The organism is Bradyrhizobium sp. MI1.10, assembly GCF_055811035.1.
In genome coordinates, this window is the sequence record NZ_JBVVPN010000013.1 from 112,900 (window position 1) to 166,143 (window position 53,244).

General features: G+C 63.5%; 62 protein-coding genes and 1 pseudogene (2 of these 63 cut by a window edge). 26 read left to right on the top strand and 37 right to left on the bottom strand.

Annotated elements, in window-relative coordinates; genetic code table 11:
• On the top strand, window positions 1-147 hold the 3' portion of the coding sequence (locus AC0L3K_RS15785; protein ID WP_007594737.1) for a hypothetical protein. It extends 81 nt beyond the left edge of the window; only the last 147 of its 228 coding nucleotides appear in the window; the start codon falls outside the window, past its left edge; its stop codon occupies window positions 145-147.
• A 169-nt stretch (window positions 148-316) separates the two neighbouring features.
• Here the strand turns inward: AC0L3K_RS15785 and AC0L3K_RS15790 are convergent, their stop codons facing one another.
• The 8 genes from AC0L3K_RS15790 to AC0L3K_RS15825 form a co-directional block, all read right to left on the bottom strand.
• Window positions 317-1,135 carry an aldo/keto reductase gene (locus tag AC0L3K_RS15790; RefSeq protein WP_473366316.1) on the bottom strand — a complete coding sequence of 273 codons (819 nt, stop codon included), beginning with the start codon at window positions 1,133-1,135 and terminating at the stop codon, window positions 317-319.
• Between the two features lie 146 nt (window positions 1,136-1,281).
• Window positions 1,282-2,847: an alkaline phosphatase D family protein gene (locus AC0L3K_RS15795; protein ID WP_473366317.1), complete on the bottom strand. Its 1,566-nt coding sequence runs from the start codon at window positions 2,845-2,847 to the stop codon at window positions 1,282-1,284.
• Between the two features lie 117 nt (window positions 2,848-2,964).
• Entirely contained in the window at window positions 2,965-3,378 is a 414-nt protein-coding gene (locus tag AC0L3K_RS15800; RefSeq protein ID WP_473366318.1) for a hypothetical protein, read from the bottom strand.
• Between the two features lie 113 nt (window positions 3,379-3,491).
• Window positions 3,492-4,493 (bottom strand): NAD(P)H-dependent flavin oxidoreductase, encoded by a 1,002-nt coding sequence (locus AC0L3K_RS15805; RefSeq protein ID WP_027568692.1) that lies wholly within the window; start codon window positions 4,491-4,493, stop codon window positions 3,492-3,494.
• 105 nt (window positions 4,494-4,598) lie between these two features.
• Window positions 4,599-6,218, bottom strand: coding sequence for a DHA2 family efflux MFS transporter permease subunit (locus tag AC0L3K_RS15810; RefSeq protein WP_473366319.1), 1,620 nt, complete (start codon window positions 6,216-6,218; stop codon window positions 4,599-4,601).
• Window positions 6,215-7,369, bottom strand: coding sequence for an HlyD family secretion protein (locus AC0L3K_RS15815; protein ID WP_219678615.1), 1,155 nt, complete (start codon window positions 7,367-7,369; stop codon window positions 6,215-6,217). The genes AC0L3K_RS15810 and AC0L3K_RS15815 overlap by 4 nt, the downstream gene beginning before the upstream one ends.
• A gap of 198 nt (window positions 7,370-7,567) precedes the next feature.
• Window positions 7,568-7,726 carry a hypothetical protein gene (locus AC0L3K_RS15820; RefSeq protein WP_007594751.1) on the bottom strand — a complete coding sequence of 53 codons (159 nt, stop codon included), beginning with the start codon at window positions 7,724-7,726 and terminating at the stop codon, window positions 7,568-7,570.
• Between the two features lie 23 nt (window positions 7,727-7,749).
• Complete coding sequence (locus tag AC0L3K_RS15825; RefSeq protein WP_007594753.1) at window positions 7,750-8,124, bottom strand: PRC-barrel domain-containing protein; 375 nt, start codon at window positions 8,122-8,124, stop codon at window positions 7,750-7,752.
• A gap of 155 nt (window positions 8,125-8,279) precedes the next feature.
• On the opposite strand from AC0L3K_RS15825, the gene AC0L3K_RS15830 reads away from it, so the two are divergent.
• The 7 genes from AC0L3K_RS15830 to AC0L3K_RS15860 all read left to right on the top strand — a co-directional run bounded on the left by AC0L3K_RS15830 (window position 8,280) and on the right by AC0L3K_RS15860 (window position 13,582).
• Entirely contained in the window at window positions 8,280-10,067 is a 1,788-nt protein-coding gene (locus tag AC0L3K_RS15830; RefSeq protein WP_473254337.1) for a thiamine pyrophosphate-requiring protein, read from the top strand.
• A gap of 8 nt (window positions 10,068-10,075) precedes the next feature.
• Window positions 10,076-10,303, top strand: a complete 228-nt coding sequence (locus AC0L3K_RS15835) for a hypothetical protein (protein WP_007594757.1) — start codon at window positions 10,076-10,078, stop codon at window positions 10,301-10,303.
• A gap of 87 nt (window positions 10,304-10,390) precedes the next feature.
• Window positions 10,391-10,942 carry a DUF4142 domain-containing protein gene (locus AC0L3K_RS15840; RefSeq protein ID WP_007594761.1) on the top strand — a complete coding sequence of 184 codons (552 nt, stop codon included), beginning with the start codon at window positions 10,391-10,393 and terminating at the stop codon, window positions 10,940-10,942.
• A 223-nt stretch (window positions 10,943-11,165) separates the two neighbouring features.
• Window positions 11,166-12,056: an SDR family oxidoreductase gene (locus AC0L3K_RS15845; RefSeq protein WP_473254364.1), complete on the top strand. Its 891-nt coding sequence runs from the start codon at window positions 11,166-11,168 to the stop codon at window positions 12,054-12,056.
• Window positions 12,057-12,165: 109 nt separating this feature from the next.
• A complete protein-coding gene (locus AC0L3K_RS15850; protein ID WP_007594765.1) occupies window positions 12,166-12,750 on the top strand; it encodes a phosphatase PAP2 family protein in 585 nt (194 codons plus the stop codon).
• Window positions 12,747-13,094 (top strand): DUF3147 family protein, encoded by a 348-nt coding sequence (locus AC0L3K_RS15855; protein ID WP_354127334.1) that lies wholly within the window; start codon window positions 12,747-12,749, stop codon window positions 13,092-13,094. Before AC0L3K_RS15850 ends, AC0L3K_RS15855 begins: the two co-directional genes overlap by 4 nt.
• Complete coding sequence (locus AC0L3K_RS15860; RefSeq protein WP_473254338.1) at window positions 13,094-13,582, top strand: DUF3147 family protein; 489 nt, start codon at window positions 13,094-13,096, stop codon at window positions 13,580-13,582. The genes AC0L3K_RS15855 and AC0L3K_RS15860 overlap by 1 nt, the downstream gene beginning before the upstream one ends.
• Here the strand turns inward: AC0L3K_RS15860 and AC0L3K_RS15865 are convergent.
• Entirely contained in the window at window positions 13,579-13,746 is a 168-nt protein-coding gene (locus tag AC0L3K_RS15865) for a hypothetical protein (RefSeq protein ID WP_007594771.1), read from the bottom strand. The genes AC0L3K_RS15860 and AC0L3K_RS15865 overlap by 4 nt on opposite strands.
• A 175-nt stretch (window positions 13,747-13,921) precedes the next feature.
• Here AC0L3K_RS15865 and AC0L3K_RS15870 point away from each other — a divergent pair, with 175 nt between their 5' ends.
• Window positions 13,922-14,170 carry a hypothetical protein gene (locus tag AC0L3K_RS15870; protein ID WP_007594773.1) on the top strand — a complete coding sequence of 83 codons (249 nt, stop codon included), beginning with the start codon at window positions 13,922-13,924 and terminating at the stop codon, window positions 14,168-14,170.
• 136 nt (window positions 14,171-14,306) lie between these two features.
• On the opposite strand, the gene AC0L3K_RS15875 is transcribed toward AC0L3K_RS15870, so the two are convergent.
• Window positions 14,307-14,513 carry a hypothetical protein gene (locus AC0L3K_RS15875; RefSeq protein ID WP_007594775.1) on the bottom strand — a complete coding sequence of 69 codons (207 nt, stop codon included), beginning with the start codon at window positions 14,511-14,513 and terminating at the stop codon, window positions 14,307-14,309.
• 315 nt (window positions 14,514-14,828) lie between these two features.
• Window positions 14,829-15,023 (bottom strand): hypothetical protein, encoded by a 195-nt coding sequence (locus tag AC0L3K_RS15880; protein ID WP_007594779.1) that lies wholly within the window; start codon window positions 15,021-15,023, stop codon window positions 14,829-14,831.
• A 96-nt stretch (window positions 15,024-15,119) separates the two neighbouring features.
• Between AC0L3K_RS15880 and AC0L3K_RS15885 the strand changes: the two genes are divergently transcribed.
• Window positions 15,120-15,632, top strand: coding sequence for a DUF4142 domain-containing protein (locus AC0L3K_RS15885; protein WP_473366320.1), 513 nt, complete (start codon window positions 15,120-15,122; stop codon window positions 15,630-15,632).
• Window positions 15,633-15,637: 5 nt separating this feature from the next.
• On the opposite strand, the gene AC0L3K_RS15890 is transcribed toward AC0L3K_RS15885, so the two are convergent.
• Window positions 15,638-15,934, bottom strand: coding sequence for a hypothetical protein (locus AC0L3K_RS15890; protein ID WP_354161967.1), 297 nt, complete (start codon window positions 15,932-15,934; stop codon window positions 15,638-15,640).
• A 275-nt stretch (window positions 15,935-16,209) separates the two neighbouring features.
• Between AC0L3K_RS15890 and AC0L3K_RS15895 the strand changes: the two genes are divergently transcribed.
• Window positions 16,210-22,497, top strand: coding sequence for a HAMP domain-containing protein (locus AC0L3K_RS15895; protein ID WP_473254341.1), 6,288 nt, complete (start codon window positions 16,210-16,212; stop codon window positions 22,495-22,497).
• Window positions 22,498-22,510: 13 nt separating this feature from the next.
• Window positions 22,511-24,001: an HWE histidine kinase domain-containing protein gene (locus AC0L3K_RS15900; protein ID WP_219678622.1), complete on the top strand. Its 1,491-nt coding sequence runs from the start codon at window positions 22,511-22,513 to the stop codon at window positions 23,999-24,001.
• Here AC0L3K_RS15900 and AC0L3K_RS15905 read toward each other — a convergent pair.
• Window positions 23,998-24,219, bottom strand: a complete 222-nt coding sequence (locus AC0L3K_RS15905) for a hypothetical protein (RefSeq protein ID WP_007594788.1) — start codon at window positions 24,217-24,219, stop codon at window positions 23,998-24,000. The two genes, AC0L3K_RS15900 and AC0L3K_RS15905, sit on opposite strands and share 4 nt — an antisense overlap.
• 138 nt (window positions 24,220-24,357) lie before the next feature.
• Between AC0L3K_RS15905 and AC0L3K_RS15910 the strand changes: the two genes are divergently transcribed.
• Together AC0L3K_RS15910 and AC0L3K_RS15915 are read left to right on the top strand one after the other, a co-directional pair.
• Window positions 24,358-24,615 (top strand): hypothetical protein, encoded by a 258-nt coding sequence (locus tag AC0L3K_RS15910; RefSeq protein WP_007594789.1) that lies wholly within the window; start codon window positions 24,358-24,360, stop codon window positions 24,613-24,615.
• 95 nt (window positions 24,616-24,710) lie between these two features.
• On the top strand, window positions 24,711-24,959 hold the full coding sequence (locus tag AC0L3K_RS15915) for a hypothetical protein (RefSeq protein ID WP_007594791.1): 249 nt from the start codon (window positions 24,711-24,713) through the stop codon (window positions 24,957-24,959).
• Between the two features lie 130 nt (window positions 24,960-25,089).
• Here AC0L3K_RS15915 and AC0L3K_RS15920 read toward each other — a convergent pair whose 3' ends face one another.
• Both AC0L3K_RS15920 and AC0L3K_RS15925 read right to left on the bottom strand, forming a co-directional pair.
• Complete coding sequence (locus AC0L3K_RS15920) at window positions 25,090-25,299, bottom strand: hypothetical protein (protein ID WP_473254344.1); 210 nt, start codon at window positions 25,297-25,299, stop codon at window positions 25,090-25,092.
• Window positions 25,300-25,317: 18 nt separating this feature from the next.
• Window positions 25,318-25,539: a hypothetical protein gene (locus tag AC0L3K_RS15925; RefSeq protein WP_007594795.1), complete on the bottom strand. Its 222-nt coding sequence runs from the start codon at window positions 25,537-25,539 to the stop codon at window positions 25,318-25,320.
• A gap of 113 nt (window positions 25,540-25,652) precedes the next feature.
• Between AC0L3K_RS15925 and AC0L3K_RS15930 the strand changes: the two genes are divergently transcribed.
• Together AC0L3K_RS15930 and AC0L3K_RS15935 are read left to right on the top strand one after the other, a co-directional pair.
• The gene (locus AC0L3K_RS15930; RefSeq protein ID WP_007594797.1) at window positions 25,653-25,847 is read left to right on the top strand and encodes a DUF3072 domain-containing protein; all 195 of its coding nucleotides are present in this window, start codon (window positions 25,653-25,655) and stop codon (window positions 25,845-25,847) included.
• A gap of 86 nt (window positions 25,848-25,933) precedes the next feature.
• Entirely contained in the window at window positions 25,934-26,239 is a 306-nt protein-coding gene (locus AC0L3K_RS15935) for a DUF6496 domain-containing protein (protein ID WP_354127338.1), read from the top strand.
• A 6-nt stretch (window positions 26,240-26,245) separates the two neighbouring features.
• On the opposite strand, the gene AC0L3K_RS15940 is transcribed toward AC0L3K_RS15935, so the two are convergent.
• Both AC0L3K_RS15940 and AC0L3K_RS15945 read right to left on the bottom strand, forming a co-directional pair.
• Window positions 26,246-26,608 (bottom strand): hypothetical protein, encoded by a 363-nt coding sequence (locus tag AC0L3K_RS15940; RefSeq protein WP_007594801.1) that lies wholly within the window; start codon window positions 26,606-26,608, stop codon window positions 26,246-26,248.
• 266 nt (window positions 26,609-26,874) lie between these two features.
• Complete coding sequence (locus AC0L3K_RS15945; RefSeq protein ID WP_354127339.1) at window positions 26,875-28,413, bottom strand: Do family serine endopeptidase; 1,539 nt, start codon at window positions 28,411-28,413, stop codon at window positions 26,875-26,877.
• 209 nt (window positions 28,414-28,622) lie between these two features.
• On the opposite strand from AC0L3K_RS15945, the gene AC0L3K_RS15950 reads away from it, so the two are divergent.
• The gene (locus AC0L3K_RS15950) at window positions 28,623-29,459 is read left to right on the top strand and encodes a universal stress protein (RefSeq protein WP_007594814.1); all 837 of its coding nucleotides are present in this window, start codon (window positions 28,623-28,625) and stop codon (window positions 29,457-29,459) included.
• 114 nt (window positions 29,460-29,573) lie between these two features.
• Here AC0L3K_RS15950 and AC0L3K_RS15955 read toward each other — a convergent pair whose 3' ends face one another.
• The 9 genes from AC0L3K_RS15955 to AC0L3K_RS15995 all read right to left on the bottom strand — a co-directional run bounded on the left by AC0L3K_RS15955 (window position 29,574) and on the right by AC0L3K_RS15995 (window position 38,758).
• Entirely contained in the window at window positions 29,574-29,786 is a 213-nt protein-coding gene (locus tag AC0L3K_RS15955) for a hypothetical protein (protein ID WP_354127340.1), read from the bottom strand.
• A 229-nt stretch (window positions 29,787-30,015) separates the two neighbouring features.
• Window positions 30,016-30,753 (bottom strand): ribulose-phosphate 3-epimerase, encoded by a 738-nt coding sequence (gene rpe / locus AC0L3K_RS15960; RefSeq protein WP_473254348.1) that lies wholly within the window; start codon window positions 30,751-30,753, stop codon window positions 30,016-30,018.
• Window positions 30,750-31,685 (bottom strand): CbbX protein, encoded by a 936-nt coding sequence (cbbX, locus tag AC0L3K_RS15965; protein ID WP_473366321.1) that lies wholly within the window; start codon window positions 31,683-31,685, stop codon window positions 30,750-30,752. Before cbbX ends, rpe begins: the two co-directional genes overlap by 4 nt.
• Before the next feature lie 98 nt (window positions 31,686-31,783).
• Window positions 31,784-32,191, bottom strand: coding sequence for a ribulose bisphosphate carboxylase small subunit (locus AC0L3K_RS15970; RefSeq protein ID WP_354127342.1), 408 nt, complete (start codon window positions 32,189-32,191; stop codon window positions 31,784-31,786).
• Window positions 32,192-32,202: 11 nt separating this feature from the next.
• Window positions 32,203-33,663 (bottom strand): form I ribulose bisphosphate carboxylase large subunit, encoded by a 1,461-nt coding sequence (locus AC0L3K_RS15975; protein ID WP_007594836.1) that lies wholly within the window; start codon window positions 33,661-33,663, stop codon window positions 32,203-32,205.
• Window positions 33,664-33,694: 31 nt separating this feature from the next.
• A complete protein-coding gene (gene fba, locus AC0L3K_RS15980) occupies window positions 33,695-34,780 on the bottom strand; it encodes a class II fructose-bisphosphate aldolase (RefSeq protein ID WP_473366322.1) in 1,086 nt (361 codons plus the stop codon).
• Window positions 34,781-34,794: 14 nt separating this feature from the next.
• Window positions 34,795-36,816 (bottom strand): transketolase, encoded by a 2,022-nt coding sequence (tkt, locus tag AC0L3K_RS15985; RefSeq protein WP_473366323.1) that lies wholly within the window; start codon window positions 36,814-36,816, stop codon window positions 34,795-34,797.
• A gap of 16 nt (window positions 36,817-36,832) precedes the next feature.
• Entirely contained in the window at window positions 36,833-37,708 is an 876-nt protein-coding gene (locus AC0L3K_RS15990; protein ID WP_354127344.1) for a phosphoribulokinase, read from the bottom strand.
• A 12-nt stretch (window positions 37,709-37,720) separates the two neighbouring features.
• A complete protein-coding gene (locus AC0L3K_RS15995) occupies window positions 37,721-38,758 on the bottom strand; it encodes a class 1 fructose-bisphosphatase (RefSeq protein WP_007594848.1) in 1,038 nt (345 codons plus the stop codon).
• A gap of 121 nt (window positions 38,759-38,879) precedes the next feature.
• On the opposite strand from AC0L3K_RS15995, the gene AC0L3K_RS16000 reads away from it, so the two are divergent.
• Window positions 38,880-39,845 (top strand): LysR family transcriptional regulator, encoded by a 966-nt coding sequence (locus AC0L3K_RS16000; RefSeq protein WP_219678637.1) that lies wholly within the window; start codon window positions 38,880-38,882, stop codon window positions 39,843-39,845.
• Window positions 39,846-40,102: 257 nt separating this feature from the next.
• Here AC0L3K_RS16000 and AC0L3K_RS16005 read toward each other — a convergent pair whose 3' ends face one another.
• From AC0L3K_RS16005 to AC0L3K_RS16030, 6 genes are all read right to left on the bottom strand, one after another.
• Window positions 40,103-40,312 (bottom strand): hypothetical protein, encoded by a 210-nt coding sequence (locus tag AC0L3K_RS16005; RefSeq protein WP_007594851.1) that lies wholly within the window; start codon window positions 40,310-40,312, stop codon window positions 40,103-40,105.
• A gap of 138 nt (window positions 40,313-40,450) precedes the next feature.
• Complete coding sequence (locus AC0L3K_RS16010; protein ID WP_007594853.1) at window positions 40,451-40,870, bottom strand: hypothetical protein; 420 nt, start codon at window positions 40,868-40,870, stop codon at window positions 40,451-40,453.
• A gap of 139 nt (window positions 40,871-41,009) precedes the next feature.
• A complete protein-coding gene (locus AC0L3K_RS16015) occupies window positions 41,010-42,203 on the bottom strand; it encodes an MFS transporter (protein WP_473254351.1) in 1,194 nt (397 codons plus the stop codon).
• Window positions 42,204-42,256: 53 nt separating this feature from the next.
• On the bottom strand, window positions 42,257-42,877 hold the full coding sequence (locus tag AC0L3K_RS16020) for a TetR/AcrR family transcriptional regulator (RefSeq protein ID WP_035993264.1): 621 nt from the start codon (window positions 42,875-42,877) through the stop codon (window positions 42,257-42,259).
• Window positions 42,878-43,288: 411 nt separating this feature from the next.
• The gene (locus AC0L3K_RS16025) at window positions 43,289-44,248 is read right to left on the bottom strand and encodes an N-carbamoyl-D-amino-acid hydrolase (RefSeq protein WP_473254352.1); all 960 of its coding nucleotides are present in this window, start codon (window positions 44,246-44,248) and stop codon (window positions 43,289-43,291) included.
• Between the two features lie 154 nt (window positions 44,249-44,402).
• Entirely contained in the window at window positions 44,403-44,816 is a 414-nt protein-coding gene (locus AC0L3K_RS16030) for a hypothetical protein (RefSeq protein ID WP_473254353.1), read from the bottom strand.
• Window positions 44,817-45,074: 258 nt separating this feature from the next.
• Between AC0L3K_RS16030 and AC0L3K_RS16035 the strand changes: the two genes are divergently transcribed.
• The 3 genes from AC0L3K_RS16035 to AC0L3K_RS16045 all read left to right on the top strand — a co-directional run bounded on the left by AC0L3K_RS16035 (window position 45,075) and on the right by AC0L3K_RS16045 (window position 46,183).
• On the top strand, window positions 45,075-45,254 hold the full coding sequence (locus AC0L3K_RS16035) for a hypothetical protein (protein WP_371261319.1): 180 nt from the start codon (window positions 45,075-45,077) through the stop codon (window positions 45,252-45,254).
• 156 nt (window positions 45,255-45,410) lie between these two features.
• Entirely contained in the window at window positions 45,411-45,635 is a 225-nt protein-coding gene (locus AC0L3K_RS16040) for a hypothetical protein (protein ID WP_007594875.1), read from the top strand.
• Between the two features lie 221 nt (window positions 45,636-45,856).
• Complete coding sequence (locus tag AC0L3K_RS16045; protein WP_219678648.1) at window positions 45,857-46,183, top strand: hypothetical protein; 327 nt, start codon at window positions 45,857-45,859, stop codon at window positions 46,181-46,183.
• Between the two features lie 254 nt (window positions 46,184-46,437).
• Here the strand turns inward: AC0L3K_RS16045 and AC0L3K_RS16050 are convergent, their stop codons facing one another.
• The 5 genes from AC0L3K_RS16050 to AC0L3K_RS16070 all read right to left on the bottom strand — a co-directional run bounded on the left by AC0L3K_RS16050 (window position 46,438) and on the right by AC0L3K_RS16070 (window position 49,257).
• A complete protein-coding gene (locus AC0L3K_RS16050) occupies window positions 46,438-47,685 on the bottom strand; it encodes a tyrosine-type recombinase/integrase (RefSeq protein ID WP_473366324.1) in 1,248 nt (415 codons plus the stop codon).
• Window positions 47,686-47,872: 187 nt separating this feature from the next.
• Complete coding sequence (locus AC0L3K_RS16055; RefSeq protein WP_473366325.1) at window positions 47,873-48,070, bottom strand: hypothetical protein; 198 nt, start codon at window positions 48,068-48,070, stop codon at window positions 47,873-47,875.
• Window positions 48,070-48,222 carry a hypothetical protein gene (locus AC0L3K_RS16060; protein WP_473366326.1) on the bottom strand — a complete coding sequence of 51 codons (153 nt, stop codon included), beginning with the start codon at window positions 48,220-48,222 and terminating at the stop codon, window positions 48,070-48,072. Before AC0L3K_RS16060 ends, AC0L3K_RS16055 begins: the two co-directional genes overlap by 1 nt.
• A gap of 220 nt (window positions 48,223-48,442) precedes the next feature.
• Complete coding sequence (locus AC0L3K_RS16065; RefSeq protein ID WP_473366327.1) at window positions 48,443-48,703, bottom strand: hypothetical protein; 261 nt, start codon at window positions 48,701-48,703, stop codon at window positions 48,443-48,445.
• Complete coding sequence (locus AC0L3K_RS16070) at window positions 48,700-49,257, bottom strand: hypothetical protein (RefSeq protein WP_473366328.1); 558 nt, start codon at window positions 49,255-49,257, stop codon at window positions 48,700-48,702. Before AC0L3K_RS16070 ends, AC0L3K_RS16065 begins: the two co-directional genes overlap by 4 nt.
• Window positions 49,258-49,720: 463 nt before the next feature.
• Here AC0L3K_RS16070 and AC0L3K_RS16075 point away from each other — a divergent pair, with 463 nt between their 5' ends.
• The 5 genes and pseudogenes from AC0L3K_RS16075 to AC0L3K_RS16095 all read left to right on the top strand — a co-directional run.
• Entirely contained in the window at window positions 49,721-50,014 is a 294-nt protein-coding gene (locus AC0L3K_RS16075; protein ID WP_473366329.1) for a hypothetical protein, read from the top strand.
• A complete protein-coding gene (locus AC0L3K_RS16080) occupies window positions 50,007-50,321 on the top strand; it encodes a hypothetical protein (RefSeq protein WP_473366330.1) in 315 nt (104 codons plus the stop codon). Before AC0L3K_RS16075 ends, AC0L3K_RS16080 begins: the two co-directional genes overlap by 8 nt.
• A gap of 607 nt (window positions 50,322-50,928) precedes the next feature.
• Window positions 50,929-51,702: a YkgJ family cysteine cluster protein gene (locus AC0L3K_RS16085; RefSeq protein ID WP_473366331.1), complete on the top strand. Its 774-nt coding sequence runs from the start codon at window positions 50,929-50,931 to the stop codon at window positions 51,700-51,702.
• A 3-nt stretch (window positions 51,703-51,705) separates the two neighbouring features.
• Window positions 51,706-51,771 (top strand): annotated as a pseudogene (locus AC0L3K_RS16090) (SEC-C metal-binding domain-containing protein); the annotation flags it as partial.
• A 51-nt stretch (window positions 51,772-51,822) separates the two neighbouring features.
• On the top strand, window positions 51,823-53,244 hold the 5' portion of the coding sequence (locus AC0L3K_RS16095; protein WP_473366353.1) for a hypothetical protein. The gene runs 42 nt beyond the window's last position; 1,422 of the gene's 1,464 nt are visible here — the first part of the coding sequence; it begins with the start codon at window positions 51,823-51,825; the stop codon falls past the right edge of the window.

The window sequence follows — 53,244 nt, forward strand, 5'->3', positions numbered from 1 at the left end:
GTGATCAAGCGCGGAGGTCATCATCACGGCATGTATGGCGCCCGCGCCGAATACGGCATGCATCGCGATCACGGTTGGCATCGCGGCTGGCACAATCGCGACCGCGTCGTCGTGATCAAGCGTGGCCACCGTCACCATTGGGACTAATGCGCAACGCAATATGGAAATGGCCCCTCACGGGGCCATTTCTTCGTTCTTTCTTCCTTCTCCCCTTGTGGGAGAAGGTGGCGCGAAGCGCCGGATGAGGGGTATTCCTCGGCGAATTCAAACTGACAAATGTGCACGCGGAGAGAGACGGTGCGCTCAGCGACGACTCTCAGTCCCACGCCGGTGCGAAACCGGGATTGACGCAGCGTCTGTCCTTCGGCAGCGCGGCGATCTTGTTGCGGTCGGCATCGTCGAGCGTGATCTTCAGCGCGTCCAGATTGGCCTGCTGGCTCTCTCGCCGCGACGCCTTCGGTATCGCGGCGATACCGTCCTGGTCGAGCAGCCATTTCAGCGCGACCTGCGCAGCGGTTGCATTGTGCTTGGCTCCGATCTCGGCCAGCACCTCATCTGACGCGACGCGTCCCTGCGCCAGCGGGCAATAGGCGACCAGCGGGATCGACTTGGTGTTGAGATAGGCCAGCACCTTCGATTGATCGAGCATGGCGTGGTATTCGATCTGATTGCACGCGATCGGCGCCTTGATGTCCTCGACCGCGATCTTGAGCAGCGCCGTGGTGAAATTGGCGACGCCGATCGCCCGCGTGCGCCCCTCCTGCTTCAGCGTCATCAAGGTCTCGAACACCGCGCCCCAGTCCGCCGCCTTGGACGGCCAGTGCACGAGGTAGAGGTCGACGTGGTCGAGCCTGAGCTTTTTCAGACTGGCGTCGAAGGCGCGGCGGATCGCGTCCGGCGCCAAATTCTCGTGCCAGACTTTCGTCGTGACGTGCAGTTCGCTGCGCGGCACGCTAGCTGCGGCAAGCGCCTCACCGATGGCTTCCTCGTTGGCGTACATTTCGGCGGTATCGATATGGCGATAGCCGATCGACAGCGCGCTCTCGACCGCCGCGCGGCAGGCATCGCCCTGCATGCGGAAGGTCCCGAGGCCGAGCTTGGGCATGCTGATGCCCTGTGTCTTGAGATTGTCCATGAAAAAGGCTCCTGACATCGTTCAGCCCGCCGGAGGCCAGCAGCGATGCTGCGTGAGCAGACTCTTCGGGGATGGAAAAGAGGTGGCGGGAATGGACAGCATAGCGCCGCAGGCGCACGGCGGCCAATCAAGATCGGGTTAGCGACTTACGAATGCTGCGCCACCACGGCTGGACGCGCCTGCGGCTGCGGCACGATATCGACCGACCAGAGGTCGCGGTTGTCGACGTCCTTCAGCGTTACGGTCATGACACCGGTCCGGCCATCGATGTCGACCTTGCCGAAGAACTGCAGTCCGAAACAGGGCGCGAGGTTTTCGCCCTGCGCCTCGCTGCACCCGTTCTGATACATCGCGGCCGGACCAAAGGTATCGTCGAGCTCGCCCGGGCTCCAGGTGCCGGCATGCAAGGGTCCCGAGACGAACTCCCAGAACGGTTCGAACTCCTGGAATTGCGCCCTGTTCGGATCGTAGTAATGCGCGGCGGTGTAATGCATGTCGGCGGTGAGCCAGACGATGTTGCGAATTCCGGCGCGCTTGATGGACGCGAGAAGATCGGCGATCTCGTGCTCACGCCGGTCGGGCGGTCCATTCCCCAGTGCAACCGCATCGAGACTGACCAGGCCGATCGGCAGATCGGCCGCGATCACCTTCCAGGTCGCGCGCGAGGCCGCGAGCTCACGCTTCAGCCAGGCAAGCTGTTCGGCGCCCAGGATCCAGCCGCGGTGATCATCACCCTTGTTCCAGCTCTCGTCGCGATAGCTGCGCATGTCGATCATGAAGACGTCGAGCAGCGGACCATAGGCGATCTTGCGATAGACCCGCCCCTTTCGCGCGCCGATGTCGCGGATCGGCATGAAGTCGAAGAAGGCGCGGCGGGCGCGCGCGACCAGGCGCGGGGTGCCGTCATCCTCATGGCCGGCGGCGTCATAGCTACCGGTCGGCGACCAATCGTTGGTGACCTCGTGGTCATCCCATTGTGCAAACATCGGCACTTCGGCATGGAAGGCGCGGAAGTGCTCGTCGAGATGGTTGTATTTGTAATTGCCGCGGAACTGCGCCAGCGTGTGCGCGACCTCGGATTTCTCCTCGGTCACGACGTTGCGCCATATCTCGCCGTTCGGCAGCTTCTGCTCGGAGGGGATCGTGCAGTCGGCGTAAATGTGATCGCCGGAGTGGATGAAGAAGTCCGGGCGATTGTCGAGCATGGTGCGATAGCTGCGATAGCCGCCGCGCGATGTGTCGATGCCCCAGCCCTGCCCCGCGGTGTCGCCGGACCACAGGAACGAGATCGACCGGCCGGCAGCCGGCGCAGTGCGGAAGTGGCCGACGCGGCTTTCGCCGGCGATGCCGGTCGCGATGTCGTCGAAGCGCACACGATAGAAGATGTCCTGCCCGGGCGGCAGATCGTTCAGCAGCACTTTCGAGGTAAAGTCGGCATCGGGCGACGCATCGCGCGAAGCCGACGCAATGATCGTCTTGAAGCTCTCCACGGTCGAATAGTCCACCCGCATCCGCGCCGGCCGGTCGGCGCGCGCCCAGATCACCGCGGAGCCATCCGAGACGTCGCCGGACTGGATGCCGCCTGCGAGCTGCGGACGATCAGCGGCGCGGCTGAGATGTGGCGTTGCGAGCGCGGCAACGGTGAGGCTCGAGGTGGAACGGACCAGGAATTGCCGCCGGGTCCAGGCGCGCGAGGCGCGGAGCGCTACCATTCAGGAAACCTTCGTCGACTAGCGACGGAAGGTGCCTGCGTCGTTTGACCCCCGGCTTACGGTTTCTTGACTGCGGGCCTACGGTTTTACGACGTGCGGATGACGCTCGGAACTGACCTAATGCTTCCAGTTGCAGATGCCGCCGCTGCGGCACGGCCAGGTCTGGATGCGGGTGTCCATCGCCTGCGCGTCGAGCGGATTGCCGTGACGATGCGCGAGCTTGGTGCGCGCCGCGCCGCGCGGGTGCGCGGGCTTGGCGTGCGCAACCTTCGGCTCCGACACGCGCACGCGTTCGGCGGCGACCCTCTTCGGCACGTCGACCGGCTCGGCGCGCGCCTGCGCCTCGTTGCCGCCGCGCGCCTCCAGCGCGACCGGCGCGAACTGGGTTTCGGGCCCCAGCCGCTTCGGCGACAACACCGCCTTCGAAAGATCGAGGCCGAGATATTCGTCGGGCTTGTAGTCGTCAGCGCGCGCGACGCCGGCCCATGCGAGCACGAGGACAACGGCCATTGCAAAAGGAGCGCTCTTCATAATCACGGACGCCTCCTGAAATCGATTGTTAAGAGGTAATTTACCTCTATTTAGGAGGCGTCGCGCGCAATTCCAGCGGTCAACTGCCGCCGTGGTTAAGAAGTTTGGCGGTGTCAGGCGACCTTTCGCGGTGCACCCGTCTCTTCAAGAAACCCCATTAGACGGGTACGGATGATGGTTTCCGCCTCAGCCATGATCCTGTCGACGAGTTCCTTGCAAGTGGGGATGTCGTGGATGAGGCCTGCGACCATGCCGCAGCTCCACGCGCCCGCGTCCATCTGCCCGTCCAACATGATCCTGGGATAAACGCCCGCGACCTGGTCGTGGATGTCGTCGATCTTCAGCTTGTCGCCCTTCTCGCGTTCGATCTCGAGCAGGCGGTCGACATTGGCGTTCTTCAGCACGCGCTCGGTGTTGCGCAGGCTCCGCATGATCAGGCGGGTGTCGAGTTCGGTCGCGGCGACCAGCGCGTTCTTGACGTTCTGATGCACCGGCGCTTCCTTGGTGGCGATGAAGCGCGTGCCCATGTTCATGCCGGCCGCCCCCAGCGACAGCGCCGCGACGAGGCTGCGGCCGTCGGCCATGCCGCCGGACGCGACGAACGGAATCTTCAATTCCTCCGCCGCGCGCGGCAACAGGATCATGTTGGGAATGTCGTCCTCGCCGGGATGGCCGCCGCACTCAAAGCCGTCGACGCTGACGGCGTCGCATCCGATGCGCTCGGCCTTCAGCGAGTGGCGCACCGACGTGCATTTGTGGATGACCTTGATCCCGGCGGCCTTCAGCGCGGGCATGTAGGCTTCCGGGCTGCGGCCGGCGGTCTCCACGGACTTGATGCCGCCTTCGACGATGGCCGCGATGTATTCCGGATAAGGCGGCGCGGCGAAGGTCGGCAGGAAAGTGAGGTTCACGCCGAACGGCTTGTCGGTCATGTCGCGGCAACGCGCGATCTCTTTTGCCAGCAGCTCCGGCGTCTTCTGCGTGAGACCGGTGATGATGCCGAGCCCGCCGGCATTGGAGACGGCAGCCGCCAGCTCGGCAAAGCCGACGAAATGCATGCCGCCCTGGATGATGGGGTGCTCGATGCCGAACAGTTCGGTGATCGCGGTCTTCACTTAAATTACCTCCCGGGCATTTGCTTGACGTTCGGACCAGTCTAGCCGGACATTTGCGCCGCGGTCACCCTTTCTCTCTCCATTTCGAGCCGAGCGGCTGTTGCCTCAATGCCCCCGCGCGGGGGCGCCCAGGTTGATCGGGCGCAGCACCGCGGCGGTCGGGATCATCAGCACCGCGATGACCGCGAGCGTCCAGAACACGTCGATATAAGCGAGCAAATCGACCTGCTGCTGCAAGGTGCGGCCGACCCAGGCGACCGCCTGCGCAGCCGCATCGCTCGCATTCGAGCCCTGAGCCTGGAAGAAGCGGGTCATCGTCTCGATAGCTTGCTGGTAGCCGAGGTCCGACGGCGCGGCGTGCTCGATCAGACGGCTCTGATGGAATTGCTGGCGCTGCGCCAGGATTGTCTGCGCCAGCGCAACGCCCATGGAGCCGCCGATATTGCGGGCGACGTTGATCAGCGCCGAGGCCTGGTTGGTCTTGTCCGGCGGCACGCCGTCATAGGACGCGGTCGTGACCGGCAGGAACAGGAAAGGCAGACCGAGCGCCAGGAAGATGCGCGACATCGCGGCGTAGCCGTAGGTGATGTCGCCGGTGAGGCCCGTGAGATGCCACATCGAGAACGCGACGATGGTGGCGCCGAGCATGATGAGGTATTTCGGCTGCACGCTGCTGACGAGACGGCCCACCACCGGCATCAGCACCAGGGTCGCGATTCCGCCCGGTGACAACGCAAGACCCGCCAGCATGGCGGTGTAGTTCAAATCGCTCTGGAGCAGTTGCGGCAAAAGCTGCGTCGTCGAGATCAGCACCGCGCCGGTCGCAAGCATGACCAGGAAGCAGGCGGCGAACTGGCGGCGGCCGAGCAGGCGGAGATCGACGATGGGATCCTCGCGCGTCAGCTCCCACGGGATCAGCGCAAGCAGTGACACGGCCGAAAGCACCGCGAAGAACACGATCATGTTCGAGCCGAACCAGTCGTTGCGCTGGCCTTCGTCGAGCACGTATTCGAGCGAGCCGAGCCCGATCGCGACTAGCAGGAAGCCGACATAGTCGACGCGCAGGCCCTTGCTCAGCAGCTTCTCCCTCTCCTCCTCCGCCCCCGAGGGCTCCTTGACCAGCGTGCCGACCAGGAACAGCGACAGCAATCCCATGGGGACGTTGATCAGGAACACCCAGTGCCAGGTGTAGGTGTCGGTGATCCAGCCGCCGAGCGTCGGACCGACCACGGGCGCGACCACGACGGCGACGCCATAGATTGCGAAAGCCTGGCCGCGCTTGTGCGGCGGGAAGGAGTCGGCGAGGATCGCCTGCTCGCTGGTCGCCATGCCGCCGCCGCCAAGGCCCTGAAGGATTCGAAACAGCACCAGCGCCTGCAAATTCCAGGCAAAGCCGCACAAGAGCGAGGAGATTGTGAAAACCGCAACGCAGATCATGTAGAAGCGCTTGCGGCCGATCACGGTCGACAGCCAGCCCGAGATCGACAGCACGATGGCGTTGGCGACGAGATAGCTGGTGATGACGTAGGTGCTCTCGTCGATGCCGACGGCAAGCCCACCGGCGATGTGGCGCAAGGCGACATTGGCAATGGTGGTGTCGAGCACCTCCATGAAGGTCGCGATCGAGACGACGAACGCAATGAGATAAGGATTATGACCGCCGGCCGCCGAGCGCTCCGGCGACCAGCCGCCCGCGGACGCGCCGCCTTGCGCCGTGTCGGTCATCGCACCCTGGTCCAGGGCACGACCGACATGCCGGGACCGACGGGCAAATCGGCCGGCCAGCTGTCGACCACGATCTTCACAGGCACGCGCTGCACCACCTTGACGTAATTTCCGGTGGCGTTCTCCGCGGGCAACAGGCTGAACGCAGTGCCGGAGCCCGGCTGCACCGACTCGACATGGCCGGTCAGCTTGCGCCCGGGATAGGCGTCGATGCGGATCTCGACCGGCTGGCCCGGCCGCATGTCGTTGAGCTGCGTCTCCTTGTAGTTGGCGACGATCCAGACCTCGTCAGGCACGAACATCATCAGGCTCTGTCCCGCTGTGACGAAAGTGCCCTTGGCGCCGCTGAGCTTGACGACGCGGCCGGACTGCGCCGCAACGACGCTGGTATATTGCAGGTTCAGCTTGGCCTGATCGACCTGCGCCTGCGACTGCTCGAGCTGCGCCCGGGCGCCCTCAAGCTGCGCTTGCAGCGTCTTGATGCCGACTTGCGCGGCCGTCACCGCGGTCTTCGCGCGCTCGGTGTTGGCCTGCTGCGCCTGAAGATCGGAGCGGGTCTGCTGCTGGCGCTGCACGGTGCCGGCGCCCTTCTCGACCAGATCCTGGGCGCGCGCGAATTCTTCCTGCGAGAACTGAAGCTGGGCCTGGGCCTGTTCGAGCTGCGCCTCCGCCTGCTTGATCTGCTCCTGCTGCGAAACGATCTGCGCCTGGACATTGGCGATGTTCGCCTTGGCGACCGCGACTTGCGCATTGGCCTGATCGATGGCGATCCGATAGTCGCGCTCGTCGATCTTGGCGAGAAGGTCCCCGGCGTTGACATGCTGGTTGTCCGTCACCGGGATGTCGGTCACGTAGCCGCCGACCTTGGAGGCCACGGAAAAGCTGCGCGCGGCGACGAAGGCATCGTCGGTGGATTCATAGTGGCGTATCTGGAGCCAATAGAGCAATCCGCCGATCAGAGCTGCGAGCAAGACGATGGCGCCAACGCTTGCCACCAGCCAATGCTCGCGAAGCCGATCTTGCAGCGACGGCGCCTTCGCCGGCTTCGAATCCTTGGCGTCGTGGGCCTGATCAGGAGATGTCTTCGGAGCTTCCTTCGCCCTCTGCGGCTGCTCCGCGGACGGTCCACGCTCCCGTGTCTGAGCATCCACGGTAAACACCTTTCTCGGGATTAAACTGGCGGCAGAGCCGCCAAAGCCGGCTCACGCGACGCGAGCCCAACTGCAACTCCTGATCATGGTTCCCCTTGTTGCGAGCACCATCGCGTTCGTGAACGCCCTGCCCAAAAGCGAGCGCGGCACACTGGATGCCGCGCTCGCCTCGATGACTCATGGGAACGGCACCTTGTCTCAGTGTGTCTTCGTCGCGTGCCATTTCTCGAGATCGGGCTTCACCTCGTCCGATCCCTGCTCTTTTTCCGGAGTGCCTTTCCAGGGCTTGTCCGTCTGCTTGTGCGAACCCCAGTCGCTCTGCTGCCGGGGATCGTCGTTAGGCCGTTCCTTGCTCATCGAGCTTCCTTTCGGTGGAAACCTTACGCGAAGGGGACGCCATAATAGGAGTTGATGCCGCGAACCGCGGCGTCATCCCCCCAGTTCCAATCACTCCGCTCGCCATATTTCGGCGCGCCTTCCAGTTCCTTGGTGGTGATGCCCGTGACGTAACCGCCGAGCTCCGTGTCGTATTTCAGCGACTGCCAGGGCAGCGGATAATGGTCGTTGCCGAGGCCCAGAAATCCGCCGAAGCCGAGCACGGCGTAGGACACCTTGCCGCTGATCTTGTCGATCATCACGCGTTCGATCGAGCCGATTTTGTTGCGATCGGCGCCGTAGACCGATGTTCCCTCGACCTTGTCGCTGCCGATCAACCGACCCATCTCGTTTTGGTCCAGTTCACCCTGATTCAACATCTCAATTCTCCACTCAGCCAGTCTGGAGACAACCCAAAGAGGTGCGCGATCGTTCCGGCATGTTCCGTCAGACTTGAGGAACATCGCCGGAAACGGGCGGTTCTCTCAGCTTCAAATCCCGGAAACCAAATACCGGAAAACGAAGGGCGCCCTCGATGTCCCAGACCGTCTCAGACTTCATCGTTCAACGTCTGCATCAATGGGGCGTGCGCCACCTCTTTGGCTATCCCGGCGATGGCATCAACGGCGTATTCGGTGCGCTTCAGCGTGCTGAGGGCAAGATCGGCTTTGTCCAGGCGCGGCATGAGGAGATGGCCGCTTTCATGGCGAGCGCCTATGCGAAGTTCTCTGGCCAACTGGGGGTGTGTATCGCCACTTCGGGCCCCGGCGCCTCGCATCTGATCACCGGGCTCTACGATGCCCTGCTGGATCACCAGCCCGTGCTCGCGATCGTCGGTCAGCAGGCACGCAATGCGCTGGGCGGACACTATCAGCAGGAACTCGATCTCGTCTCGATGTTCAAGGATGTGGCTGGCGCCTACGTCATGCAGGCCTCCTCGCCGGCGCAAATCCGGCATCTGATCGATCGGTCGATCCGAATCGCGTTGGCCCGGCGCACGCCAACGGTGATCATCCTGCCCAACGATATCCAGGAGGAGCCGTACGAGGATCCGCCGCGCGCTCACGGCACCCTGCACTCTGGCGTCGGCTATAGCGCGCCAGGCATCAAGCCTCGTGACGCTGACCTCGACCGCGCCGCCGAGGTGCTCAACGCCGGCAAGAAGGTCGCGATGCTCATCGGCGCCGGCGCGCTCCACGCCACCGAAGAGGTGATCGCGGTCGCCGACCGCTTGTCCGCCGGCTGCGCCAAAGCGCTGCTCGGCAAGGCGGCGCTCCCCGACGATCTCCCCTGGGTCACCGGCTCGATCGGCCTGCTCGGCACCGAACCCAGCTACAACATGATGATGGAATGCGACACGCTGCTGATGGTCGGCTCGGGGTTCCCCTATGCCGAATTCCTGCCGAAGGAAGGCGCGGCGTGCGGCGTGCAGATCGACATCGACGCCAGCATGATGTCGATCCGCTTTCCCATGGAGGTCGGCCTGGTCGGCGACGCCGCCGAGACGCTGCGCGCCCTGCTGCCGCGACTGAAACCCAAGAGCGATGGCGCCTGGCGCCAGGGCATCGAAGACGACGTCGCGAAATGGTGGAAGACGCTGGATGATCGGGCCCATCAGCCCGCGGCACCGGTCAATCCGCAACTCGTCGCCTGGGAGCTGTCTCCGCGCCTGCCCGACCGCGCCATCGTCACCAGCGATTCCGGCTCCTGCGCCAACTGGTTCGCGCGCGACCTGAAGATGCGCCGCGGCATGACGGCCTCGCTCTCAGGCGGCCTCGCCTCGATGGGTGCCGCGGTGCCCTATGCGCTCGCCGCGAAATACGCGCATTCCGACCGCCCGGTGATTGCCCTTGTCGGCGACGGCGCGATGCAAATGAACAACATGGCCGAACTGATCACCGCCGCGAAGTATTGGCGCGAGTGGAAGGATCCGCGCTTCATCGTCTGCGTCTTCAACAACGAAGACCTCAACCAGGTGACCTGGGAGCAGCGCGTCATCAACGGCGATCCGAAATTCGAGGCATCGCAGCGCATCCCGAACGTGTCCTATTCGCGCTTTGCCGAGCTGATCGGCCTCTCCGGCATCTACGTCGACAGCCCGCAGCTACTAGGCTCGGCTTGGGACCAGGCGCTCGCGAGCCAGATGCCGGTGGTGCTGGAGGTGAAGACCGACCCCGAAGTGCCGCCGCTGCCGCCGCACATCACCTTGCAGCAGGCCAAGAACTTCTCTCTTGCGCTGATGAAGGGCGATCCCAACGAGAGCGGAGTGATCAAGGGCGCGGCGCGGCAGGTGTTGGAAAAAATCCTGCCTGGAAGTGAATGAGGTGAAGCATGAGCGATTTCCGCGATATCCAGCACGGCGTCAACGATCCCGTGGATGGCCTCGACGTGAAGCGGCAGATCAACGACAACCGGACGCCGCATGAACGGGCACAACGCCATGCAGACGTGCGTGCCGAGGCCACTGCCACGCCGACCGAGCCGTTCCTGCCCGAACGGCTTCGGCGCAAGCCGACGGATCCCATCAACCCACGCAGCGGGCGGAGACCGACGGATTAGCCGTTAGGAACTCCGGCCGCTGCAGCGTGTTGGTGGGCGCAATGCCGCGCGGCGAGAGGCTGCGCGCCCATTCGGAGGGATCGGACCATGAAACGAATGATTATCGCAGCTGCTTGCGTGCTGCTCGCAGGCCCCGCGCTCGCCCAGTCGCTGGGCGAGAAAACCGGCGTCAACTCGGCGCTCGGCGTCGCGCCTGCCACCGCCGACTTCGTCAAGGAAGTCGCCATCAGCGACATGTTCGAGATCGAATCGAGCAAACTTGCCGAGCAGAAGGGCAACGCACAGGAGAAGACCTTTGCGCAGCAGATGGTGACCGACCACACCAAGACCAGCAGCGAACTGAAGGGCCTCGTCACCGGCGGCAAGGTGCAGGCGACCCTTCCGACAGCGCTCGACAGCTCGCATCAGAGCAAGCTCGACAAGCTCAAGAGCGCGAATGGCAGGGACTTCAGCTCGGATTACAATTCGTACCAGGTCAGCGCCCACGAGGACGCGGTCTCGCTGTTCGAGCGTTACGCCAAGGGCGGCGACAATTCCGACCTGAAGGATTGGGCCGGCAAGACGCTGCCGGCGCTCAAGCACCATCTCGACATGGCCAAGGAGCTCGGCAAGGCGCCAAGCGTCGGCCAGACCAAGTAAACATCTTCCGAGGACGCCGGCTTGCGGGTCGGCGTCCTCTCGTTTTGCAACGATGCCTCTCTCCGCGCATTGAGATCGCGAGATCGCGGAGATCGTCATGACACATCACGACAAGGCTTCAGTATCCCGCCGGCACGTCGTCCAAGCGGCGAGCGCAACCATCGCTGCTGCTTCGCTGGCCTCTTCGACAGCGAAAGGAGACACGTCCATGGCCGAGCAGAAAATGGCCGAGCAGAACCTGGTCGATCCCGTCACCCGCTTTCCAAAGCCGCCGTTCAAGAAGCAATCGCAGCCCTGGCCGGGCCTCGCCGGCAAGATGGAGCCGCCCCCGGATCACGGCGAGACCAGCTACAAGGGCTCCGGCCGGCTCGCCGGCCGCAAAGCGCTGATCACCGGCGGCGATTCCGGTATGGGCCGCGCCGCTGCGATCGCCTATGCACGCGAAGGCGCCGACGTCGCCATCAACTATCTACCGGCGGAAGAACCGGATGCGCAGGACGTCATCGCGCTGATCAAGAAGGAAGGGCGTATCGGTCTCGCGATTCCCGGCGACCTTAAGGATGAGGCTTTCTGCAAGAAGCTGGTCGAGCAGGCCGTCCAAGATCTCGGCGGACTCGACATCGTCGTCTGCAACGCGGCGCGGCAGCAGACACGTGCGTCCATTCTCGACGTCTCCTCGGAAGACTTCGACGCGACCATGAAGACCAACATCTACGCGCCGTTCTGGATCATCAAGGCGGCGCTGCCGCATTTAAAGCCCGGCTCGTGCATCATTGGCACGACATCGGAGCAGGCTTACGATCCCTCGCCCGATCTCTATGACTACGCGCAGACCAAGGCGGCGACGATGAACTACGTCAAGTCGCTGGCAAAGCAGTTGGGTCCGAAGGGCATTCGCGTCAATGGCGTCGCCCCGGGACCGATCTGGACGCCACTCCAGGTCTCCGGCGGCGCCACGATGGAGAAGCTCGAAAAATTCGGCGGCATGACGCCGCTCGGCCGTCCCGGCCAGCCCGCCGAACTGGCCTCCATTTACGTGCAGCTTGCCGCAGCCGACGCGAGCTATGCGACCGGCCAGGTGTATGGGTCCGCTGGTGGATCGGGACAGCCGTAAACGGCGCTTTGGTCCGGCCCCAGGCTGATGCCGCAAGGTAGGGCCCAGGAACCTTCTTTGTCTTCGGGCTTTACAAAACTGTCACAAAGGACATCACGCTTGCAGACCGATGGCATTGGTAGAGGTCAAACCCAGCCGGATCGACACCGCGATCGCGGATACGATCGCTGATCACACCAATTCAGGCGTCGAGCACACGGCGCAGACATTGACCTGGGCCGCTGACGAGCACGTGCTGCTCGCGCTGGCCGCAATAGGGTGGCTCTATACTCATATTCGGCAGCCGCAACAGCGGCCCGTGGCAAACCACGTCCTGGCCGTGTCGCTCGCGACGGCCGCCCTGCCGCATATCCTGAAATCCGTGTTCGATCAGACCAGGCCAGACCGGCTGACCATACGCGGGCACGGGCATGGAGTACCCGTCTCAGGACGAGCGCGCGACGCGTTCCCGTCCGGTCACGCGGTCCATATGGGCGCTCTTGCCTCGGCGGCGGGCTTGCTGCCGAAGACGCCGCGCCGATTGCTGCGCACGGTTGCGATCGCGCTGTCGCTGACACGGATCGCGGTGCTCGCGCACTGGGCAAGCGACGTGGTCGCAGGCTTTGCGCTTGGCGCGGCCGTAGAGAGACTCTTGCGGCCATGGACACTGACGCAATCGTTCCGCAAGCAAGTCAATCGGCGGGAAAAGCCGTGACCGAATATCTCGTGCGCTTCATCGCCGGTGGCATCATCGTCTCCGCCTTTGCGATCTTGGGCGATATGCTCAAACCCAAAAGCTTTGCGGGGTTGCTCGGCGCGGCACCGTCGGTCGCACTGGCGACGCTCGGCATCGCCGTCGTCCAGCACGGCCCGCGATATGCCGCGGCCGAAAGCTGGACGATGATCTATGGCGCGGTCGCGCTCGGCTGCTACAGCGTCGTCGTCTGCCATCTGCTGATCAGATACCGTGTGTCCGCGCTGCCCGCGACCGTCCTCGCTGTTATCGTGTGGCTTGCGGTCGCCTTCGGCCTGCTCGCCGGCTTCGGAGGTACGGCCTGATGCCGGTCAAGCTGTCGCTCTCCGCGCTCAAGCAGACACGCTGGTACGAATACGGCATTCGTTTCCTGCTCGGTGGCCTGGCGACCGTGCTCACGGGGGTTCTGGGAGCGCGCTTCGGTGTGTCCGTCGGCGGACTTTTCCTTGCGCTTCCCGCCATCTTCTGCGCGAGCGCCACGCTGGTCGAAAGCCATGAACGCCGCACCAAGGAGAAGGCCGGCCTCATCGGCACGCGCCGCGGGCAAGAGGCCGCCGCGCTCGACGCGGCTGGCGCCGCCTGGGGAAGCATCGGTCTCCTGGCATTCGCCGCCGTCTTTCATTTCACCGTGGCCGCGAGCGCTCCGGGCGCTTTCGCTGCCGCGTTGATAGTCTGGACCATCGTTTCGGTCTTGGCCTGGTGGCTCAGGCGCAAGCTTCGCATCGTCTCCCGCAAATCGCACCGATCAGCCCATTCGCCATCGTCAAAGGGCTCTCCCCTTGCGAAGCGCTAGCCCGCTTTGGCATGCGTTGACGGCTGCAATCTCGGCGGTTGAAGGCCCGGACTGTTGGCCCAGCGCTCGACCTGCTCGATGACCTTCTGATGGCTGGGGCGCACCGGCTTGGGTGCCGCGCTCTCGTCGACATGTTTGCGGGGCAATGTGACTTCGCTCGTCATGAGGTCTCTCCCATTTGCCGGGAGCATACACCTGCCAAAGGGCCCTTGCATCATATAACTTATTGATTTTGTTGTATTTTTGGCTAACTTGGCGCCATAGCCGCATCTTGTGGAACCGCGGTGGAATGAGTTCGTTGAGTAAACTACTCAACTTGCTCATTTTGGGTGATTGATCATGAACGACCTTCGCGCCGAGCGGCTCCAGGTCATGCTGTCACCGGAAGAACTGGCCGCGGTCGACGACTTCCGGTTCAAACATCGCATGCCGACGCGAGCCGCGGCTGTGCGCGAGCTCCTCAAGCTCGGCCTGGCCACCGCCGCTGTCGATGCAGGGCCTAATGTCAAATCGAGCAGGTTCGGGGTTTTCGGGCGCGGCCCGGACGGCCATACGCAACCGCATCCGCAGCGCGACGCCGAGGATTAGTCCAGCCTGATGCTCAAGCAAACGGCCCCGGCACGGGGTGCCAGGGCCGTCCTTGGAGATTGCTTCCGGATCACCGGGGCATGACAGCCGGAAGCAATCCCTCGACTCTTTGCGTGCGAATTCGTTCCTGATGGAATTAGCCGCTCGGGGCGTCGCCGGAATCATCCGGCGCCATGCCGGAGCCGGGCGTCTTGCTGTTGTCGTTCAGTTTGGGATCGCGCGTAGCCTCACGAGAGGGCGAGCCCTTTGGCTCCGACTTGTGCACGGTCTGCGCGCGCTGCTTGTCCCGCGGCTGCTGTTCACCGCGCTGATCTCTGATGATGCCTTGGTCGGAATGGGCCATGATAGCTCTCGCCTCTTTGCTGTCTCGAAGCGCTTACGCGCCGGAGCGTCGAAGGTTCCGGCCCGCGAGATCGGACTGCTAACTGTGCGCTGAGTGCACCGGGGCCGATGCATTTTCGTGATGCACCTGCCGCACTGTCGTCACGGTGGCGAACGCGACCGACACGCCAAAGGCGAGGATGAGCGAAAGAAGAGCCAGACGTGGAGCCATTGCAAAAACCTCCTGGAATAGGAAATCAACGCGATCGACTGTTACGAATGACCCTGCTTGCTGTCCGTGAGCAGTCTCACACGCAGATCCACGAAAACGACAGTGTTACGCGTCCTGCTTTTGAAGCCTGCGGGCCGGAACGGGCGGCACCTCGCCGTCGAGCCAATCCTGCTCGTCGGCAAGTGCCGTCCACGCATTCGCCATGCGCAGAAAACGATTGTGTGCCGGCTGCCCTTCGGCCCTCTCGGCGAGCTGGAGGCAGTTGTCGGCGTTATTCCTGAAGATCTCGGACTGTTTCATCAGTATGAATTGGGGACGGAACCGTCGCGTCGCAACCGCCCTTACCGGATCGTAACATCTGCGGAACTTTCGACCGCCGTCCGCCTTGGATATCCCATGCGGATTCTTCTCGCGATCGTTTTGGCATTCGTCAGCACGGCAGCGCTTGCCGACAGCACCGGGGAGCGAAGGCCGGGCGGCCGCACGCCGACCGCAACCGAGACCATCAGTGATCTCTACACTTTCAGCCGCTTCCAGCAGGGTCTGCTGGAGAGCACCGACCTCAAGGGCAATGCCGAGGTCAAGAACCTCGCCACCCTGCGTGCCGAAGAAGCGGCCAGGCGCGACAAGGCCCTGAAGCCAATTCAGGAAGCGATCGGCACCGAACCGCGCGTCACCAAGACGACGCCGGCGAGCGCGAGCCTGGTCGAGCCCGAAACTTCGGACGGACCGAGTTTTGTCAGAAGCTTCTATGCAGCACAGATTCCCGAGTATGAGTCGGTAATCGACCTGCTCGAACGCTATCTCAAGGCGCCCGACAATGCCGCGCTTGCAGCGTTCGCGCGCGAGCAACTCCCGATGTTGCGCTCGCAGGTCAAGGACGCCGAGCGCACCATGGCAGACAAGTAGACCGTTCACTTGTCGCTGGGATGACTTTGCTGGCTCTCCGGCCGCACGGTGCGGTTGCTCTCCGGCATCCTGTCGCGGCCGGCATCCCCATTGTCATCCTTGCCGCCCGAACTCGACGTGCCGCTACCGCTGGGGTTAGGCCGGGTCGACGTACCCGTGGTTGGTGTGTCCGCACGTGGGGTGGCGGAGCTTGCGGCGGGATCGCCGGTGACGGCCCCACGGCCGCTGGGGGCCCCGCCCTGCGCGAACGCCGATCCGGCCAACAACATCACGGTCCCGATGACGGCAAATCCTGCTTTCATGTGCGCTCTCCCTCCATCTGCGGGCTAACGGCACGCCCGGCGCTCCGTTCCGGAAGGCAGATAACCAAGTCGCTGAAAACAAACGGCCGGCCCGGAAATACTGGAACTGGATGGAACCATTCCGAGGGATCGCACTTAGGTTAATCGGGCTGAGCAAAGCAGGTTCCACTTCCTGGCGCCGTCACGTTGGCGCTTGATTTCGAATTTGGCTGACGCTCTATTTTGATAAACCGCGTCTCGCCAGGGAATCGGCCGACGCCTGCGGGGGAATCAGTATGAGCGACCTCGATCCCGGATCTGCATCACGTTCCGGTCGTCGCGTTCCAAAGCCAAAAACCAACGGCATGTCGGAGCCCGATTCCCGGGCAGAATTGCTGCTCGCCCTGCAGGCCATGCGCAACGGCGATTTCTCCGTGCGCATGAGCGGCGACTATCTCGGCATCGACGGCAAGCTCGCCGACACTTTCAATGACATCATCGCCGCCAATCAGCGCATGGCGCAGCAGCTCGAGCTGGTCGGCCAGGTCGTGGGCCGCGAGGGCAAGACGCGACAGCGCGTGAAGTTTGGGCTGGCCTCCGGCTCCTGGGCCGACATGGAAGGCTCGGTCAACACGCTGATCGACGATTTGCTGTGGCCGACGCGCGAGGTGACGCGCGCGGTCGCGGCCGTGGCGCAGGGCGACCTGCTCCAGACCGTCAAGCTCGACGTCGATGGGCGTCCCCTGCGCGGCGAATTCCTGCAGTCGGCGACGATCGTCAACACCATGATCAAGCAGCTCGGCGTGTTCACCTCCGAGGTGACGCGCGTGGCGCGCGAGGTCGGCACCGAAGGCAAGCTCGGCGGCCAGGCCCAGGTACCTGAGGTGACCGGCGTCTGGAAGGATCTGACCGAGAGCGTCAACTCGATGGCGAACAACCTGACGAACCAGGTTCGCAACATCGCCGAGGTGACGATCGCGGTTGCGAACGGCGACCTCTCGAAGAAGATCACGGTCGACGTCCGCGGCGAGATCCTTCAGCTCAAGGAAGCCATCAACACGATGGTGGACCAGCTCCGCTCCTTTGCCTCGGAAGTGACGCGCGTGGCGCGCGAGGTTGGCACCGACGGCAAGCTTGGCGGCCAGGCCATCGTGCCAGGCGTCGCCGGCACCTGGAAGGATCTCACCGATAGCGTCAATGCGATGTGCGGCAACCTCACCGCGCAGGTGCGCAACATCGCCAACGTCACCACCGCCGTGGCGCGCGGCGACCTGTCGCGCAAGATCACGGTCGACGTGCGCGGCGAGATCCTGGAGCTGAAGGACACCATCAACACCATGGTGGACCAGCTCAACTCGTTCGCCTCGGAAGTGACGCGCGTGGCGCGCGAGGTCGGCACCGAAGGCAAGCTCGGCGGCCAGGCCCAGGTGCCGGGCGTCGCCGGTACCTGGAAGGACCTCACCGACAACGTCAATTTCATGGCGTCGAACCTCACCGCGCAGGTCCGCAACATCGCCGATGTCGCCACCGCCATTGCGAGCGGCGACCTGTCGAAGAAGATCACGGTGAACGTCTCGGGCGAAATCCTTCAATTGAAGGAAACGCTCAACACCATGGTCGATCAGCTCAACGCCTTCGCCGGCGAAGTCACGCGCGTCGCGCGCGAGGTCGGCACCGAGGGGCGGCTCGGCGGCCAGGCCAACGTGCTAGGCGTCGCGGGCACGTGGAAGGACTTGACCGAGAGCGTCAACTCGATGGCCTCGAACCTCACCGCGCAGGTCCGTAACATCGCCGAGGTGACGACCGCGGTCGCGGGCGGCGATCTGTCGAAAAAGATCACGGTCGATGTCCGCGGCGAAATCCTGGAGCTGAAAGACACCATCAACACCATGGTGGACCAGCTCAATGCCTTCGCCGGTGAAGTCACGCGCGTGGCCCGCGAGGTCGGCACCGAAGGCAAGCTCGGCGGCCAGGCCCAGGTGCGCGGCGTCGCCGGTACCTGGAAGGATCTCACCGACAGCGTCAACTCGATGGCCTCGAACCTGACCGGCCAGGTCCGCAACATCGCCGAAGTCGCGACCGCGGTCGCCAAGGGTGATTTGTCGAAGAAGATCACCGTCAACGTGTCAGGCGAAATCCTTCAGCTGAAGGAAACGCTCAACACCATGGTGGACCAGCTCAACGCCTTCGCCGGCGAGGTCACGCGCGTCGCGCGCGAAGTTGGCACCGAAGGCAAACTCGGCGGTCAGGCCGAAGTGCCCGGCGTCGCCGGCACCTGGAAGGACCTCACCGACAGCGTCAACTCGATGGCGGGCAACCTCACCGCCCAGGTCCGCAACATCGCCGAAGTCGCGACTGCGATCGCCGGCGGCGACTTGTCGCGCAAGATCACCGTGGACGTGCGCGGCGAGATCCTTCAGCTCAAGGACACGCTGAACACGATGGTCGACCAGCTCAACCGCTTCGCCGGTGAAGTGACGCGCGTCGCGCGCGAGGTCGGCACCGAAGGCCGGCTCGGCGGTCAGGCCAACGTGCCCGGCGTCGCCGGCACCTGGAAAGACCTCACCGACAGCGTCAACTCGATGGCGGGCAACCTCACTGCCCAGGTCCGCAACATCGCCGAAGTCACCACTGCCGTGGCGCGCGGCGACCTCTCGCGCAAGATCACCGTCGACGTCCGTGGTGAGATTTTGGAGCTGAAGAACACCATCAACACCATGGTGGACCAGCTCAACGGCTTCGCCGGTGAAGTGACGCGCGTCGCGCGCGAGGTCGGCACCGAAGGCAAGCTCGGCGGCCAGGCCGAAGTCCCCGGCGTTGCCGGCACCTGGAAGGATCTCACCGACAACGTCAACTTCATGGCCTCGAACCTGACGGCGCAGGTCCGCAACATCGCCGAGGTCGCGACCGCGATCGCCGGCGGCGACCTGTCGAAGAAGATCACGGTGGACGTGCGCGGCGAAATTCTGCTGCTCAAGGACACCTTGAACACCATGGTCGAGCAGCTTCGCTCCTTCGCCGCGGAAGTGACGCGCGTCGCACGTGAGGTCGGCACCGAGGGGCGGCTCGGCGGCCAGGCCGTCGTGCCCGGCGTCGGCGGCACCTGGAAGGACCTCACCGACAACGTCAACCTGCTGGCCGCGAACCTCACCACCCAGGTCCGCAACATCGCCGAAGTCACCACCGCGGTGGCGCGCGGCGACCTGTCGCGCAAGATCACCGTCGACGTGAAGGGCGAAATCCTCGAGCTCAAAAACACCATCAACACCATGGTGGACCAGCTCAATGCGTTCGCCGGCGAAGTCACGCGCGTTGCGCGCGAGGTCGGCACCGAAGGCGAACTCGGCGGCCAGGCCCAGGTGCCCGGCGTCGCCGGCACCTGGAAGGATCTCACCGACACCGTCAACTTCATGGCGGCGAACCTGACCGAGCAGGTCCGCGGTATCGTCAAGGTGGTGACCGCGGTCGCCAACGGCGATCTCAAGCAGAACCTCACCGTGAAATCGAAAGGCGAGGTCGCCGCACTCGCCGACACCATCAACAACATGACCGAGACGCTCGCGACCTTCGCCGACCAGGTGACGTCGGTGGCGCGCGAGGTCGGTGTCGAGGGCCGGCTGGGCGGTCAGGCCGACGTGCCCGGCGCCGCCGGCACCTGGAAGGATCTCACCGGCAACGTCAATTTGCTGGCGGCCAACCTCACCTCGCAGGTGCGCGCGATCGCGGAAGTGGCGACCGCCGTGACCAAGGGCGACCTGACGCGGTCGATCCAGGTCGACGCCCGCGGCGAGGTCGCGGAGCTGAAAGACAACATCAACACGATGATCACCAACCTCCGTCTCACGACGGACGTGAACACCGAGCAGGACTGGCTGAAGACCAATCTGGCGAAATTCACCAACATGCTTCAGGGCCAGCGCGACCTCACCACCGTCGGTCGCCTGCTGTTGACCGAATTGTCGCCGCTGGTGAACGCGCATACCGGCGTGATCTATCAGGTCGAGAACGAAGACAATCCGCGGCTCCTGCTGCTTGCCTCCTATGCCGGCGATGGCGTCTATCCGTATCCGCGCGTGCTGCCATTCGGCGACGGCCTGATCGGCCAATGCGCGCTCGACCGGCGCCCGCGCGTAATTGCGGACATTCCGCCCGACGTGGTGCCGATCAATTCGGCGCTGCTTCGCGTCGCGCCGAAGAACCTCGTGGTGCTGCCGGTGCTGTTCGAAGGCCAGGTCAAGGCGGTCATCGAGCTCGCCTCGCTCACCTCCTTCACGACCTCGCAGATGACCTTCCTGGAGCAGCTCACGGACTCGATCGGCATCGTGCTCAACTCGATCGAAGCGACAATGCAGACCGAAGGCCTGCTCAAGCAGTCGCAGCAGCTCGCCGGCGAACTCCAGACCCAGCAGCGCGAATTGCAGCAGACCAATGACCAGCTCGAACAGAAGGCGCAGCAGCTCGCCGAGCGCAACGTCGAAGTCGAGCGCAAGAACCAGGAGATCGAGCAGGCCCGCCGCGCACTGGAGGAAAAGGCGACCGAGCTCGCGCTGACCTCGAAGTACAAGTCCGAATTCCTGGCCAATATGAGCCACGAGCTGCGCACGCCGCTGAACTCGATCCTGATCCTCGGCCAGCAGCTCACCGACAATCCGGACGGCAATCTTACCGGCAAGCAGGTCGAATTCGCCCGCACCATCCACGGCGCCGGCACCGACCTGCTCAATCTCATCAGCGACATTCTCGATCTCTCCAAGATCGAGTCCGGTACGGTGACGGTCGACGCCGAGGAAATCCTGACCGCGAACCTGCTCGAGACGGTCGGGCGGCCGTTCCGTCACGAGGCGGAGAACCGCAATTTGTCGTTCAAGATCGACGTCGATCCGAATCTCGCGCGCAGCCTCGTCACCGATTCCAAGCGCCTGCAGCAGGTTTTGAAGAACCTGCTCTCCAACGCCTTCAAGTTCACCGCCGAAGGCGAGGTGCGCCTGAAGGTCGCCGCCGCGGTCGGAGGCTGGGGCACGGATCATCCCGTGCTGAATTCGGCGCCGGCCGTGATCGCATTCGAGGTGTCCGACACCGGCATCGGCATCCCCCTGGAGAAGCAGAAGCTGATCTTCGAGGCGTTCCAGCAAGCCGATGCCGGCACCAGCCGCAAATATGGCGGCACCGGGCTTGGCCTTGCGATCAGCCGGGAGCTCGCAAGCCTGCTCGGCGGCGAGATCCACCTGCGCAGCTTGCCGGGCAAAGGCTCGTGCTTCACGCTTTACCTGCCGCTGAAATATTCCGGCCCGACGCTCGCGCCCCGCGCGACGCCCCAACAAAGCCAGCCGCCGGCGCTGCAGCCCGCTACAGCCGAACCGCAGCGCGTCATCGAGCAGCTTCCCGACGACCGGCTCAACCTCGAACCCGGCGACAGTATCCTCCTGATCGTCGAGGACGACCCGCACTACGCACGCGTGCTGGTCGACCTCGCGCGCGACAAGGGATTCAAGGTGCTGGTCGCCGCACGCGGCGCGGAGGCGCTGGAGCTAGCAAAGCAGTACCAGCCGAGGGCCGTGTCGCTCGACGTATTCCTGCCGGATATGCTCGGCTGGACCGTGTTGAGCCAGCTCAAGCACAATCCGCTGACCCGCCACATCCCCGTGCAGATCATCACGCTCGACGAGGACCGCCAGCATGCGCTGGCGCGCGGCGCCTTCTCCTTCGTCAACAAACCGACGACGACCGAGGGCGTTTCGGCCGCGCTGACGCAGATCAAGGAATATGCGCGACCGCGGCGCAAGCGGCTGCTGATCGTCGAAGACAACGAGGCCGAGCAGCTCTCGATCCGTGAGCTCCTGCACCACGACGACATCGAGATCGTGACGACCGGCACCGGCGCCGACGCGCTCTCGATGCTGCGTGAGAACCCCTGTGATTGCGTCGTGCTTGACCTGCGCCTGCCCGACATGACCGGCTTCGAGGTGCTGGACCAGATCCGCAACGACGAGGCGCTGTCGAACGTTCCGGTCGTCGTCTTCACCGGCCGCGAGCTGTCAGCCGAGGAAGATGCGGAGCTCCACACCATGGCGCGAAGCATCGTGGTCAAGGGCGTGGAATCGCCGGAGCGCCTGCTTGACGAGACCGCGCTGTTCCTGCATCGCGTGATCACGGAGTTGCCGGTCGAGAAGCAGCGCATGCTCGAGAAGCTGAACAGTTCCGACGAAGACCTGATCGGCAAGACAGCCCTGCTCGTCGACGACGACGCCCGCAACATCTTCGCGCTGTCGAGCGTGCTGGAGCGGCGCGGCATGAAGGTGCTGACGGCCACGACCGGCAACGAGGCGGTGATCTTGGTCGAATCCAACCCGGAGATCGCCATCGTGCTGATGGACATCATGATGCCGCAGATGGATGGCTATCAGACCATCGGCGTCATTCGTGAAAATCCGACCTTCGCCCGTCTTCCGATCATCGCGTTGACGGCCAAGGCCATGAAGGGCGACCGCGAGAAATGCCTCGAGGCCGGCGCGTCCGACTACCTCGCCAAACCCGTCAACACCGATCAATTGCTGCTTGCAATCCGCATGTGGCTGCACCGCTGAGTTGGATGCCCGTATGGACCACGAAAAGGTCAACATCCTCCTCGTCGACGACCAGCCGGCCAAGCTGCTCGCCTATGAGGTGATCCTGAAGGATCTCGGCCAGAACCTCGTGATCGCCTCGTCCGGTCGCGAGGCTCTCGAGGTGCTGCTCAAGACCGAGATCGCGGTGATCCTGGTCGACGTCTGCATGCCCGAGCTCGACGGCTTCGAGCTCGCCGCGATGATCCGTGAGCACCCGCGCTTCCAGAAGACCGCAATGATTTTCATCTCGGCCATTCAAGTCAGCGACATCGACCGCCTGCGCGGCTACGAGATGGGCGCCGTCGACTACGTCCCGGTGCCGGTCGTGCCGGAGGTGCTGCGCGCGAAGGTCAAGGTGTTTGCAGAGCTCTATCGCAAGACGCGCGAACTCGAACGGCTGAACCAGGATCTCGAGGACCGCGTGCGCGCACGCACCGCCGAGCTGGAGAATTCCACTGCAAAGCTGCGCGAGAGCGAAGAGCGGCGCAGCATGGCGATCGCCGCCGGCAAGATGGGTTCCTGGGACTGGGACTGGATCACCGGCGACTGGATGTGGGACGAGGGACAGTACCGCATCTTTGGTGTTGGCCCGGAGAGCTTCGAAGTGAACCCGGCCAACGTTCAGGCGCTGTTGCATCCGGATGACGTCGATCAGTTGCGCAAGGCGATCGCCGAATTCAACAAGGGCACACGCTCCTATGAAACGGAGTTCCGCATCGTGCGGCCCGACGGCGATGTGCGCTGGTGTGTCGGCACGGCCGCCGCCACGGTTGACGATAGTGGTCGGGTGATGCGCGTCAGCGGCGTGACGGTGGACATCACCGAACGCAAGCGCGCCGAGGAACGGCAGACTCTGCTGGCGCGGGAAGTCGATCATCGCGCCAAGAATGCGCTGGCGCTGGCACAATCGATCGTGCGCCTCACCCGCGCCGACGAGGTCAAAGCCTATGTCAGCGCCGTCGAGGGACGCATCAATGCACTGGCGCGCGTGCATACGATCCTGTCACTGTCGAGCTGGCAGGGTGCCGAACTCTCGAAGCTGATCGACGAGGAGCTTGCGCCCTATTCCCTCGGCGGCCAGATCAAATTGGCGGGGTCCGAAGTTCAGTTGCTGCCGGCGACCGCCCAGACGCTGGCGCTGGCGCTGCACGAGCTTTTCACCAACTCGGCGAAGTATGGCGCGCTCTCGACGCGGACGGGACGGCTCGCAATCGGCTGGCAGGTCGAGGACGAGCTGCTCACGCTCACCTGGGAGGAATCCGGCGGCCCGCTCGTCATGACGCCGAAATCCCGCGGCTTTGGTACGCGGAGCCTGCTTGCGAGCGTCGAGTCCCAGCTCGGCGGGCAGGCGCGATTCGATTGGCGCGCCGAGGGTCTGTTGTGCCGGCTCGAGGTGCCGCTGGTCCGCAAGACCGCCGCGACGACCACGCCCGGCAACTTCGAAGCCGCGAGCTCCGCCGAATTGCAGCGCGCGTCCGGTTAACCGGAGGCCGCACTCTTCCTGCGCTGCGTCGTTTGCGGTTCGCGCGCGACCCGCCCTTCGAGCCAGGCTTCCGTTTGGGCGAGATCGCGCAGCGCCTTGGCATAGCGGCGCGCCGCGCTTCGCTCCGCGCCGCGGGGCAGTTTGCGCGCTTTGCGGAGGATGTCCGCAGCGGCGTTGCGATAAGCCAGAGAGCGATAGAGAAAGACCACCTTACCCATATCGAATGTTCCCGTGTTGCAGGGTCATTCTCGCCCACCCGGCATGAACGTCGGATGAAGCGGGCGATAACGATTCCTTCATGCGGATGGAACCGGCGCGTGTCGCAGGCGTTGCTTGCGAGATTGGGATAGAGTTCCATGCGCGCGAAGAAGTCGTCGGACCTGATCTCTCCCAGCGGGCTCGTCAAGCTGATGACGCACGCGATGATGGGCGCAGCCTTGGGACTCGCTTTCAGCCTCTTGCTCGTGCTGTCCAATCCCGGCGTCGCCAATTTGCTGAGTCACGGCGGAAGGCAGGCCGTTGTCGTTTTCGCCCTCACATTGGTGACGACGTTCGCGATCGGCGCAACACTGACCGGGGTCGTATTCATCCTCGAAGAGGACAAGCAATCTTGAAGGATGCGTGCTTTACCGGAACTTCTTTGTTCGGAACTCCTGCGACCAATGGCAGTTGGCTGCCTGCGTCAATTCAACTCAGGGAGTTCCCGCATATGAAGACCACCAAGCTCGCTCTTGCCGTGATGTTGGCAACCGGCCTCGCCGCCGCACCGTTCGCCGTGCAGGCCAAGTCGCACAAGGCAAAACACGGATCCTCGATGTCATCGTCGCAGACCACCACGGGCGCCAACACCAAGTCTTCCAAGGGTGCTGATCCCTCCGGTCAGGGCGGCTCCGGCCCCGGCTCCGACCAGGGCGGCACCATGACGAACAACAAGGGCGGCATGAGCAACACCAAGTAGGTGTTCCCCGAAATCATGAAGGCCCCGCGATCGCGGGGCCTTTTGCTTTGGTGTTCAAACGAACTTTTTCCCAGGCCGCTTCGTCAATATGCGGTATCGACGAGCCCGGCACGTCGCGTTGCGCCAAGGCTCAGCTACGATGGATGCTCAGGATGTCAGGATGAACGCCGGCAGGATCTGATTTCACCAGATGATCGAGCCGTGCCCGCTTGCGGGCGATCAAGAGCTGGGCCGCGGCGTCGTCGAGCCCCTCGCGTTGCAGCTGCCGGATCGCAGAGCCCAGTTCGAGAATCTCGGCGCGCAGCTTTAGAATCCGGTACACATCCGGGTCTTCCTCCACCGTGCGCTCCCAAAGCTCTCAGCGGCGCGCGACCACGCGCAGAGGACTACCTGCTGCCTTCGCGGAACGAAGGCGCATCCTATCGCGGACATTCGGCAGGACATCGCCGCCACCTGCAGCCTTCCATTCGCCGATCAGCAGATTGATTTTCCGGCGCAGATCCATCTGCGCCAGGGCCTTCTCCGTGCAGTCGCGATCGCGCTCGACGAGTTCGCGGACGGACACCTCGATATCGGCCATTTCCAACCTCAAGGCGCTGATTTTACGTCGAATTTCATTAATTCTATTGTCCATGACTTGTTAGAACAAAATAAGAACATATAGTCAAGTCACGTTCAGAAGGGAGAAGCGATATGCAGGTTCAGGGTAGATACGACGCCAAAGCTTTCCTCACCGAGCAGATGACGCGGGCGCAGGGCCTCCGGCTGAAACGGCTGAGCGAAGAGGCATATCAACCCGCGCAATATGCGCGGGATCTGTCCTCCAGCGAGGCAGCGCGGCGCATTCAGGTGCTGGAAGCGGAGATCGAGCTGGCGGATTCCTTCTAGGCTAGGCCGCGTATCCCCCCACGTTGCTTGCGCTTTCGGAACTATGCCTGTCTCGGATTGTTTTCCCAGGCCAAGGGAGAACATGCATGGCACGCAAGGCAAAGAAGCGCCGCTACTCGCGCAGCTCCGGCAGCGATGTCGAAGGCGAGATGAAGCGCTACAAGAAGGGGACCGCGAAAAGCGGACCTGGCGGTCGAGGCGGACGCGTGAAGAGCCGCAAGCAGGCGATCGCGATCGGCCTGTCGAAAGCGCGCAAGAAGGGCAAGAAGGTCCCGAAGAAAGCCGCAAAACGGAAGTCGTCCAAGAAGACATCAAAGAAGACATCTCGGAAAACTTCCAAGAAGAGTTCGAAGAAAACGTCGAAGCGCAAATCCTCCAAACGGTCGCGCTGACCTCCGTCAGATCATGCTGCCCGGCATGAAGCAGCGGATCGACACACCGAACGCGGTCTTCACCGGCCATACCATGGTGCGGCCGGCCCGGTTCGGCTCGGTGATCACGGCTTCGTCCGGTACCTCGACCCATTCGCCGTCGAGCCGCACGCGATAATGTCCATTGTGCGAGTCCCAATCGGGATCGGCGACGGCAAACCCGTCCGCATCCGAGCAGCACGGACCGAGATGGCTGCGCAGGCCGTCGAACCACGGCTTGAGAGGTGAGTCCGCGTAGCGGCCGTCGTCACGCCCGAGAGCGTTTCCGCCCCACAGCACGAACGGCGCCACGAGCAGCGCAGCCGTCAGCGAGAGCTTCAATCGATCCATGTCGGCACCGATCAAATACGAATTGCCGGCCGGCTCAGCGGCGGCAAGTTCGAAGTTCCACGCTTGCAATCGTCGGCGGCTTCATTGCCGCCGAGTCCATACGAGATCCGTAATTGTGATGAACGAACACGGCTTTTTCGGACGAACCGGGTCATCCTCCCTGCCGTTAACGAGAATGTTATCGGCGGGCATCCGAAATCCTGACGGCGAACAGGAAAGGCGGCCCGTAGGCCGCCTTTTTGGAGTTGCGCCGATCGACGTTCGACTTATGCGAGCGGCACCGCCACGAACCGGGTCGCCTGCGCGCTTCTGACTTGCAGCAGCACGCTGCGCTTGCCGGACGATTTCGCCTGCGCCAGCTCCGAACGGACATCGCCGATATTGGCGACGGCCTTGCCGCCCACATTGAGGATGACGTCGCCGGTCTGGATGCCGCGTTGCGCGGCCGGCCCTTGCGGATCGACTTCGGTGACGACGACGCCCTTTTGGCCGGCGCCCTGGACGTCCCCGGCCGGAGCCAGGCTGAGGCCGAGACGCGGCGGCATGCCGGCATCTGGCTGCGACTTGCCCTCGTCGGCTCTAGCCTGCCGCTCGTTCGGCAACTCGCCGAGCGCCAGTGTCACCGTCTTGTTGTCGCCCTTGTGGACGACATCGAGCTTCACGGACGTGCCTGGCGCCAGGGTGGCGATGGTGCGGGCGAGATCGCGGGAATCCTTGATCGCGGTGCCATTGACGGCGGTGATGACGTCGCCCGCCTCGATGCCCGCCTTCGCTGCCGGGCTGCCGTCCTGCGGATTGTCGACGATCGCGCCGCGCGCCTCCTTGAGGCCGAGGCTGTCGGCGATATCCGACGTCACCGGCTGCACCTGCACGCCGAGCCAGCCGCGTGTGACCGCGCCCTTGTCCTTCAACTGTGCGACGACGAGCTTTGCGGTCGAGGCCGGAATGTCGAAGCCGATGCCGACCGAGCCGCCGGAGGGCGAGAAGATCGCAGTGTTCACGCCGATCACGTTGCCATTCATGTCGAAGGCCGGGCCGCCGGAGTTACCCTTGTTGATCGGCGCGTCGATCTGGATGAAGTCATCATAGGGACCGTTGCCGATGTCGCGGCCGCTGGCCGAGACGATGCCGGCGGTCACGGTGCCACCGAGGCCGAAGGGATTGCCGACCGCGACCACCCAGTCGCCGATACGCGGCTTCTGGTCGGAGAATTTGACGAACGGAAAATCCTTCTTGCCTTCGACCTTGATCAGCGCGAGATCCGTCTTCGGATCGGTGCCGACCACTTTCGCGCTGTAGATGGTGCCGTCGTCCATCGTCACTTGCACCGACTCGGCGTGATCGACGACGTGGTTGTTGGTCACGGCGTAGCCGTCCGCGGAGATGAAGAAGCCGGAGCCCTCACCCGTGATCATCTGGCGGTGCTGGCGCGGCATGCCTTCCATGCCACCCGGGCCGCGGAAGCCGAATTGCCGTGAGAACTGGTCGAACGGCGATGCTTCGTCCGAATCCATCCGGTTCTGTTGCAGCATCGCGCTCTTGTCGTTGTCCTGGTCGATCCTGACCCGGACCGAGATGACGGCGGGTTTGACCTTGCTGACGAGGTCGCCGAAGCCCGGCGGTGTCGCGGCGCTCTCCGCGGCCTGGGCGGGCGCAATGAAGGAGTTCGCGCTGAACGGCGAAGAGCCGGGGGCAGTCGCCAGCACGGCCAGGCCAAGCGCGGCCACGGTGCCGAGCAGCGCGAGCCGGCGCGGTCTCAGGATCTTGCGGGACGCGGTGGTGTCGGAATTGACGTGATCGTTCATGTCGATATGTCCATGTTGGGTAAGTCGCCTTGGACCCAACATGGTGGTCGCCACCTTACAGCGTCCCGTCCACGCGATTAAATCTTGGCAAAGTAGCCGGGGCCGGCGACACGGCCAAAAGTCGAGACTGCACGTTTGATGCAGCTCAACGCGGGCGCTGCGCACCGTGAAAGACTGCAGCTACCGGATGATGTCCATCGGAGGCGGTCATGTACAAAGACATTCTCGTCCACATCCCTACCGAGCGGCCGATGCGCCCGGTGATCGATGGCTCGATCTCACTCGCAGCGGGCCTCAACGCCCATCTCGACGCAGTCGCGGTTGGTTATGTGGCAACCAGTGCGGCCTACGTCATGGAGGGCGGCGCTGCGGTGGCGGCGGTGTTCGAGATGGAGCGCGAAAGCGCAGTGGAGCGGGCCGAGGCGGCGCTCGCGGTGTTCAAGAGCGAAGCGATGAACGCCGGCATTTCCTACACATGCCACCCACTCGGGGCGATGCCGGGGGATGCGGTCGGGTTGCTTGGCGAGATGGCGCGGCTGCACGATCTCAGCATCGTGCTCCAGCCGGATCCGGCGCAAGGCTCACTCGACAACGATGTGCCCCGCGAGATCCTGTTCCAGGCGGGCGGCCCGGTGCTTTTCCTGCCCTACACCTTCCATGGAGCGTTCAAGGCGAAACGGATCGGCATCTGTTGGGATGGCAGCCGCCTCGCCGCGCGCGCCATGCGCGACGCCGCACCATTCCTGGCTCGCGCCGAGGAGATCGTGATCATTGCGATCAACGAAACAGATATGGTTCCCGACGAAGTCTCGACGCGCAATCTGGCAAGGCATCTCGGCCGGCGCGGACTGTCGACCCGCACCGTCAACCTGTCGGCGGCGCGCTCCGACATTCAGCCGACCATGCTGTCGCTGGCAGCCGATGAGAACCTCGATCTTCTGGTCATGGGCGGCTACGGCCATTCGCGATTGCAGGAGCGGTTCCTCGGCGGCGTCACCCGCGCCATGCTGGAAGCCATGACGGTCCCGACGCTGATGTCGCATTAATCGAGGGACGACCAGGTCGGGCCGGTCACAAGCCCTGTCGTTCGAGCCGACAACCGCGTCCTTGAGCGGTGCCGGCGTCGGCAAGTTCGGGTCATATTCGAACAGGTTGGCCCGTCACGCCGCGGCGGGCCTCTCCCACGCCGAGGCCTCGACGCCGTCCTCGTCGTGTTGCGCATTGCACGCGTCGAAATGCGCCTTGAGTTCGACTTCGGCGAGATATTCGAAATGTTCGGCCTGACCGAGCAGTTCCCAGCTCTGGAGCGGCCGGTAGGCGGCCTGCTGACGACAGAGGGACGCTAGCGCGCGGTAGCGACGTACGTTGTCCATGAGACCCTCCCTCGCATTCATAGAGCTTATTGCCCTTATTTGCGTCAGGGCGATGGCGGTTGTGCAAAAGATTTGCTGCGCCCGCCGCGCGCTTGACCCGTTTGATTCTAGGCAAACGCGTGTTGGGCCGAAAGTTCCAATCAGCGCGGACTCAATATGTCTGGTGGAAAGTGGCAGGCCCTGGCACAGCCCATTCGGGTACCGGCTCGCTCCGCCTGTATCCGGTAGCCTACCGGATGAGCGCGGGCTCACCGGTCCGGATCGTCTGCGTCGAACTATGTTGCAGCTCCGGAACCCTGCCGGCTTCCGCAGCAGCGCGGATGGCGGCGATGTTGCCGGCATAGTCTGCGCTGCTCTTGCCGCGAAACACGGCGGAGCCCGCCACAAGCGTATCGGCACCCGCAGCGGCCACGGCCGCTGCATTGTCGCGCGTGATGCCGCCGTCAACCTCGAGCCGGATCGGCCGGTCGCCGATCATGCTTCGAATACGCCCGATCTTCTCGAGCTGGGACTCCAGGAAGGACTGGCCGCCAAAGCCCGGATTGACCGTCATCACCAGGACGAGATCGAGACGATCGAGCACATATTCGATCGCGCTTTCGGGAGTGGCGGGACACAGGCTGACACCGGCTTTCTTACCGAGCGCGCGGATGGCCTGGAGCGAGCGATCGAGATGCGGACCGGCTTCGGCATGCACCGTGATGACATCCGCGCCGGCCTTCGCGAACGCCTCGAGATAGGGATCGGCCGGCGCGATCATGAGATGCACGTCGAATATTTTCTTCGTCAGCGGCCGGATCGCCTTGATGACGTCCGCGCCATAACTGATGTTCGGAACGAAATGCCCATCCATGACGTCGCAATGAATCCAGTCGGCACCCGCAGCGTCGATCGCCGTGATCTCCTCGCCGAGGCGGGCGAAATCCGCAGCCAGGATCGACGGCGCGATGAGGATTTCTCTGGTCATGGCTTCGCACTCCCCTGCGCGTCCGCAACGCCGCTAAACACGCGGCTCGCCAGGACGTCCATGGGATCGATCGTTTCGAGGTCGGCGATCTCGAGCATGCGATCGAGATCGGATACCAGGCGATCGGCCTGCCGCAGGCGGATGCGGTCGACGGCATTGCGGATCGAGCGCGCATTGGAGAAGAACGGCTGGGTCCGGCGTAGCGCAATGTATTTCTCGAAAGCTTCGCGCGCCGCCGCCGACAGGCGATAACCCCGTTCCTTCAGCATCAATTCGGCAATGACCAGAAGCTCGGCTTCCGCATAGTCCGGAAAGTCGATGTGATGGGCGATGCGCGAGCGGAAGCCGGGATTGGAGGCGAAGAAGCTGGTCATTCGCTCGCCATAGCCGGCAAGGATCACGACGAGGTCCTCGCGCTGGTTCTCCATCACCTGGAGCAGAATCTCGATCGCCTCCTGGCCATAGTCGCGCTCGTTGTCGGGACGGTGCAGATAATAGGCTTCGTCGATGAACAGCACGCCGCCCATCGCCTTCTTCAGGATCTCCTTGGTCTTCGGCGCGGTGTGGCCGATATACTGGCCGACGAGATCGTCGCGCGTCACCGAGATCACCTGCCCGCGCCGCACGAAGCCGAGGCCGTGCAGGATCTTTGCCATGCGCAACGCGACGGTCGTCTTGCCGGTGCCGGGATTGCCGGTGAACGACATGTGCAGCGTCGGCGGCGACGAAGCCAGTCCCGCACGCTGCCGGATACGTTCGATCAGCAAGAGCGACGCGATCTGGCGCACGCGGTTCTTCACCGGCTTCAATCCGATCAGCTCCTGCTCGAGCTGCTGCAACGTGCCGGTGATTCCAGCCTCTTCGGCCTCCTTGCGGAGATCGAAACTGGTCTCGCCGGGCTCAGTGGTCATTGCGTGGGGAACATCCAGCATCGGCACCTCGAAGAAAAGGGCTTCGCCGCGGGGGAGCGGCGAAGCAGTGATCCGCCAAGGAAACGGAGCAGGGAGTGCTCCGCGCGGAGGAGAATGAGTTAGGTTGGCGCGTGCGCGGGCTGCCGACGCACGGTGGTGTAGCGGATCGCGCGTCCACCCACCTCCTGCCGCACCAGCTCGAACTCGGCCTCCTGCGGCGGGCGGTTGACGATGAAGGAGATCCGCACCGATTCCCAGCCATGGCTGGAGTCGAAGCCGCTGAGACGGATGTAGCGGTCGCCATACACTCTGCGGCATTCGGTGAGCTCCATCATCACGCCGGCGGCGTCCTGGAGATCGAACATCGGCAGGCCCCACATCTCCCAATAGGTATTGCGGGGATGCGGATCGTCGGTGAACTCGATGTTCACCGCCCAACCGTTGGTCAGGCAATACTGCACCTGCTTGGTGATCTGGTCGTCGGTCAGATCGGGCAGGAACGAGAAGCAGCCTTGGGTCAGCTTCATGTCAAATCTCCTCAAACGGTTTCGAGCGCGGTCGGCACGAAGTCCGGCGTGTCGGTGGATTCATAGTTGAAGGTCACGTCCTTCCAGACCTCGAGCGCAGCTTTCAGCGGCGTGCAGGTCTCGGCCGCCCTGGCCAGGATCTCCGGACCTTCGTGGACGTAGTCGCGCCCCTCGTTGCGGGCGAGGATCATCGCCTCCAGCGCCACGCGGTTGGCGATCGCGCCGGCCGCGATGCCCATGGGATGGCCGATGGTGCCGCCGCCGAACTGCAGCACGACGTCCTCGCCGAGCAGGTCGAGCAGCTGGTGCATCTGGCCGGCATGGATGCCGCCGGAGGCGACCGGCATCATCTTGTTCAGGCTCGCCCAGGACTGGTCGAAGAACAGGCCGTGTTCGAGTTTGGTCGGGTTGAAGTCCTCGCGGCAAACATCATAATAGCCGCGCGTGGTGTTCGGATCACCTTCGAGCTTGCCGACCACCGTGCCGGCATGGATGTGGTCGACGCCGGCAAGCCGCATCCACTTGGCGATGACACGGAACGACACGCCGTGGCTCTTCTGCCGCGTGTAGGTCGAGTGACCGGCGCGATGCAGATGCAGGATCATGTCGTTGCGACGCGCCCATTTCGCCATCGACTGGATCGCGGTGTAGCCGATCACGAGGTCGATCATGACGATGCACGACCCGAGCTCCTTCGCGAACTCGGCGCGCTCGTACATGTCCTCCATCGTTCCCGCGGTGATGTTCAGGTAGGTGCCCTTCGCCTCGCCGGAGGCCGCCTGCGCGCGGTTCACCGCCTCCATGCAATAGAGGAAGCGGTCGCGCCAGTGCATGAACGGCTGCGAGTTGATGTTCTCGTCATCCTTGGTGAAGTCGAGCCCGCCCTTCAGCGCCTCGTAGACCACGCGGCCGTAATTGCGGCCCGAAAGCCCGAGCTTGGGCTTGACGGTGGCGCCGAGCAGCGGCCTGCCGAACTTGTCGAGCCGCTCGCGCTCGACCACGATGCCGGTTGCCGGTCCCTGGAACGTCTTCACATAAGCGACGGGGAAGCGCATGTCTTCCAGACGCAGCGCTTTCAACGGCTTGAAGCCGAACACGTTGCCGATGATCGAGGCCGAGAGGTTGGCGATCGAGCCCGGCTCGAACAGGTCGAGGTCATAGGCGATGTAGGCGAAATACGAGCCCGGCGTGCCCGGCACCGGATCGACGCGATAGCATTTTGCGCGATACTTCTCCGCGGCGGTCAGGCGATCGGTCCACACCACCGTCCAGGTCGCCGTCGAGGATTCGCCGGCGACAGCGGCCGACGCCTCGATCGGATCGACGCCCTCTTGCGGCGTGACGCGGAACAGCGCGATGACATCGGTGTCCTTTGGCACATAGTCAGGCTCCCAATAGCCCATGCGCTTGTATTCCATCACGCCCGATCGATATCTTTCCTTGCCGCGGACGGTTCCTGCGTGTGCGTTCATGGCTCTCTCCTGCTCTTCTCTCTCTGAATGATTAGGCTGCGACAGGCTCGCGGGCGTCGACGCTCGGATCGAGTTCTCCGGCGCGGTAGCGCCGCGCCATCTCGCTCAAGGGAACGACCTTGATCCGGCTGGCGTGTCCTGCGGTCCCGAACTGCTCGAAGCGCTCGCGGCAGAGCTCGCGCATCGCATCCATCGCCGGCTTGAGGAATTTGCGTGGATCGAACTCCGAGCGCGTTTGCGCCGCAACTTTGCGGAACACCGCGGTCATCGCCAGTCGGCAGTCGGTATCGATATTGACCTTGCGCACGCCGCTCTTGATGCCGCGGACGATCTCCTCGACCGGCACGCCCCAGGTCTGCGGCATCTCGCCGCCGAACTGGTTGAACATGTCCTGGAGCGGCTGCGGCACCGAGGAAGAGCCGTGCATCACGAGATGCGTGTTCGGCAGCCGGCGATGAATCTCCTCGACCACCCGCATGGCCAGAATGTCGCCGTCCGGCTTGCGGCTGAACTTGTAGGCGCCGTGCGAGGTGCCCATCGCGATCGCGAGCGCATCGACCTTGGTGGCGCGGACGAAGTCGACCGCCTGGTCGGGATCCGTCAGCAACTGATCATGGCTGACCGTGCCTTCGACGCCGTGGCCATCCTCCTGCTCGCCGCCGCCATGCTCGAGCGAGCCGAGCACGCCGAGTTCGCCTTCAACGGAAGCGCCGACCCAATGCGCGAGATCGACGACGCGGCTGGTGATCGCAACATTGTAGGCGTAATCGGCCGCGGTCTTGGCGTCGGCCTTGAGCGAGCCGTCCATCATCACCGAGGTGAAGCCATGCGCGATGGCGGAGGCGCAGGTCGCCTCGTCATTACCGTGGTCCTGGTGCATGCAGAGCGGGATGTCCGGATAGGTCCGCTCCAGCGCGTCGATCATGTGCGAGAGCATGAGGTCGCCGGCATAGCTGCGCGCGCCGCGCGAAGCCTGGATGATGACGGGCGCATCGACCTCGGCCGCCGCCTGCATGATCGCGATACCCTGCTCCATGTTATTGATGTTGAACGCCGGCACCGCGTAACCGTGACTGGCGGCGTTGTCGAGCAGTTGGCGAAGGGTGATACGGGCCACGACAATTCCTCCTGTTATTGCTTGCCTGTGCGGGCCATCGCCCGCCGGGCGGCTTCCGCAACGCTTTGCGGCGTGATGCCGAATTCGCGGTAGAGCACGGGTGCAGGCGCCGAGGCACCGAAGCCGCGCATGCCGACGAATTCGCCATCAGTGCCGATCCAGCGATGCCAATCGCCGGCGACTGCCGCCTCGATGCCCACCCGGGGCACAGTGCCGAGCACGGCAGCGCGGTAGTCCTCCGGCTGCTCCTCGAACAACGCGAAGCAGGGTGCGGAGACCACGGCCGCGCGGATATGCTCGGTGGCAAGCAGGCGAGCCGCTTCCAGCGCAGTCGAGACTTCCGAACCTGTTGCAATGAGCGTCACGTCTCGGCCGCCGTCCGGCGAAACAATCAGATAGGCGCCGCGTGCGACGCGGTTTCTTCCACGGACATCGCTGCGGAAGGTCGGCAGGGCCTGACGGGACAGGCACAGCACGGAGGGACGATTTTCAGCTTGGAGCGCGCAGTCCCAGGCTTCCAGCGTCTCAACCGCGTCGGCCGGCCGGAACACAAGCAGGTTCGGAATGACGCGAAGCGCTGCGAGATGCTCGACTGGTTGATGCGTGGGGCCGTCCTCACCGAGACCAATGGAGTCATGGGTCATCACATGAATGACGCGGATCCGCATCAACGCCGCAAGGCGGATCGCCGGCCGGCTGTAATCAGAGAAGGCGAGGAAGGTGCCGCCATAGGGAATGAAGCCGCCGTGCAGCGCGAGGCCGTTCATCGCGGCCGCCATGCCGTGCTCGCGGATGCCATAATGGATGTAATCGCCGGCGAACGCGTCGCGCTTGACCGGGGTCTGCGCCTTGGCATGCGTCAGGTTCGAATGCGTGAGGTCCGCCGAGCCGCCGACAAATCCGGGAATCGTCCCTGCGATGCCGTCGAGCACCTGTTGCGACGCCTGCCGCGTCGCAAGCTTCGGACGCTCGGTGGCAAAGCGTTCGCGCAATTTCGCCGAGGCTTGGGCATAGGCGTTCGGCAGGGCAACCGTCTTGCCCTCGACAAACAGATCGCGCTGCTCGGGCGTCGCGCATTCATAGCGATCGAGCCAGGCGAGACGCGCGACCTGCCCGCGCTGCCCGATCATCCGCCATGCTTTCAGGATCGGGATTGGCACCACGAAGGGCTGATAGTCCCAGCCGAGCGCTCGCCGCGCCGCTGCCGCCTGCTCGGTGCCGAGCGGCGCGCCATGCGCCTTCTCGGTGCCCTGACGATCCGGCGCGCCATAGCCGATGATGGTGCGGCAGGCGATCAATGACGGTCTTGTGCTCTCACGCTCCTCGGCGATCGCCTGCGCAACTGCTTCGGGATCGTGCCCGTCGACACGGCGAACCGACCAGCCGGAGGCAGCGAAGCGCGCGAGCTGGTCGTCGGAGGTCGCGAGCGAGGTCGGGCCGTCGATCGAGATGCCATTGTCGTCGAACAGCACGATCAGGCGGCCCAGCCCGAGATGGCCAGCGAGCGAGATCGCTTCCTGGCTGATGCCTTCCATCAGGCAGCCGTCGCCGGCGATCACATACGTAAAGTGGTCGACGAGGCCATCGCCATGCCGCGCATTGGCCATGCGCTCGGCGAGGGCCATGCCCACCGCGGTCGCAATCCCCTGCCCCAGCGGACCGGTCGTCGTCTCGACGCCCGGCGTGTGGCCATATTCCGGATGCCCCGGCGTCTTCGAGCCCCATTGCCGAAAGGCCTTGATGTCATCGAGGTTGAGGTCGCCGCCGGTGAGATGGAGCAATGCATAGAGCAGCATCGAGCCATGGCCCGCCGACAGCACGAAGCGGTCGCGGTCCGGCCAATTGGGGTGAGCCGAGTCGAATTTCAGGAAGCGCGAGAACAGCACGGTCGCGACATCGGCCATGCCCATGGGCAGGCCGGGATGGCCGGACTGCGAGGTCTCGATGGCATCGACCGCGAGAAAGCGGACGGCATTGGCGAGATCGCTGTGCGCAACCGCCGTGAGGTCGGCGTCAGCGTGGACGGAGATGTTCATCGGATACTCTCCTTGTTCACTTCAGGTTTCGCTTGCGCTCGATCAGCTGCATGATCAGCGGCGTCAGGATGAGCTGCATGGCGAGATCGAGCTTCGCGCCGGGGCAGACGATCGAATTGGCGCGGGACATCCAGCTTTGCGGCAGCATCGAGAGCAGATAGGGGAAGTCGATGCCGCGCGGGTTCTTGAAGCGGATCACGACCATCGATTCGTCCGGCGTCGGGATCCAGCGCGCGATGAATGGATTGGAGGTGTCCACCGTGGGCACGCGCTGGAAGTTGATGTCGGTTTCGGAAAATTGCGGGCAGATGTAGTGGATGTAGTCGGGCATCCGCCGCAGAACGGTGTCGGTGACGGCCTCGGTCGAATAGCCTCGCGCACTGCGGTCGCGATGCAGCTTCTGGATCCATTCGAGATTGATGACGGGCACGACGCCGATCTTGAGGTCGGCATAGCGCGCGACGTTGACCTTGTCGGTGACGACCGCGCCGTGCAGGCCTTCGTAGAACAGCAGATCGGAGCTCTCCGGCAGTCGTTTCCATTCGGTGAAGGTGCCGGGTGCGGCACCATGCAGCGCGGATTCCTCGGCATCGTGGACGTAGTGCCGCGTCATCGCCGTGCCGGTCTCGCCATAGTCGCGGAACGCCCGCTCCAGCTCCTCGAACAGGTTGGTCTCGGGGCTGAAATGGCTGAAATGCCTGTTGCCGCGATCGGCCTCCTTCGCCATCTGCGTGCGCATTTCCGCGCGGTCATAGCGATGGAAAGCGTCGCCTTCGATGTAGGCGGCGTTGACCTTCTCGCGGAAGAAGATCTGCTCAAAGGTCTTCTTGACCGACGTGGTGCCGGCGCCGGAAGAGCCGGTGATGGAGATGATCGGATACTTCCTGGACATAGGATGCCTCGCTCACAGCCGGAAGAAGCCGCGCCGCGCGAACAGCGGTGCGGAGACGCTGGCGACCAGCAAGGGATCGCAATGCAGCTCCTCGACGCGCTGCACCTCGTTGCTCGAGCCCATGATCAGCGGCACGCGCTGGTGCAGGCTCTGCGCCGAGAGTTCGAGGATGCGCTCGCGCCCGGTCGAAGCCGAGCCGCCGGCCTGCTCGATGATGTAAGCCATCGGGTGCGCCTCGTAGACGAGGCGCAGGCGGCCGTCGCCATAACCGGGCCGTGCATCGGAGGGATAGAGGAACACGCCACCGCGGGTGAGGATGCGATAGGCCTCGGCAACCAGCGAGCCGACCCAGCGCATGTTGAAATTGTGATTGGCCTGCCCTTCCACACCGGCGAGGCATTCGTCGACGAAGGCGCGCACCGGCTGTTCCCAATGCCGGCGGTTCGAGGCGTTGATCGCGAACTCCTCGCAGGTCTCGGAGATCTGCACGGCGCTGCGGGCGAGACGGAAGCAACCGGACTTGCGGTCAAGCGTGAAGATGTCGACACCCTCGCCAAGCGTCAGCACCAGCGAGGTCTGCGGACCATAGGTGACGAACCCCGCCGCGAGCTGCGCCGAGCCGCGCTGATGGAAGGCGAGCGTGAGATCATCGGGCGCGGGCAGGATCGAGAAGATCGTGCCCACGGTCATGTTGATGTCGATGTTGGAGGAGCCGTCGAGCGGATCGATCGCGACGCAGATCTTCGCCGCGCGGTCGCCGATCTGCGGTTCGCGCATCTCCTCTGACGCCAGTGCCGCAATCGGCAACTTGCCGAGGCAGCGGCGCAGGATCGCGTCGGCCTGCACGTCGAGATCGCGCTGGACGTCACCGTCGCTATTACGGCCGGTGGTCAGGCCCGATGCGTCCGCAAGGTCTCCCGTCGCGATGAGATCGGCGATCTCGATCGCGGCTGCCGCGATGGCGTCGACCGCGGCCGCCACGGCCAGCGCATGCGGCGCCGTCTCGGAATACCGCTGAAGGTGGTCGTCCAGCCTGAGTTGCCCGGTCATCTGCGTCCATCCCCTTGCTGGTGCCGTATCCAGTTCCCTCCCCGCTGGAGGTCCGGTCCGGTCAGTGCCAACAACGATGAGATTGACAGGGGCGGCTTAATAAGGAAAATTTCTATTCATAATGAGTGCCAAAGAATTATCTTATAATGCCTCAGCACAGCTCCGGCATCTGACGATCCGGCAGCTTCGCTCGCTCGCGGCGCTCGCGGCCAAGGGCAGCGTCACGGCCGCATCGACCCAACTCGGCCTGACGCAGCCGGCCGTGACCCAGCAACTGCGCCAGCTTCAGGATCTCGCCGGACTGCCGCTGCTGCAGCGGACCGGCGACGGCATGCTGCTGACGGAGGCGGGCAAGGAGGTGCTTACCCTCGCCGAGCGGGTCGAAGCCGCAATCGCCGACTGCCAGGGCGCGCTCGACCTGCTTGCGGGGCGGACCGGCGGCACGGTGCATCTCGGCGCTGTCTCGACTGCAAAGTATTTCGTGCCGCACGCGATCGCGGCATTCTCGAAGCGGTATCCGAAGATCGAGCTCAAGCTCACGGTCGGCAATCGCGAGGAGATCCGCGAGGCCATGCACGGCTACGATCTCGATTTCGCGGTGATGGGTCGGCCACCGGCCGATGTCAGCGTCGACGTCCGTCAGCTCGGGCGCAATCCGCACATCATCGTCGCGCGCAAGGGGCACTGGCTGGAGAAGGATTCCGGCCTCAACCTCACCGACCTCGTGCACGAGACCTTTCTCACCCGCGAGCCCGGCTCGGGCACGCGGACACTGATGGAAGGCATGTTCCAGAGGTCGGATCTCGAGCCGATCATCGGCATGGAGATGAGCAGCAACGAGACCATCAAGCAGGCTGTCATCGCCGGGCTCGGCATCGCCTTCATCTCGGCCCACACCGTGGCGCACGAGCTCACCGAGGGCCGGCTGATCGTGCTCGACGTCGCGGGCCTGCCGATCGTGCGGCAATGGTACGTGATCCGCCGCAGCGACAAGGTGCTGTTGCCACCGGCGCAGGCGATGTTCGATTTCTTGGGATCGGAGGGGTCGAACTATCTTCCCGAATTGCCCGAACTCGGCGCGCGATAGCCCGTCGAATTTCAGCCCATCAGCTTCATCGCGACCGTGGCCGCGAGAATGACGATGATCTGGAGCAGGCGCTCGGTCGTGAAGATGCGGTTAAAGGTGGTCATCGCTTGCCCCGGCCGAATTGGGATGTCTCGGTCGGGACGTTGCTAGCACAGGCGGGCGTCGAGAGAACTCCGTAATCGCCCCGTGGTCTCCGTACGCGACCCGACGACCGGCCCCTCGGCGGGCCTGCCCAAGGCCGCGCCGATGGTTAACGATCAGGCCGCACGCGTCGCGGCGTAGTCCATCCGCGCGGCAAAATAGGCTTCCAACTCCAGCAGCGCCCGCGCTTCCCAATCCTTCGCCTGCTCGAGCAGCGACCAGCTCTGGCCCGGACGGAATGCAGCGGTCTGGCGATAGAGCGACGCGATACCGCGGTAGCGGCGCACGTTCTCCAAGATGGCGTGACCGGTGATTTGGCCGTTCATGTCCGAAAACTCCCTCGTCATTCCCGGGGGAGAAATTGCGGCCAAATCTTTTTCGAAAAGTTAGCGCCGCACAGCAAGCGTGCGAATGGTTTCCGGACTGTTGCCTGCGCGCAACGTGCGCGACCGCGCAAGGCCGATCTATTGCGAATTCGTTGCCGCGCTCTCGCTCCGCGGCTTCAACCCGCCGCGGCTGATGATCGCCATCGTCGCACGGCAGAGATCGGCAAGGCCGATCACCAGCACGGCGAGCAGACAGAACAGCTTGATGGAATCGGCATGCGCGCTGGTCAGCGAATTGAACTCGAAGAAGGGCGGCATGAACGCCCACCACACCAGCGGAATTGTAAGCACCGCGGCGAACGCCGCCGCCGGTGCGCCCGCGACAATGCCGAGCACGAACAGGCTGGGTAGGAACGCCGCGAAATAAAGTTTTGCGCCGAGCGCAACACAGACGCCCTGGAGCGCAGCCGACATCGCGACAACGACGAATCCAAGCAGAAACGCCTGCCACGACCATGGTCGTACCCGCGGTACGCCAACCAGCCCCGCACGCCTCATCAGCCTCCCCCTGCCGCCCGTTAACCAGGCTCGCTTGCGACCAAAGTACTACAGCGGCAGGGAAACTGCGAGGTGGAAATTGCCGGCCGGACGGCCTTGGTAAACGGGCCGAATCGCGCAATCTGGACCACCGCGGCCGCTACTCGGTGGCCGCATAGATCAGCCCTGCGACGGGCAACGCGAGGCCAATGGCCGATGCGTGCGTCCAGCCGCCTTGCGCAAACGCCCAGGCGCCGACCGCCGAGCCCGCCGCGCCCGCCGTGAAGAACGTCGCCATGTAGAGGCCGTTGAGGCGGCTGCGGTGCTCATGCCCCAGCGCGAAGATCGCGCGGAAGCCGAGCACGACGTTGCCCTGCACGCCGATGTCGATCGCGATCGCGGCCACGACCAGGCAGGCGAGGTTCAGCACCGATCCGGCCGCGCCGACATGCGTGATCAGGAAACCCACGGCCGCGAGCAGCAGCGCGACCAGTGTTGCCATGCGGCTGTGGCCGCGATCGGCAAGCCGCCCCGCGATCGGCGCCGCGAACACGCCGGCGACACCGGCGAGCGCGAACAGCGCGATGCCGCTCTGGGTGAAGCCGAACTCGCTCGCGAGCAGCAGCGGCGTCACGGTCCAGAACAGGCTGAAGGCGCCGAACAGGCTGGCCTGGTACAGCGCGCGGCGGCGCAGCAGCGGCGTGGTCCGCGCCAGATGCGGCATCGACAGCAGCAACTCGCCGTAATGCATCCGCGCGACCGGCTTACGCTTCGGCAGCGTCATCCAGAGCACGGCTGCGAGCACGATCATCAGCGCGGCCGAAGAGAAGAACACCGCGTGCCACGACAGCATCGCCGTGACGAAACTCGACACCGGCCGCGCCAGCATGATGCCGAGCATCAGGCCGGTCGAGACGTTGCCGACGACGCGGCCGCGAATGGCTGCCGGCGCCAGATGCGCCGCATAGGGAATGATGATCTGCACCGCGACCGAGCCGAGCCCGATGAACAGCGCGGCGATCAGGAAAGGCAGCGCGTGGGACGCGAACCCCGCGGCGAGCAGGGCTGCCGCGCCGAGCGTGATGACGGAGCAGATCAGGGTACGGTTCTCGACCAAGTCGCCGAGCGGCACGATGAAGAGAAGCCCCACGCCGTAGCCGATCTGCGTCATGGTGACGATCAGCCCCGCCGCTTCATGCGACAGGCCGAGCGCGGCGCTGATCGGGGCGATCAGCGGCTGGGCGTAATAGATGTTGGCGGCGACCATGCCACAGGCCGCGGCAAGCACGAAGGTCAGGAGCTGCGACACTGCATCCGGATCCGGCGCGGTCTCGATCGTGGCATTCATCGTCATTCACACAGTCTCCGAACTATAGGAAACGTTTGTTCCCTAATATGACAAAAAATTCAGGCGAGCAGCTTCATGGCGACAGCGACCAGACGCTTGCCGTCGAGCGAAAGGCGCGCCTTGCCGACGACGCGCAGGCCCTGCGTGATGCAGATCATCAGCCGCGCGGTGTCATCGGCGGCGACATGGCGGGGTATAGAGCCGTCGGCCTGCCCCTCGCGAATGAGGCCGGCGATGAAGCCTTCGTTGGTTTCCAGCCGCGCGCTGACGAGGGCGGCGACCACCGGATCGACCGCGGACAATTCGACGGCGCTGCCGACCACGAGGCAGCCGCGCCGCCCCTCGCTGCCTTGGGAATGCTCTACATACGACAGCAGCATGTTGCGCAGCCGCTCGCGGCCATTGGCGCCTTTCGCCGCCGCGCTACGCGTCTGCTCCTGGCGCAGAGCCACGTAGCGCTCGAAGGCGGCGAGAAACACCGCATGCTTGTCGCGAAATGCCTTGTAAACGCTGCCGGTCGCCAGCCGCATCGCCGTGGTGAGATCGCCGATCGAGGTGGCATGATAACCGCGCTCGGAAAACACGCGGACGGCCCTGTCGAGCGCGGTGTCCATGTCGAACTCCCGGGGACGACCGGGCGGACGGGCAATCGGCTGGGATTTGCGGGCGGTCTTTTGCATTGCGGGATAATAGGGAATGATTGTTTCCGAATAAAGACACTTGGTTGTGATGAGATCACGGATCAAACTGATGGCTCAGGCGTCGTCCTGGCGAAGGCCAAGACCCATTATCCAGGGAGGGGTTTGGCGGACATTCGTTCGGTGGGATTGATACCGCGTCAAATCGCTTGACCTCGCGGTATGGGTCCTGGCCTTCGCCAGGACGACATTTGAGATTGTTGCGCCTGACTGCCGCGACATGGCCAATTCCGAGCGAAGCACGGGATAGCATCGCCTCTAAGCGGCGGCGGACTGACAGGGGGCGACACAGGAAGTCCCGTAGCCCGGATGGAGCGCAAGCGTAATCCGGGAAGGTGCGAACGCCGCGCGAGCGGCCCCGGGTATCGCTACGCTCACCCGGGCTACAGGAGATCACCCCGTCGTTCGCACCGGCGTTCCATCCGCCATCATGGTCACGCCCTTCCGTTCGACGATCATCCCGTAGGCCTGCGGCTGACGGTGAACGTCGAAATTGAAGGTGGTGCGCTTGTAGGAGTTGCAGAGATCGAGATCGCAGCGGGCGAGCGCGATCTCGTCGCTCTTGGTCGTGCATCGCGCGATGATCTCGCCGGAGGGCGCGATGACGCAGCTTCCGCCGATGTGGTCGACGCCCTCCTCGACACCCGCTTTGGCGACGCCGACCACGAAGGTGCCGTTCTGGTAGGCGCCGGCCTGCATCACCAGATGATTGTGAAACAGCGAGAGATCGTCATGCTCGGGCGCGGGCGGATTGTGCACCGGCGTGTTGTAGCCGATCATCACCATCTCGACGCCCTGCAGGCCCATCACCCGATAGGTCTCGCTCCAGCGGCGGTCATTGCAGATCGCCATCCCCATCACGCCGCCAAAGGCCTCGGTCACGCCAAAACCATCGCCGGGCTCGAAATAGCGTTTTTCCAGATGCTGGAATTCGCGCCAGGGCTCGTGCTCGGCATGCCCGGGCAGATGAACCTTGCGATATCTCGCGACGATGGCGCCGCTCTTCTCGACCAGGATCGAGGTGTTGTAGCGCCTGACCATTCCGGCCTCGACCGTCAGCTCGGCATAGCCAAGGTAAAATCCGATGCCGATCTCGCGCGCGAGATCGAACAGGCCTCTCGTCTCCCGCCCCGGCATCTCCCGCTCGAAGAAGCTGTCGATCTCGGCCTGGTCCTCGAAATACCAGCGCGGAAAGAACGTGGTCAGAGCGAGCTCGGGATAGACGATCAGGTCGCAACCGTTTGCGTGCGCCTGGCGCATCAACGCCATCAGGCGCGCCACGACCGCGGTTCTGGTCTCGGTCCGCGCCACAGGGCCAAGCTGGCCGGCCGCAACAGTTACAAATCTCGCCACGAATCTTTCCCTCGTCCGCTTCCCTGGTCAGGTTGCGGCAGAGACTATCGCGCGATGCGTCGCGCGCACAGCCTCGCTGTCCGGCACGGTGCCCAACCGAGAGGCAGCCCGCCCGTCACGTGGGAAGCGCCGACGATGAATTGCAGAGCGCCACTCACCATTCTGCGGCAACGGGCTCGTTGAAGAACTGACCGCGCGCCGCCATGGGCGACGGCTGGCGGCGACGATGCCGCTCCGCGACGCGCTTGTTCGGAGAGGCCGCCTTGGCCTGCCTGGGCTCCGCGGCGGGCTGCGCCGCCATGGCAAATGCCTGGCGCGTACCGTCCGGCGCGACTGGCGCCGCCGCGTCTGACGTTGACGCCACAGTTTTGGTCAACGGAATCTGTCGCACGTTGGTGTCGAAGACGATCTTCTCCGGCCAGGTCTGTGCAGAATGAATTCGGGCGATCGAGAGGTCCGGTCCGGTTTCGGCGGCGGCGCTTACGGGGCCGGCGAGGTAGTAGTCAGCGAGGTACAGGAGGCCGAGCAGAGCGCCGCCGGTGAAGACGAAATAGCGGATGAGCGGCATGGGTCCCTCGATCGCCTCGTTGTCGAGGCCCCTGCAGCAACGGGAAAAAGTGGCAATCGTTCCGGTGCGCCGTCGAGCAATCGCGCGAGACGCTCAGCCGCCCACTGGCATTCCGCTTGCTGCACGGCAGTCAAATCCCTCAGACCCGCAGTGGGTCTGTCTCATCGTGAGGCGATCATGCACCCGACGTCCCGTTTCGAAGCGACCATGTCGACACAGCTCCACGCATTGATCTCCGACCTGCGCTGGCGCCTGCGAATGATCGACGCCGACATTCTGGAGGAAGAGCGGAAGGCTGGAATCTGCGATCCCCAGAACGTCGCCTACCCCATGCTCGCGCACAACCTGCGGGCTCGGCGCGAGAATATCCGGGTGAGCGTCGCCATTCTCGAAAGCCGGCTTGAAAAGCAATCGACCGAGTGGCCGCGCGCGGCCTGATGCGGCGACGGGCCGAGCTCCAGACGCACGCTAACACGAAGGAACTCCCGTTGCCGATCTGCAACGGTTCCCGTCCGTCTGAAGCCGGACAAAAGAAACTCCCATTGCGGCCACGAACCCCTCTCACAACGCCGTGAGACGAGCAGGGGAACGACGATGCGTGCGCAACGAGTCTGGGTGGTGAACGGGGCTGCCAGCGTCGAGCAGTTGCAGACCAGATTGGACGATCTGAACAAGCGGCTCGGTCAACTCGAGACCCAGCACCCCGAGAGCTGGAAAGTCGAAGAGCTCAGATCGAGCGCCCTCAGCCTGTCGCGCGAAATCGACGATATCCGCTGCGCCGAGGCGACGGCCGCACTGAGCGAGCTGCTGCGGAAATAGCCGCGGTTCGCGATTCGCCCGTCGCGCAAGGAACCAACGCCGCCTCCCCGCCATTGCCATGCCGAGCATGGAGCAAGATCATGACCAGGCACCTGACGCGGGCCGATCTCGTGCGCGGCGTGGCCGGCGCGGTATCCACGCTGGTCCTGTGCGCGACGATGGCCTTCACCATCGCGCGCCACTTCGCGCTGTAGAGCATTTGGCGCTGTGAGGTATTTGCGATGACGTCCGACCCCGAGGAATCGGTCAGGCTGCAAGGCTACGGCGAGATGACGTTGCGCACAGCCGTCGCGACGCTGATGGCGCTCGCACCAGGCGAACGATCCGACGCAGCGATCTTCCGCGTCCGCGATGGCGTGCGGCTCGCATCGAGCGAGGTCGCAGAGCTAGCGTCGGAATGGGGCATCACGCCAACGCCGGAGATCAGGTCGCCGAACCTCGTCCCGGAGCAACATTGGACACACGTCGTTCGCGGCATGGTGCGCGAGGCGCCGCTGCCGGCGCTGATGGTGGCATTCATGATCGGCGTGCTGGTGGCGCGGCGGTAGTCCTCTGACCTAGCTTACAACGCCGAGTCATTGATATCGGCAAATGCCGAGCCATGCCGCTCACACAAGCCGCCCTGCCCGGCCAAATCGGCCGTGGACCCGCCCCGAAAATCGTTGCAAGAAGGCGCTCCCGGGCGCCGGCGGCCGGTCCGCCAAGCCATTGGGAACGAGCCTTAGGAAAACGTCGACTTTTGGAAGAATGGTCGGAGTGGCAGGATTCGAACCTGCGACCCCTGCGTCCCGAACGCGCCGTTTCACTTTGTACCTCTTGAATTTTTGATGTTTTTCGTGTCGTTCACGGCGGTCTGTGCCGTTTTGTTCACGGGTTTTCTGTCCCGGTTCTGTCCCGACATTCGGGCCGCAACGTCGCTCTGAAAGTCTGGATGATGGTGGCCATACACCCGCTCCAGGAGCTCGGGGCTCATACCTAGGTAGCCAGCCGCCTCCCAGATGTCGGAGCCCTGCTGCATCGCCCATGTCGCCGCGGTGTGGCGGCAGATGTGCGGCGTGATATGGCGATCAATTTTGGCCGCTCGGGCAGCGGCCGCGAACGACTTTCGTACCGACCCCACGGGCTTACCGTTCCACTCGACTACCGCGTGGCGAGCGATGCCAAGGCGTTTCCAGCGCCGCAGGTGAGCCAGCAATCGCGACGGCAACCTGACTGGCGGCTGCCGCTTATTGGTTTGCCGCGCACCCTGGCGACGCCTGTAGAAAACACCGCTATCAGTGTCGACGTAGCCGCGACCCACGGCCGGTGTCAGGGCAGCAGAGCAAATGGCGCCATGTCGCGTGCCAGTGTAGAAGCCAACGAGCATGAAACGGGCGACGTGGCGACCTACATCTCGGTCTGTGATGCCCTCGCCCATTTTCTGGCGCGCCCGCCAGGCTGCCCAGATGAGCCGCGCCGCCTCTGACCGGGTAAGCCAGTCTTCCTTTGGGTCGCTTTTCTCCGGCAGTGCTACACCGACGAATTCCGAGCAGAGTCCTTCGGTGCGGTGGTGGTTGATTGCCGATCGCAGATCCTCAAGTTCTCGCCTTGCACCGGCGGCTGTCACCATCCGCGCGGGATTACCGGTGACATCCGGCTTCGCCGCGCGCCGCGGCTGCGCCGTCCTGTGAGCCACGTATTCCCGGCAGGTGGTGCCATTGACGTCCGCCAGCGTCTTATCGCCCCACCAGCCGGCCAACGTCATGACGCGGGCCTTGGTGATGGTCGGATCCGAATGCTTGGGCGCCTTGTCGATCAGGTAGATGTTCAGCACGTCAAGCACTAGGATCTGAGAGGGATGACGTCCGCGGTCTCGCGGGACGGTATATTTCTTGGCGATATAGTCGCCGAGGGCTTGCTCAGCGCCTTCGCGGTCTGCTCGAGCGCAGCCCGTGCGGACCTTGTTCTTTCCGTCTCGGATAACCCAGGTGGAGTGGCGGGCGAGCCGCCCCTCCGCGTCGCGTTCCTCGGGCTCGAGCCAGAGGCGCGCTCCCTTTGCTCTGCGCGGCATTGTTCCCTCATGTGGTTGATGGCCTGCAGTGTCACGAATTGTTTGCCGGCGATGGTCTCCGGCACCAGCCTGCCTTTCGATATCTCGCGGCGCAAACCCGAAACAGTCATCCCGCCCGCGGGAAAGGCTATCTTGACCGCTACCGACAGTCGAAGCGGCGTCGTTTCGTCAATTTTGGCGTCGGAGATCATTTCGAGATGAGCTCCGCTTCGACGATCAGCCGGATTGCTTCGAATTCCGTCAGCGTCGGCTCGCCACGCTTCTTGATCCACCGCTTCAGCAATTTACGTTGCTCCGGCGACAGCAACCCCGCGACGGACCGATGATCCATGGCATCGAGCTGCACCTTCGCAAGTAGCTGAGCATGCTCCAATGACACGGCCATCAGCTCGCCGCCACCGCAGCATTGTCGAACGTTGGAGTCCTAGCGCCGGTGGTGACGATGATTTTGCCGCCGCGCTCGACCTCAACGCGCTGGATTTCGAGCCCGGCAGCAATTAGAACATCGACCGTCTTCCGAATATCGGCGGGCTTCACGCTGTGCGGTCCAATAGACATTTGCGAGACTCCGTGTTGCTGATTTGGCGTTAGTCTGGTTTAGGCGCGCAAAGTCACATTCTCAGCCGTTCATTCCGTTGTCCCCAGCTCGCCCACAGGTTCAATCGGGAATGGCTGCCACACTTTGGGCAGGCGGAGCAGTCGAAAGCCCGCCGGCGTGAACCGGCGGGCCTCTCTCTTACTGTCAAACGCGGCGCATTCAGTTAGCCCTCGCACCCGGTTCAACATCAAACAGTGCCAGCGCGGTCTCGCCGTCCCCGCAGACGGCCCCCAGGATCAGGGCGCCGAGCTTAGCCATGTAGTCGGCCGGCACGATCAGCTTGATCTGAACATTGGCGAAACCATCACCCTCAATCGACGGCAGGGTGAAGATTAGCCGCTGGTTGGCGCCCATGTTGTCGATGCGGGAAAGTTCGGCGACGAACATGTCCATGGCGTTGTCGACAAGATGCTTGGTCATGCCATCACCGTATGCTGCCAGTCCTGCGTCCCGACCTGCTCGAGCAAGCCGTCACGGTCGCCAATGCCTGATCCGGCGTGGTCGAGCTCCAGGTCGCGCCGGCCGCCCGCGGCCCACGCGTGTTGGCTGTGGTGATGGTCCAGGCTGCCAAGGGACGGCTCGTCGTCGACATCGTCCCGCTCCTCGTCGTCGCTACCGCCCATTGCCCACCGGACCTGATCAAGAGCGCGATCGAGTGCGCCGAGGCTCGGTTCGGCATCATCGGGCAACTCGCATTCGTCGTCGCATGAGCCGCCAGCGGTTGGCTCAAGGTCGGGATCGGCGTCGAGCTGGTCCAGGAAGTCGATCAGGTCCTTGACGAGCTGTCGAGCATGGGGAGCCATCCCGCCGTCGATTGGCGTGCCCATGAACGCCTCAAGGCGAAAGGCGATGCGTTCAGAGGCATTAGCGAGTCGTATGATGGCCTGATGCCAGGCCGGGCTTGCGGCGGCGGCCGCAAGCGCCGCAAACGGCTCCTGCGCAGCCACAGCGGCGTTCTTGGTGGATGGTTTCATGGTGGTTCTCTGGATTTACCGGCTTGTCACGGCCGGGTGCCAGCGGTCAGCGCTGGCGCCGGGAGGGTGACAACACCGCCAGAGACGATGCGCGACGGCCTTTCCCCGAAGGGTCTTGTATAGCCGCCGCTCTCCCGGCATACTGCGCCGGTCGCGCCGACGGCTATCGGCACGTTCGCTTCGATGGCGATGGATGATCCCGGCAAGGATCGCCCTGCCATCGCTCTGGTACCAAACAGGCCCGGCAAGGCCTTTGGCGGGAGTTGTCACGCTCCGCCGACCACCACATCTGATTTGCGTTAAAAAATCCACCCCCTTTCGGGGCGCTTCGGCGCGTTCGGCGTTACAGATTCACGCCATTGCGCGGGCAGCGCGGGTTCCATTGACAGGCGGTAGGGATTCGGAGTCATCTGCCTTGTCGTCGCTAAATTCGATCTTAACTGAGCGCCGCTAACGAGTTTTTATGCCCATCTTTGTTCTCCTTCCGCAAAACGAAGTCGCTCAGCAGAATCTGCCGGGCGCAGTCGCGCGGGCGTATCCTGAGGCGAATAAGCAGCTCGCCAACCACAACTGGATGGTTGCAGGCAAAGGCACAGCACAAGAAGTCTCGGCCAGGCTAGGCGTGACGAACCCTAAGGATCCTGCTGCGTCGCCTGTGGGTACGGTAATGGTGCTCGAGATCGCGAGCTACTACGGCCGCGCAACCACGGACATTTGGGACTGGGTTAAGGCGAAGTGGGAGGCTACTGGTGGCTAAGAAGCCGGCCGGCCCGCCGGATACTTCAGCGCCGGTTACGGTGCCCATCGATTTCCCAGCAGTGACGCCTCGGGATTTGCACCCCACGTCCGACATACGATTCGTCATTCATGAGCTCGGCAAACTTACGTCTCAGGTCGAGCGCCTAGTTACCGACGTTGAGGGACACGGCAAGAAGATCGGCGAAGTCAAGGACGCCATCACTTTTGTGAAAGGCGCGATTTGGGTGGTAGGCGGCGTCATCGCGCTGCTAGGCGTGGTTTTCGGGCTTATCATGTCCGGGAAGGTCTCGATCGCCTTCCACTGATCTGGCGCGCCGCCCCTCCTGAGGGCGGTACGTCACTAGGTGACGTAACCGGAGACGAATATGACCGAGGCTGCTTCACCTCGCTCACAAGCCTGCATATTTTTCCCAAATTTTCGGCTTTTTACGCGCGCAATCTATTGATCTCGCGCGGTGGTTGCGGTTGGATCAGCTCCGGGACTGGGGGCAAACTTTATGATTCGACCAGCAACTCTGCTTGTTTCGATGATCTACGCGACAGCCGCCTATGGACAGGCAACGCCAGCGGCAACAGCAGCGCCGAAGGCAACACCCGACCCTCCAGCCTATTGCCGATCAGCAGCGCAGATCCTTTTCAAGGTGGCGCCGGCGATGCCGAGATAGCTGCAGTGGCGCGCAGCTGTCGGCGCGGCGACGTCATTGCCATCAATACTGGGGCGCAAGGCTCGGTGTTTCAGGTTGGCCGCCTATGCGACTTCACCAAATCAGTCGTCGTTATGGGACCGCAGACACTCTGCGTCTTGGCTGCTGAGCGCGCCCTCAGATGACCGACATGATTTTGTGGCAAGCAAGGCAGCTTCTTGTCGCTGCACTAACCACTCTAGAATGAACTGATGGGAATCTCTGCGCCATGGATCGAAACCAACGTAGGCTAGCGAAAAAGCAAGCGCCAAAAGTCGTCGCAGGCGGGATCGACCCGTCCGAGCTCAACGAGTTCATCGTTGCAGAGCTATCGCGACAGATTCATGGCCATCTCGGTCGCGCCAAGCAGAGCTTCAGCGTCGATGCAACGATGGAGTATTTGTTCTCAAAAATCGATTTGACTGTATCGGCGATGGCCGACATTCCCATCGCTTGCGGTCGGGGATGCTCACACTGCTGTAACATTTGGGTGAGCGCCACGGCACCCGAAGTCCTCTTTCTTGCAAAGCGTCTGTCGACGCAGGCCGGCACTCGCGTGCTTGAGGCGCATGAATTCACCAAGTCGTTTTCCCACGAGCAACGACCGTACAATCCCCACCCGTGTCCTCTCCTCAATGCTGATGAATGCTCCGTTTACCAGGACCGCCCCTTGTTTTGCCGGCTCGCGTCGTCCGGCGACGCAGAGATTTGTCGTCGGTCATATAATAACGTCACCGATGAGGATATTCCCACGCCGATGATGTACATCGTGGGGCGCGATGCCTACTCAACTGCACTCTCTGTCGCATTAAAGGGAGCGGGTCTTCCGCACATCTGCTACGAGCTCAACAGCGCCCTCCACATCGCGCTAAATACGCCAGACGCAGAGAGAGCTTGGCTTTCCGGGGACGACATCTTTGCCGCGGCACTCACTCAAGAGGACGCAGTCCCATTCGAAGAGTCGCCCGGCCATACCATGCTTTATGAGATGGTTTTCGAATAGCGGATGACGAAGAGAAACGCGCCTTGCACATGCGGCTCTGGCAAGAAATTTAAGCATTGTCACGGGCGCCACGGGGCAGACGAGCGAAGCGAAGTCCTGCGCCGCCGGCGCGAGGCAGAAATGCGCGATCGTCAGGCCCAACAGGGGCTCGGCAAGCCTATACAATTCTACAAGGTCAAGGACGGCATTGCCCTAGTTATCGGCCGCTCTCTCATGATCGGCCGCTGGCAAACGTTCACTGACTTCTTGCTTGACTACCTAGCAGAACGCATGGGGCGATCGTGGATCGCAAACGAAATGCGTAGGGGAGCGGATGGTCATTTGATCGGACAGTGGGCTTCCGCTATGCGCAACGCCGGCCCCGTGCCACCGCCCGGAACCGTTACATCCAGGACAATCAACAATGGTTTTCGAAGCATTCTTTCGCTTGCGTACAACCTCTATCTGATCGAGCATCACTACGAGCAGTACGAGAAGCCGCTGTTTAGCCGGATTGTCGCGCGACTGCTCCGGTCTGAGGGCTTTCTAGCGACGGTGGCCGAGACAAATGCCGCAGCGTCTTTCCTCAAAGCTGGCTTCATGCTGGAGTACGAGGACGACCTTCAATCTGGCCATCATGCTGAATTTGTCGCCACGTATCCTATGACAGGACGGCGCTTCTCTGTTGAGGTGAAGACCAGATCTGCGCCGTTGCGGCCAGAGACCACGTTGAAGGAGCAGATCAAGCTAAAGAACAAGCTGTCACAGGCGCTCAAGAAAGACCTGCCGTGGTCACGTGTTGTTTTTGTCGACTTGAACTTGCCAAATCTGATCGTCGATCATGAGGATCAAATTCTCGCCGAGGTTCTTTCGGAGGTCGAGGAAGCCGAAAGCTCTCTCAGAATAAAAGGCGCACCCGCTCCGTCGGCGTATTTGTTTCTGACGAACCAGCCATTCCACTACAACCTTACATCGCTGGAAGGAGCGCCGTTGATTGGTGCGCTCGGGTTCAAGATTCCGACGTTTCAGCCGCGAGGCGTCATCACCTTTCGCGATCAGATCCTCGCGAGAGAAGCCCACCCGGAAATGCAAGCACTGATGCAGTCTATGGCCGTTCACAGTGAGCCGCCGTCCACGTTCGATGGCAAGGCCCCAGAATTTGTCTACAGCCCTGCCGAATTTCCCCGATGGCTGGTCGGCAATGAGTACCTTGTCCCAGGACCGAACGGCGCTGAGGTGATTGCCGCGCTGCAGAGCGCGTGCGCGATGCCAGACCAAGGCAAAATGCTTGGCATCTTTGCGTTAAACAGAATGAACTTTCCTGTTGAATCTCCAATGACACCCCAGGAAGTGGCCGTTTATCGCCGGAGTCCTGAGACATTCTTCGGAGTGGTTCAGAACGTTACGAAGCCAGTCAAAGGCGCGGCGGAATTGGCAGACTTCTTCTACTCTGTCTACAAAGACACTCCCCGTGAGACCCTCTTGGAATGGATGAAGGACCATCCCTTATTCGATCGCGTGCGGAATTTTGCTCAGAAAGACCTAGCAATATGGGTTTGCGAG

What these genes read in the sequence shown, in the direction of transcription:
- AC0L3K_RS15790 (WP_473366316.1), bottom strand. Translation starts at nt 1,135, where the DNA reads ATGGACAATCTCAAGACACAGGGCATCAGCATGCCCAAGCTCGGCCTC.
- AC0L3K_RS15795 (WP_473366317.1), bottom strand. Translation starts at nt 2,847, where the DNA reads ATGGTAGCGCTCCGCGCCTCGCGCGCCTGGACCCGGCGGCAATTCCTG.
- AC0L3K_RS15800 (WP_473366318.1), bottom strand. Translation starts at nt 3,378, where the DNA reads ATGAAGAGCGCTCCTTTTGCAATGGCCGTTGTCCTCGTGCTCGCATGG.
- AC0L3K_RS15810 (WP_473366319.1), bottom strand. Translation starts at nt 6,218, where the DNA reads ATGACCGACACGGCGCAAGGCGGCGCGTCCGCGGGCGGCTGGTCGCCG.
- AC0L3K_RS15820 (WP_007594751.1), bottom strand. Translation starts at nt 7,726, where the DNA reads ATGAGCAAGGAACGGCCTAACGACGATCCCCGGCAGCAGAGCGACTGG.
- AC0L3K_RS15825 (WP_007594753.1), bottom strand. Translation starts at nt 8,124, where the DNA reads ATGTTGAATCAGGGTGAACTGGACCAAAACGAGATGGGTCGGTTGATC.
- AC0L3K_RS15830 (WP_473254337.1), top strand. Translation starts at nt 8,280, where the DNA reads ATGTCCCAGACCGTCTCAGACTTCATCGTTCAACGTCTGCATCAATGG.
- AC0L3K_RS15835 (WP_007594757.1), top strand. Translation starts at nt 10,076, where the DNA reads ATGAGCGATTTCCGCGATATCCAGCACGGCGTCAACGATCCCGTGGAT.
- AC0L3K_RS15840 (WP_007594761.1), top strand. Translation starts at nt 10,391, where the DNA reads ATGAAACGAATGATTATCGCAGCTGCTTGCGTGCTGCTCGCAGGCCCC.
- AC0L3K_RS15845 (WP_473254364.1), top strand. Translation starts at nt 11,166, where the DNA reads ATGGCCGAGCAGAACCTGGTCGATCCCGTCACCCGCTTTCCAAAGCCG.
- AC0L3K_RS15850 (WP_007594765.1), top strand. Translation starts at nt 12,166, where the DNA reads ATGGCATTGGTAGAGGTCAAACCCAGCCGGATCGACACCGCGATCGCG.
- AC0L3K_RS15860 (WP_473254338.1), top strand. Translation starts at nt 13,094, where the DNA reads ATGCCGGTCAAGCTGTCGCTCTCCGCGCTCAAGCAGACACGCTGGTAC.
- AC0L3K_RS15865 (WP_007594771.1), bottom strand. Translation starts at nt 13,746, where the DNA reads ATGACGAGCGAAGTCACATTGCCCCGCAAACATGTCGACGAGAGCGCG.
- AC0L3K_RS15870 (WP_007594773.1), top strand. Translation starts at nt 13,922, where the DNA reads ATGAACGACCTTCGCGCCGAGCGGCTCCAGGTCATGCTGTCACCGGAA.
- AC0L3K_RS15875 (WP_007594775.1), bottom strand. Translation starts at nt 14,513, where the DNA reads ATGGCCCATTCCGACCAAGGCATCATCAGAGATCAGCGCGGTGAACAG.
- AC0L3K_RS15880 (WP_007594779.1), bottom strand. Translation starts at nt 15,023, where the DNA reads ATGAAACAGTCCGAGATCTTCAGGAATAACGCCGACAACTGCCTCCAG.
- AC0L3K_RS15885 (WP_473366320.1), top strand. Translation starts at nt 15,120, where the DNA reads ATGCGGATTCTTCTCGCGATCGTTTTGGCATTCGTCAGCACGGCAGCG.
- AC0L3K_RS15890 (WP_354161967.1), bottom strand. Translation starts at nt 15,934, where the DNA reads ATGAAAGCAGGATTTGCCGTCATCGGGACCGTGATGTTGTTGGCCGGA.
- AC0L3K_RS15895 (WP_473254341.1), top strand. Translation starts at nt 16,210, where the DNA reads ATGAGCGACCTCGATCCCGGATCTGCATCACGTTCCGGTCGTCGCGTT.
- AC0L3K_RS15900 (WP_219678622.1), top strand. Translation starts at nt 22,511, where the DNA reads ATGGACCACGAAAAGGTCAACATCCTCCTCGTCGACGACCAGCCGGCC.
- AC0L3K_RS15905 (WP_007594788.1), bottom strand. Translation starts at nt 24,219, where the DNA reads ATGGGTAAGGTGGTCTTTCTCTATCGCTCTCTGGCTTATCGCAACGCC.
- AC0L3K_RS15910 (WP_007594789.1), top strand. Translation starts at nt 24,358, where the DNA reads ATGCGCGCGAAGAAGTCGTCGGACCTGATCTCTCCCAGCGGGCTCGTC.
- AC0L3K_RS15915 (WP_007594791.1), top strand. Translation starts at nt 24,711, where the DNA reads ATGAAGACCACCAAGCTCGCTCTTGCCGTGATGTTGGCAACCGGCCTC.
- AC0L3K_RS15925 (WP_007594795.1), bottom strand. Translation starts at nt 25,539, where the DNA reads ATGGCCGATATCGAGGTGTCCGTCCGCGAACTCGTCGAGCGCGATCGC.
- AC0L3K_RS15930 (WP_007594797.1), top strand. Translation starts at nt 25,653, where the DNA reads ATGCAGGTTCAGGGTAGATACGACGCCAAAGCTTTCCTCACCGAGCAG.
- AC0L3K_RS15935 (WP_354127338.1), top strand. Translation starts at nt 25,934, where the DNA reads ATGGCACGCAAGGCAAAGAAGCGCCGCTACTCGCGCAGCTCCGGCAGC.
- AC0L3K_RS15940 (WP_007594801.1), bottom strand. Translation starts at nt 26,608, where the DNA reads ATGGATCGATTGAAGCTCTCGCTGACGGCTGCGCTGCTCGTGGCGCCG.
- AC0L3K_RS15945 (WP_354127339.1), bottom strand. Translation starts at nt 28,413, where the DNA reads ATGAACGATCACGTCAATTCCGACACCACCGCGTCCCGCAAGATCCTG.
- AC0L3K_RS15950 (WP_007594814.1), top strand. Translation starts at nt 28,623, where the DNA reads ATGTACAAAGACATTCTCGTCCACATCCCTACCGAGCGGCCGATGCGC.
- AC0L3K_RS15955 (WP_354127340.1), bottom strand. Translation starts at nt 29,786, where the DNA reads ATGGACAACGTACGTCGCTACCGCGCGCTAGCGTCCCTCTGTCGTCAG.
- rpe (WP_473254348.1), bottom strand. Translation starts at nt 30,753, where the DNA reads ATGACCAGAGAAATCCTCATCGCGCCGTCGATCCTGGCTGCGGATTTC.
- cbbX (WP_473366321.1), bottom strand. Translation starts at nt 31,685, where the DNA reads ATGCTGGATGTTCCCCACGCAATGACCACTGAGCCCGGCGAGACCAGT.
- AC0L3K_RS15970 (WP_354127342.1), bottom strand. Translation starts at nt 32,191, where the DNA reads ATGAAGCTGACCCAAGGCTGCTTCTCGTTCCTGCCCGATCTGACCGAC.
- AC0L3K_RS15975 (WP_007594836.1), bottom strand. Translation starts at nt 33,663, where the DNA reads ATGAACGCACACGCAGGAACCGTCCGCGGCAAGGAAAGATATCGATCG.
- tkt (WP_473366323.1), bottom strand. Translation starts at nt 36,816, where the DNA reads ATGAACATCTCCGTCCACGCTGACGCCGACCTCACGGCGGTTGCGCAC.
- AC0L3K_RS15990 (WP_354127344.1), bottom strand. Translation starts at nt 37,708, where the DNA reads ATGTCCAGGAAGTATCCGATCATCTCCATCACCGGCTCTTCCGGCGCC.
- AC0L3K_RS15995 (WP_007594848.1), bottom strand. Translation starts at nt 38,758, where the DNA reads ATGACCGGGCAACTCAGGCTGGACGACCACCTTCAGCGGTATTCCGAG.
- AC0L3K_RS16000 (WP_219678637.1), top strand. Translation starts at nt 38,880, where the DNA reads ATGAGTGCCAAAGAATTATCTTATAATGCCTCAGCACAGCTCCGGCAT.
- AC0L3K_RS16005 (WP_007594851.1), bottom strand. Translation starts at nt 40,312, where the DNA reads ATGAACGGCCAAATCACCGGTCACGCCATCTTGGAGAACGTGCGCCGC.
- AC0L3K_RS16010 (WP_007594853.1), bottom strand. Translation starts at nt 40,870, where the DNA reads ATGAGGCGTGCGGGGCTGGTTGGCGTACCGCGGGTACGACCATGGTCG.
- AC0L3K_RS16015 (WP_473254351.1), bottom strand. Translation starts at nt 42,203, where the DNA reads ATGACGATGAATGCCACGATCGAGACCGCGCCGGATCCGGATGCAGTG.
- AC0L3K_RS16020 (WP_035993264.1), bottom strand. Translation starts at nt 42,877, where the DNA reads ATGCAAAAGACCGCCCGCAAATCCCAGCCGATTGCCCGTCCGCCCGGT.
- AC0L3K_RS16030 (WP_473254353.1), bottom strand. Translation starts at nt 44,816, where the DNA reads ATGCCGCTCATCCGCTATTTCGTCTTCACCGGCGGCGCTCTGCTCGGC.
- AC0L3K_RS16035 (WP_371261319.1), top strand. Translation starts at nt 45,075, where the DNA reads ATGATCGACGCCGACATTCTGGAGGAAGAGCGGAAGGCTGGAATCTGC.
- AC0L3K_RS16040 (WP_007594875.1), top strand. Translation starts at nt 45,411, where the DNA reads ATGCGTGCGCAACGAGTCTGGGTGGTGAACGGGGCTGCCAGCGTCGAG.
- AC0L3K_RS16045 (WP_219678648.1), top strand. Translation starts at nt 45,857, where the DNA reads ATGACGTCCGACCCCGAGGAATCGGTCAGGCTGCAAGGCTACGGCGAG.
- AC0L3K_RS16050 (WP_473366324.1), bottom strand. Translation starts at nt 47,685, where the DNA reads ATGCCGCGCAGAGCAAAGGGAGCGCGCCTCTGGCTCGAGCCCGAGGAA.
- AC0L3K_RS16055 (WP_473366325.1), bottom strand. Translation starts at nt 48,070, where the DNA reads ATGGCCGTGTCATTGGAGCATGCTCAGCTACTTGCGAAGGTGCAGCTC.
- AC0L3K_RS16065 (WP_473366327.1), bottom strand. Translation starts at nt 48,703, where the DNA reads ATGACCAAGCATCTTGTCGACAACGCCATGGACATGTTCGTCGCCGAA.
- AC0L3K_RS16070 (WP_473366328.1), bottom strand. Translation starts at nt 49,257, where the DNA reads ATGAAACCATCCACCAAGAACGCCGCTGTGGCTGCGCAGGAGCCGTTT.
- AC0L3K_RS16075 (WP_473366329.1), top strand. Translation starts at nt 49,721, where the DNA reads ATGCCCATCTTTGTTCTCCTTCCGCAAAACGAAGTCGCTCAGCAGAAT.
- AC0L3K_RS16085 (WP_473366331.1), top strand. Translation starts at nt 50,929, where the DNA reads ATGGATCGAAACCAACGTAGGCTAGCGAAAAAGCAAGCGCCAAAAGTC.